This is a genomic window from Microbispora sp. H10885 (assembly GCF_014161415.1).
Classification (GTDB): Bacteria; Actinomycetota; Actinomycetes; order Streptosporangiales; family Streptosporangiaceae; genus Microbispora; species Microbispora triticiradicis.
Genome location: NZ_JABBWY010000007.1, coordinates 1 through 56,670 on the forward strand (window position 1 = coordinate 1; position 56,670 = coordinate 56,670).

Genomic DNA, 56,670 nt, shown 5'->3' on the forward strand with positions numbered 1-56,670 from the left:
GTGGGGAAACACCCGGTTACATTCCGAACCCGGAAGTTAAGCCTACCAGCGCCGATGGTACTGCACCGGGGACGGTGTGGGAGAGTAGGACGCCGCCGGACAATCTTTTTGAGGGGGGTCATCCCGTACGGGATGACCCCCCTTTTTTTTGTGCCCAAATACCGGCCGTCACGGTGTGTCCGGTGTGACCGCGGCCTTCAGCAGAGGTTCGACGCGGTAGGGGATCTGGGTCGACAGGGCGATCGTCGTGTCCGACCGCCGGACGGCCGGGGAGGCCAGGATCCGGGCGATGATCTCCTGTAGGTGCGGTGTGCTGTGGGCGACCACCCGGCACAGCAGATCGGCCTGCCCGCTCGTGCCGTACACCTCCAGGATCTCCGGGATCTCGGCCAGCGTGTGCACCGCCTCCGTCAGCCGGCCCTGCGCGATCTGCAGGGAGGCGAAGGCGAGGATGGGATAACCGATCTCCTCGGTCGCGATGGCGGGGCCGAAGTCCGTGATCACTCCACGCGCGGTCAGCTTCTCCACGCGTGCCTGCACGGTGCCCCGGGCCACCCCGAGAAGGCGCGCCAGTTCGGTGAGCCCGATACGGGGATGAGCCCGCATGGTGGTCAGCAGCCGGCTGTCGAGCGCGTCGAGCATGCGCCGAGGGTACGCCCGGAGTGGGCGATTCGACCAGTGTGGCGGCGCGGGAACGATCATTTTTGGGCGATTCGCCCACTACAACTGGTCACTCTTGCCACTGCAAGGGTGACTTGCTGTCATATAGAAGTATGTTCGAGGAAGCGCAGTATTTCGCTCCGGTGGCGACGAAGGATGACGGTTCCGTCGTCGTCGAGCTGGCCACCAGCCACCCGGGGTTCGCGGACCAGGTCTACCGGGAACGGCGCAACGCGATCGCGGCGCTGGCGCTCGGCCACACTCCCGGCGACCCGATTCCCGTCGCCGAGTACACCGACGAGGAGCACCACGTATGGGCGCTCGTCACCAAGGAACTGGCGGTCAAGCACCACAAGTACGCGGTGCGCGAGTTCCTCCGCGCGGCGGAGCGGCTCGGGCTGCCCGAGCACCGCATCCCGCAGCTTCAGGAGGTCAGCGACCTCCTGCATCCGCTCACCGGATTCCGCTACCTGCCCGCCGCCGGGCTGGTGCCGCTCCGTGAGTTCTACGGAGTGCTGGCCGACGGCCTGTTCCACTCCACGCAGTACATCCGGCACCACTCGGTGCCCTTCTACACGCCGGAACCGGACGTCATCCACGAGGTGATCGGCCACGGCAACACCCTCGCCTCGCCCCGGTTCGCGGAGCTGTACCGGGCCGCCGGGCGGGCGGCGCGGCGGATGGAGACCACCGAGGCGCTGGAGTTCGTCTCCAAGGTGTTCTGGTTCACGCTGGAGTTCGGCGTCATGCGGGAGGACGGCGAGCTCAGGGCGTACGGCGCGGGGCTGCTGAGCTCGTACGGCGAGATCGAGGAGTTCCGCGGGATGGACATCCGGCCGCTCGACCTCGCCGCGATGGGCACCACAAAGTACGACATCACCAAGTATCAGGAGGTGCTCTTCGAGGCGGCCTCGTTCGACCACCTCGAAGACACCGTCGGGGCGTTCTGGGACACCTGCGACGACGACGCCGTCACCCGCCTCCTGGCCGGGCACCGGCCGTAAGGGCTCGTCCCACGCTCAGGGCGCGCCGACGATCAGCAGGGCGTCGCCGACTCCCCGCTCCACGCCGTCGGACGGGTGGTTGACGACCTTCTTGCCGATGACCATGGCGCTCGACCCGCCGCCGTCCAGGTTGATCGCGTCGCGCGCCCCGAGCCAGCGCATGAGCTCGGCCGCCTCGAAGAACGACGCGCCGATCGTGCCGCCGGGATCGCGGCCGTCCACGACCGCGATGACGAGCTTGCCGTTGCGGGTCACGCCGGCGAGCGTCCGGGGGTGACGGCGCAGGATCATGTTGGTGTTGGCCATGCCGTCCCGGCCGGGGGTGATCGTCGTCCTGCCCCCGCGGACCAGGCCCACCGCGCCGCCGATGATGTTCGTCTCCGGCGTCAGCGGGACGGCCTTCTTCGTCCGCAGGTCGGTGACCCGGGTCGAGACCTTGATCGTCGTCTCCTCGGTCACGTGCTCCGACAGCCAGTCGGCGCCCGCTCCGACGCCGTGCAGGACCCGCATGCCACGGGTGACCTTGCCGCCGGCGTCGCGGATGGCCAGCACCTTGCCCGTCGCGTCGAGGACCGCTTCGATCCCGTCGTCCTTCGGGGTCTCCCGCCCGAGTTCCTCGGTGTAGAGGACGACCTCGTCCGGCTGCGGAACCCGGTTGAGGCCGGTCACCTGGACGGTCGCCCCGTCGGCCGCGCGGGCGACCACGGAGGAGGACAACTCGGTGACCCGGGCCGTACGGCCCTTCAGGACCAGGCCGACGCGGCCGGGGACCGCCTCGCTGAGCAGTTTGCCGCCCACGACCGAGATGCCGGTGGGGTCGCCCCGGAAGGCGGGGAGCGTGTGGATGTCGAAGAATCCGCCGTTCACCGCCGCCACAGCCTTGGCGGCAGTGGCCATCGCCGAGACCTTCTCCCGTTTCGCGACGCTCGTGCCCACCGAGGACCGGTAGGAGCCGCGGAAGGTGCGGGGATCGACCATGATGACCCGCACGCTCCAGGGGCCGGTCGTGACGAAGCCGTCGTCGCCCTGGAAGTCCACCTTCGTGTTCACGCCGGCGTCCTTGAGCTGCTTGACGACCTTGGCGGCCTCGGCCTTCTGGCTGAGCGGCCAGCCGCCGACGCGGACCATGTAGTAGTCGCCGGCGGGGAAGTCGGCCACCGCGGGCCGGGTGAACTTCACCACGGTGGGGGTGAAGCCGGCCGCCTGCACGGCCTCGGCCTGGGCCTGCGCGTTGGACTCGGACATGAAGTCCTTGCCCGCCACGACGACGCTGACCGTGTACCCGTCCTTCGTGCTGCCGTGCCGGAGCGTGAAGTAGCTGATGCCGGGCCCGAGGCTCTTCGCCGCCGACTTCGGTATCCCGGGCGCGCCGAGGGGGAAGCTCGTCGTCGGCAGACCGGCGACGGGTTCGGCGGCTGCCGGGGCCGGAGGGATGGTCGTCGTCAGGGCCAGTACTGCGGCCCCGGCGATCAGGCGGCGTCTCATGCGGTTTACTCCCCATTGGTGATCCTTACGGGACCATCGTGGCGAGGCTGACGCCCGATGTGGAGGCGAACGCGCCAAAGGGCATCAAATTGCGACGTGAAGCCGCCGGAACTCTCCGAAAGAATCGGGCTAAAGGAACATTAGGCCCGAAATGCCACGAAGGTGTCCGCCTGCGTCACGCGGGACCTCGGGAGGCGCGGGTGTCCATCTCCCGGGCCCGCTGGACGAACTCCTGCGCGGAGCGGGCCTCGATGTGGACGAGCAGCCCGTCGGGCCGCCGGAACATGCCCCAGTAGTGCGTGGTGGCCTGGCCCCACCAGATGGTCCAGCCGGGGAAACGCGCGGACAGGGCCCGTACCACCACGGCCGGGCTGATTCGGGGTTCGTTCATCGTGGGCACGCTTCGAGATAAGCACGATTCGCTGCGTGATCGCGAGTGCGCGAACAGTAGCGGATGCGAAGTCTTACACGCGGGACGACATACCTACGCTTCGGTTGTGGCATCTCCACGGGCAGTTGTCCACCGCGGGCCGGTGCGGCCGGATCGCGCTCAGCCGCCTTCGCGGCGGAAGGTCTCCAGGGCCAGCAGCGCGACGTGCAGCGACAGGCACGACTCGACGTCGTCGAGGTCGGTGTCGAGGACGCGCTCCAGCCGCCGCAGCCGGTCGTAGAAGGCGGGGCGGGACAGGTGGGCCCGCTGCGCGGCCACCGCCTTGTTGCGGCCCGAGTCGAGGTAGACGCGCAGGATCCTGGTCAGGTCGCCGTGCCGCTGCGCGTCGTGGGCGAGCAGGGCGCCGAGTTCGCGTTCGGCGAAGGTCTGGAGCCGCGCGTCGTCCCGCAGCAGGTGCAGCAGCCCGCGCAGCCGCAGATCGGGCAGGCGGTAGAACGGCCGCCCGTCGGGCTGGCGCACCGCGACCTCGGCGACCTGCTCGGCCTCCAGGAAGCTGCGCCGTACGTCCTTGATCGATTCCACGACGGAGCCGGCCGCGAGCACGAACGGGGTGACGAACCCGGCCCGCAGGCGCTCGGCCAGCGCGCCGAGCGCCGTCTCGGCGGCCGTACGGGGCGGCAGCGGCAGCAGCACCCCCACGCTGCTCTGGTCGAGCGCCCCCACCAGCGCGGGCAGCCTGGCCTCGCGGCAGGCGGCGGCGCCGGCCTCGGCCAGCTCGCCGAGCCTCGCCTGCTCACCCAGCGCGGTGCCGGCCGGGACCGTGCCGACAGGCACCGCGCTGACCGGGGCCGGGCCGGCCGGGGAGGCCAGGCGGATGACGGCGCTCACCAGCCGGCGGCCGGTGAGCGGGACGCCGACGGCGCGGGCCCGCGCGGCGGCCTCGTCGGGGTCGGCGTAGGCGTGGGTGAGGATGCCGGTGAGTATCGTGCCGTGCGCCTGCCGCTCCAGGGACTCCTGGTGCCGCTCCAGCAGGCGGCTGAGCGCGAGGGTGGTCGCGGCACGTTCGGCCAGCACGATGTCGCGGGGGCCGGGCGGGCCGTCGCACAGCAGGATGAGCCGTCCCCAGTCCTGGCCCCGGGCCCCGACCATCGTCACCAGCCATCCGGCGGCGGCGTCGTAGGCGGTCCGCTCGGACGGCATGACCGCGCGCGACCTGGCCTCCCAGTTGGCCAGCACGGTGCCTGTGTCGCCTCCGGCGGCGTCGCAGGCCAGCACCTGGTGGGCGAGGTTCTCCAGTAACGCCGGTCGGCCGGAGAACCGGACGACCTGGTTCAGCACCTTCCCCGGGGAGGCGCCCTCGACCGACAGCTCGGTGAAGACCTCGTGCAGCTGCTCCGAGGCCCGTAGCTCCTGGAGCTGGTCGTCGATGATCCGCGCGTGGACCGACTCGGTGATCTGTACGAAGGGCGTCTCGCGGGCCAGCGTGACGAGCGGCAGCCCGTGCTCCTCCGCGGCCCTGACCACCGCCCCCGGCAGTTCGCGGACGAACCGGCGGCCGAGTTCCACGATCAGGCCGGAGGCGCCCACCTCGGCCAGTTCGCCGACGTAGTCGGCCAGACTGCCGGGTTCTTCCGGCAGCGCCACCCCGGTCGTGAGGACGAGTTCGCCGCCGCGCAGCAGATGCGCGATGTCGTGGACCTCGCCGACGTGCACCCAGCGGACCCGGGTGTCGAGCCGGTCGCCACCCGCCACCACCCGGGGTTTGCCGCGCCGCACCGTGTCCAGGGCGAGCACGTCGGCGACCGTGGGGAGCATGGTCCGAGGCTACCTGATCATTATGTAAGGATGACCCGCCCGAACGTGACAGTATGCGGGCCCGGTGTCAGGAGCCGCCCGTCCTGTGCCTGTCCAGCCCGTCGAGCAGAGCGGTCAGCCCGAACTCGAAGGCGAGCCGGCGGGCGACGAGGGGGTCGTAGTCCATGTCGCTGTAGGCGTTGAAGCGCTCCCGCAGGTTGGGCCGGTCGGCCACGGCCTTCATCAGGACCGGCTCGACCGCGGCCTGCAGGTTCGCGACGCTCTGACCGGAGTTCTCCAGCGTGCCGAGGAAGGCGACCTCGGGAATCGTGGCGCCGAGCGTGTACGACACGACGGCCGTGCAGGCGTAGTCCACGTCGACGCCCTGGAAGCCCGCGCGGACGAACGCGCCCATCAGCCGGTCGGCGGCGGTGAGCGCGTTCGGCCCGAGCGCGGGGACCACCCCGATCAGGCCCGCGCTCCAGGGGTGGGCGAAGACCGCCCCCCGCATGCCGTACGCGAAGACTCTCGTGGTCTCCCGCCAGTCCGCGTCCTCCGGCAGCACCACGGCGGCGTAGACCTCGTCCATGACCAGCTCGATCAGTTCGTCCTTGGTCGCCACGTGCCAGTAGAGGCTGGTCGCCCCCGCGCCCAGGCGGGCCCCCAGTTTGCGCATGCTGAGCGCGTCGAGGCCCTCGGCGTCGAGCAGTTCCACGGCCGCGCGGACGATCTGGTCGCGGCTGAGGCCCTGCTCGCGCGTTCCCCTGCGCTCGCGGGTCCAGACGGAGGAGAACGGCTTCGGTGGCACGGCCCCACGATATTCTCTCGCACAGTGTTCGACACCGTCGTACAGTGTGCGAAATAACTCGCACACTGTACGAGGAGACATACATGTCCCATCCCCGCCGATGGTGGATCCTCGGGGTCCTGTGCCTGAGCCTGCTGACTCTGGTCGTGGACAACACCGTGCTCAACCTCGCGATCCCGTCGCTCATGCGCGATCTCGGCGCCTCCCCGCAGGACGTGCAGTGGATCATCGACGCGTACGTCCTGGTCTTCGCCGGGCTGCTGCTCACCGCGGGCAGCCTGTCCGACCGGTACGGCAGGCGGCGGATGCTCGTGATCGGCCTGGCGTTCTTCGGCGGAGCCTCGCTGGCCGCCACCCTGGCCACCGAGCCCTGGCAGCTCGTCGGGGCCCGCGCCCTCATGGGCGTCGGCGGCTCCTGCGTCATGCCGTCCACCCTGTCGATCCTGATCACCGTCTTCGACGAGAGCGAGCGGCGCAAGGCCATCGCGGTGTGGAGTTCGGTCGCCATGGTGGGCGTCGTCGCCGGTCCCACGCTCGGCGGGTTCCTGCTCCGGCACTACTACTGGGGATCGGTCTTCCTGCTCAACGTGCCGATCGCGATCCTGGCGATCGTCGCCGCCGTCACGCTCATGCCCGAGACGTACGGCGTCGCGCGGCGGGCGGACCCGCTCGGCGTGATCCTGTCCGTCGCGGGGATGGGCGGCCTGGTCTGGGCCGTCATCTCGGCGCCGGGAGGCCGACTCAACCCGGTGGTCGTCGTGGTCTCGGCGCTCGCCCTGGCGGCGTTCGTGCTGTGGGAGCGCCGCAACCCGCACCCGATGCTGCCGCTCGGCCTGTTCCGCGACCGCTCGTTCAGCGGCGCGTGCTTCTCCGTCGTGCTGCTGTCGTTCGGGGCGGGGGCGCTGATGCTGGCCCTCACGCAGTATCTGCAGTTCGTCCTCGGCTACGACCCGCTGACCGCCGGGTTCGCGCTGCTGCCGTACGTCGTGGCCGCGGCGCTCTTCAACGGCCTGGGCGCGGCGCTCGGCAAGAAGGTGAGCAACCGGACGCTGATCGTCGCGGGCCTTGTCGTGATGGCCGCCGGGTTCGCGCTGCTGTCCACGCTCACCGACGGGTACGGCACGATGATCGCCGGTCTGCTGGTCATGGGGGTCGGCGGAGGACTGGCCGGCCCGGCGGCGTACGCCACGCTGATGGGCGCGGTGCCCCCCGACCACGCCGGGGTGGGCTCGGCGCTCAACGACACGGTGCAGCAGGTCGGCATGGCGCTGAGTGTGGCGGTGCTCGGCAGCGTGCTCGCCGCGGCCTACACCTCGGCCATGCCGGCATCGGCTCCGGCGGCGGCGCGCGAGTCGATCGGCGCCGCGGTGACCCTGGGCGATCCGTCGGTGGCCGCCGCCGGACGTGCGGCGTTCGTGTCGGCGATGTCCGCGGGATCGTGGGTCGGGGCGGGCTGCTCGCTCGCGGCGGCCCTGGTCGCGCTGCTGGTCCTGCGCCGGAAGGCCACCGCTCCCGCCGTCGGCGTGGAATCGGCGACGGCAGGCACTGTGTAAGCGGATTTCGGATTGTCCCGACAGGCTGACGGGTGAGCCTCCGTCCGTCAGCCGGGATACTCAGTACATGTCGGATCTTCTCGCGCGCCATCGCGCGGTCATGCCCAGCTGGATGGCCCTCTACTACAACGAGCCCATCGAGATCGTCGGCGGCAAGGGGAACCGGGTCGTCGACGCGGACGGGAAGAGCTACCTCGACTTCTTCGCCGGGATCCTGACCAACATGATCGGGTACGACGTGCCCGAGGTGCGGGAGGCCGTCGAGCGTCAGCTCGCCACCGGCGTCGTCCACACCTCGACGCTGTACCTCCTCCGGACCCAGGTCGAGCTGGCCGAGAAGATCGCCCGCCTGTCGGGCATCCCGGACGCCAAGGTCTTCTTCACCAACTCCGGCACCGAGGCCAACGAGACGGCCCTGCTGCTGGCCACCTACGCCCGCGGCTCCGACCAGGTGCTCGCGATGCGGCAGAGCTACCACGGCCGGTCGTTCGGCGCGATCAGCGTCACCTCCAACCGCGCCTGGAAGAACAACTCGCTGTCGCCGCTCAACGTGCACTTCCTGCACGGCGCCGACCGCCACCTCACGCAGTTCCGCGGCATGTCGGACGCCGACTACATCGCCGCCTGCGTGGACGACCTGCGCCACGTGCTCGCCACCGCCGTCGCCGGGAACGTCGCCGCGCTGATCGCCGAGCCCGTCCAGGGCGTGGGCGGCTTCACCGCGGCCCCCGACGGGCTGTTCGCCGCGTACAAGGAGGTCCTCGACGAGGAGGGCATCCTGTTCGTCAGCGACGAGGTGCAGACCGGCTGGGGCCGTACGGGCTCGGCGTTCTTCGGCATCCAGAACCACGGCGTGACGCCGGACATGATGACCTTCGCCAAGGGGCTCGGCAACGGCTTCGCGGTCGGCGGCGTCGTCGCGCGCGGCGACCTCATGGACGGCCTGCCCGCCATCGGGGTGTCGACCTTCGGCGGCAACCCGATCTCGATGGCGGCGGCCAACGCGACGCTCGACTACGTGCTCGACCACGATCTGCAGGCCAACGCGGCGCGCACCGGCGACATCCTGATCTCCGGGCTGCGCGAGGCGGCCGGGCGGCTGGCCGTCGTGGGCGACATCCGGGGCCGCGGCCTGATGTTCGCCGTCGACCTGGTCGACCCCGCCACCGGAGCGCCGGCCCCCGCGCTGGCCGCCCGCTTCATGGAGGAGACCAAGAAGCTCGGCCTGCTCGCCGGCAAGGGCGGCCTGTACGGGAGCACGCTGCGCATGGCCCCGCCGCTCACCCTCACCGAGGACGAGGCCCGCGAGGGCCTGGGCATCCTCGTCACCGCTCTGGAGACCGTCGACGATGAAGCACGTTAACCACTGGATCGGGGGCGTCCTCACCGGCGAGGGCGCCCGTACGGCCCAGCTGTTCGACCCGGCGACGGGTGAGGTGAGCGGCCGGGTGTCGCTCGCCTCGGCCGAGGAGGTCGACGCGGCCGTGGACGCGGCCGCGCGGGCCTTCCCGGCCTGGCGGGACGCCTCGCTGGTCAAGCGCACGCAGGTGCTGTTCCGGTTCCGCGAGCTGATGGACGCGCACCGCGACGAACTGGCCACGCTGATCACCGCCGAGCACGGCAAGGTCCACTCCGACGCGCTGGGCGAGGTGGCCCGCGGCCTGGAGGTCGTGGAGTTCGCCTGCGGCATTCCCCACCTCCTCAAGGGCGGCTACTCGGAGAACGTCTCGACCCGCGTCGACTCCTACTCGATCCGCCAGCCGCTCGGGGTGGTCGCGGGCATCACTCCGTTCAACTTCCCCGCGATGGTGCCGATGTGGATGTTCCCGGTGGCCATCGCCTGCGGGAACACGTTCGTGCTCAAGCCCTCGGAGCGCGACCCCTCGGCGTCGCTGCTCATCGCCGACCTCTGGCGGCGGGCGGGGCTGCCGGACGGCGTGTTCAACGTCGTCCAGGGCGACAAGGTCGCGGTCGACCGGCTGCTGGAGCACCCGGCCGTACGGGCGGTGTCGTTCGTCGGCTCCACACCGATCGCCAGGTACGTGTACGAGACCGGGACGGCCCACGGCAAGCGGGTGCAGGCCCTCGGTGGCGCCAAGAACCACATGCTCGTGCTGCCCGACGCCGATCTCGACCTGGTCGCCGACTCGGCCGTCTCGGCGGGTTTCGGCTCGGCGGGGGAGCGGTGCATGGCGATCTCCGTGGTGCTCGCCGTCGACCCGGTCGGCGACGCCCTGGTAGAGAAGATCGTGTCGCGGGTGCGTGACCTGACCGTCGGCCCGGGCACCGACCCCGAGTCGCAGATGGGCCCGCTGGTCACCGCGGCGCACCGCGACAAGGTGGAGTCGTACCTCGACCTCGGCGTCGAGGAGGGGGCCAAGCTCGTGGTCGACGGCCGGGAGACCCCGGTGCGCGGGGACCGGGGGAACGGCTTCTGGCTTGGTCCCACCGTGCTCGACCACGTGCCGCCGAACTCCCGCGTGCACCGCGAGGAGATCTTCGGTCCGGTGCTGTCGATCGTGCGGGTCCGCTCGTACGAGGAGGGCCTGGAGCTGATCAACACCGGCGAGTACGGCAACGGCACGGCCATCTTCACCAACGACGGCGGCGCGGCCCGGCGCTTTCAGAACGAGGTGGAGGTCGGCATGGTCGGCATCAACGTGCCGATCCCGGTGCCGATGGCGTTCTACAGCTTCGGCGGCTGGAAGGCCTCGCTGTTCGGCGACACGCACGTGCACGGCACCGAGGGGGTCCACTTCTACACCCGAGGCAAGGTCGTCACCTCCCGGTGGCTCGACCCCTCCCACGGCGGGGTGAACCTCGGATTCCCCACCAACGCCTGAGATCCGCACGGTAGCGGCCACGCGGGGTGAGCGGGCCGTCCCGGGGGGCCGGGCCAGTAGGCTCGGGACGTCCGTCTCTTCCCTGGGGGTCGTGCGTGCGCCGTACACACGTGGCCGTGGCGGTGGTGTCCGCCGGGCTGCTCACCGCCTGCGGCAGCCGTTCCGCGCCGGGGACGGAGACGGTCACGCCGGGGGCCTCCGCGGCGGCCGCGTCGGCGACGGCCTCCAGCGGCCCCGGCACGTCCGCACCGGCCGCCACGCCCACGCCCACACCCGCGGCCTCGCTCGGGCCGGGCGAGGGAACGGTCAGCGTGGTCGCGCTCGACGGGTACGCCGAGTGGGGCGGCGTCGATCCCAAGGTGAAGTGGATCGGCACGTTCGAGAAGGAGACGGGCTGCAAGGTCAGCCTCCGGATCTACGACCCCCGCCAGGAGGAGAAGCCGGGCGACTTCGCGCCGGCGTCCTTCGACGTGGTCTCCGCGACGCCGGAGGTGGGCGGCAGGCTGATGGCGGAGGGTAAGGCCGCCCCGCTCAACACCGCCCTGCTCGCGGGCTACGACAAGATCCCCAAGCGGCTGCGCACGCTGCCGTCGGTGACCCGTGGCGAGCAGGTGTACGGCGTGCCGTACGTCTGGGCGACCAACGAGGTCCTCTACGACTCCGGCAAGGTCCGCTCGGCCGGACCGGAGTCGTTGTTCGAGGACAAGGGGCCGGTGATGTTCCGCGACCGCCCGCTGTCGCTGGCGGACGCCGCGCTGGTGCTCAAGGAGCGCGGCGCCGACATCGAGGACCCGTTCGACCTCACCGACGAGCAGCTCGACGCCGCCGCCGAGCTGTTCCGCTCGGGCGACGAGGGCGGCCGTCTCTTCTGGCGCGACCCCATCGAGGTCGTCCAGGCCTTCGCGACCGGGTCCGTACGGCTCGCGCAGGCCACGCCGTACCACGCGGACGTGCTCAGTCACGGGCGCAAGCCCGTCAAGGTGGCGGGGGACCGGCCGGTGACCGGCTGGGCCGACGCCTGGATGCTGTCGGCGGACGCCCCCCACCCGTCGTGCGCGTACAAGTGGCTCGACTTCACCGCCTCGGCCGACGTGCAGCGGAAGGTGTCGGCCTGGATGGGCCTCGCCCCGGCCAATCCCGAGGCGTGCACCGGCGCGGCCCGCCGGATCTGCGCCGACTACGAGGCCGGAGAGCCCAGGGCGTTCAAGGACGTCTACTTCGCCGTGCGCCCGGAGGCGTACGACAAGTGGGTGGAGCGCTGGTCACGCATCGCGCCGTGACCCCTCGCGTACGCGGAGGGCTTTGAGGCCCCGATTTTGTCGGTGGCGGCGGAAAGAATCGGCGTGTGGATGTCGGGGGCGCGAGCTCCGCTCCGGCTCCTCAGTGAGTGCCGCCCATGGCGGTCCCACCGAGACGAAGAAGGACACGACGATGACGCTCGCATATGCTCCCTCTCTCACCGGCGAGATCGTGCTGCCCGGTGACGACGCGTACGAGACCCTCCGCCGGACCTCCGGCGGCACCGGCAGCCCCGCGTACATCGTGCGCTGCCGCGACGCGGAGGAGGTCGCGCAGGCCGTGCGGTTCGCGACGGAGGAGGGCCTGACGCTGTCGGTGCGCAGCGGCGGGCACCACGGCGCGGGGTTCGGCACCAACGACGGCGGGCTGGTCATCGACCTTGGGCTCATCGACGGTGTCGAGGTGTTCGGCGGCCTGGACGACATCGTGCGGATCGGCGCCGGTGCGCGCTGGGGCGAGGTGGCCCGCGCGCTCGCGCCGTACGGCCTGGCCGTCTCCTCGGGAGACACCGCGGCGGTGGGGGTCGGCGGGCTGATGCTCGGCGGCGGCATCGGCTGGATGGTGCGCAAGCACGGCCTGGCCCTGGACCATCTCGTCGCCGCGGAAGTGGTGACCGCCGACGGCCGGATCGTCCGGGCGAGCGCGACGGAGCACCCCGACCTGTTCTGGGCGATCCGCGGCGGCGGCGGCAACTTCGGCGTGGTGACCACGTTCGAGGTCGCCGCCACGCGGGAGCGGGAGGTGACCTTCGCCCGGATCGTCTATCCGGCGAGCCAGGCGGCCCGGGTGCTCAAGGGCTGGCGCGACGTCATGCGGTCGGCGGGCGACGAGCTCACGTCCACCGCGCACCTGTCTCCCGCGTCCGGCGACGACGCCCCGCCCACGGTCGTGATCACCGCCTGCCAGGCCGGCGGCGACCACGACGCCGTGGAGCCTCTCACCAGGCTCGGCGACGCCCTCAGCGTGGACGTCGCGGTTCAGCCGTACGCGGACCTGCTGGTGGAGACCCCGCCGGGGCCGCGACCGGCCTGGCACGCGCGGTTGCGCAACCGGTTCGCCCGGTCCTGCACCGACGAGCTGATCGACACGCTCGTGTCGCACGTGGGCGGCATCCCGATGACGGTGGTGGAGTTGCGGGCCCTCGGCGGGGCGATGGGCCGCGTGCCGGCGGGGGCCACCGCCTTCGCCCACCGGGACGCCGAGGTCCTGCTGACCACGGTCGTGCTGGGCGGCCAGGCGGAGCACGCGCCGGTCCGGGAGAACCTCGAAGCCCTGTGGCGCGGGCTGGCTCCCCACACCGGCGGGGCGTACGGCAACTTCCTGAGCGAGCCGTCGAAGGACGACGTGGCCGCCGTCTACCCGGCCCGCACCCGCGAGCGGCTCGCGGCCGTCAAGCGCCTCTACGACCCCGCGAACCTGTTCGACCAGAACATCAACGTCGGTCCGGAAGGGAGCCGCTGACCCGCGCGATGGTCAGGACATGGCCGCCCGGGAGCGGCGGGGCAGCGGCACCTTGCCCTCGGGCGCGGGCAGCAGGGCCTCGGCGCAGTCGTCGCAGGCGTGTACGGGGGCGTTGTCGGGCAGCATCCCGACCTTGACCCGGGGGCGGGGCCACTTCTTGTGGCAGACGACACAGGCGTCGCCGTCGCGCTGCGTGGTGGTCAGACCGGCAGGGTCGAACGTCAGCATGAGCCGCTCGGCGCCGTTCGGGTTCCAGCTCATCAAAGTCCCCCCTCGATCGCCTATCGGAACCGTTATAACGCGGTTACCCTTCGTGATCGGCGCGAGTCGGGCCAAGTGATGGTTAAATCCCGGCATAACGCAAGCCGTACGACAACAAAAGGGACACCCTGGAGGATAACGGGTGCCCCTTTTGATCCGTTTGAAACGGCTAGTCGATGTTGAGCGCCTTCTCCAGGATGGAGAGGCCCTCCTCCAGCAGGTGGTCGGGGATGACCAGCGGCGGCAGGAAACGCAGCACGTTGCCGTAGGTCCCTGCGGTGAGCGCGAGAAGTCCCTGCTCGTGACACTTGCGCGCGATCTCGCCGGCCGGGTAGGGCTCCTTGGTCCCGGGGACCACGAGTTCGATCGCGATCATCGCGCCGCGCCCGCGCACGTCGCCGATGACGGGGTTGCGCTCCTGCATGGCCCGGAGACGGGGAAGCATGACCTCGCCGATGTGCCGGGCCCGCTCGACGAGCTTCTCCTCCTCGATGGTCTCCAGCACGCCCAGGGCCGCCTCACAGGCGAGGGGGTTGCCGCCGTACGTGCCGCCGAGCCCGCCGGTGTGGACGTGGTCGAGCAGGTCGGCCCTGCCGGTCACGGCCGCCAGCGGGAGGCCGCCGGCGATGCCCTTGGCGGTGCAGATGATGTCCGGGACGATGCCCTCGTCCTCGCAGGCGAACAGGTGGCCGGTCCGGGCGAAGCCCGTCTGGACCTCGTCGGCGATGAAGACGATGCCGTTGGCCCGGCAGTACTCCACGATCTTCGGCAGGAACCCGCGGGCCGGCTCGATGAACCCGCCCTCGCCCGCGATCGGCTCGATGAGCACCGCCGCGACGTTCTCCGCGCCGACCTGCTTGTTGATCATGTCGATCGCCTGCGCCGCGGCCTCCTCGGCGCAGTTCTCCGGCCCGGTGGGCCAGCGGAACGGGTAGGCGAGCGGCACCCGGTACACCTCAGGCGCGAACGGGCCGAATCCGTGCTTGTACGGCATGCTCTTGGCCGTCAGCGACATCGTGAGCAGCGTGCGGCCGTGGTAGCCGTGGTCGAACACGACGACCGCCTGCCTGCCGGTGGCGTGCCGGGCGACCTTGACCGCGTTCTCGACGGCCTCCGCGCCGCTGTTCACCAGGAACGTGCGCTTGTCGTGGTCACCGGGGGTCAGGTCGTTGAGCTTCTCGCAGACCGCCACGTACGACTCGTACGGCGCGACCATGAAGCAGGTGTGGGTGAAGTCGGCGACCTGCTTCCGCACCCGCTCGACCACGCGCGGCGCGGCGTTGCCGACGTTGGTCACGGCGATGCCCGAGCCGAAGTCGATCAGGGAGTTGCCGTCCGCGTCGACGATCACACCGCCGCCCGCGTGGGTCACGAAGACGGGCAGGGTGGTGCCGATGCCCGGAGGCACGGCCGACTGCTTGCGTGCGAACAGTTCGCGGGACCGCGGGCCGGGGATCTCGGTGACGAGGCGGCGCTCCTGGGGGAGCTGCGGGCCGCCGTGCGTGGTCGCAGTGCTCATATCCGAGACGCTACGGCTACCGCCACCACCCGCCGATATGCCGCTATGTCAGAATGTAGGCGCGCTTTTAGCCGGTGCGCACAAGCCGCCGGGGGAGAGGGGGCCGTGGCACCCACACTGCGCCGGGTCACGGCGATAGTACCGCTCCACCTGGAGGTTCTCGCCGGGAGGAACGGGCTCGACCGTCCCGTGCGATGGGTCGCCGTGAGCGAACTGGAGGACCCCACCCCGTTCCTCGAAGGCGGGGAACTCGTGCTCACCACCGGCATGCGCCTGTCCGGCGCCGACGCGGGCCCGTACGTCTCCCGGCTCGTGGCCCGGGGCGTCACGGGGCTGGGGTTCGGCGTGGGGCTGAGCCACGACGTCGTCCCGCCGGGGTTCGTCGAGGCGGCCGAGGCGGCCGGGCTGCCGCTGGTCGAGGTGCCGAGGGACACCCCCTTCATCGCGATCGGCAAGGCCGTCAGCGACCTGCTGGCGGGGGAGCAGTACGAGGAGATCAGCCGCGCCTTCGCCGCGCAGGGCCGGCTGACCCGGGCCGCCCTGCGGCGCCGGGGACCAGTGGCGGTGGTGGACCGGCTGGCCAGGGAGATTGGCGGCTGGGCGCTGCTGCTCGACCCCTCCGGCGCGGTACGGCACGCCGCCGACGCGACCGGCCGCGCAGGACCTGGCGGACAGGGACCCGGCGGACAGGGACCGGGTGGCCGGGGGCCCGGTGGACACGGACCGGGTCAGGACGGCCCGGTGGAGGACTGGGCGCGGGAGACGGCCCGGTCACTGGAGCCCGAGATCGCCCGGCTGCGGAGCGCGCCGTCCCCGGCGAGCCTCGCGCTGGCCACCCCGGACGAGCACGTCGTCGTCCAGCCGCTGGGCCGCCGGGGATTCTTCGCGGTGGGCTCCCCGCGGCCGTTCTCGCCCATCGCGCACACGGTCGTCAACGCGGCCGGGTCCCTGCTGACGCTCGCCCTGGAACAGGGCAGGGAGCAGCGGGCCGCCGCGGCGCAGGTGCGCGCCGCGGTGCTGCGGCTGCTGCTGGCCGGTGAGACCGGCGCCGCGGCGCGGACGCTGGCGGCCCTGGGCATGCGGCTGCCCGCCGAGCCGGTCACGGTCCTGGTCTGCCAGACCTCGGACCCGGACGCGCTGACCGAGGCGCTGAGCGGCGCGGCGCCCGCCTGTTTCACCGCTCCCTGGGAGGGCCTGCTCGTCGTCCCGGCTCCGGACGCGTACGCGGAGGAGGTCATCGCGCTGGCCGCACGCTACGGCCGGGTCGGCGCCGGCGCGCCCGGCGTGGACCTGTCGTCCGGACAAGGCGTGCGGATCGGCCCGGGCGGCGCGGAGGCGGAGGCCGTGGGCGGCGCCGCACCCGCGGCAGGAGGCGGGCCCCGGCTGGATCTCGCCGTCGGGCTGGACCAGGCCCGCCGGGCGCTCGCCTCGGCCTCGCCGGTGGCACGGTTCACCGAACTCGCCGGTCAGGGGCTGCTGTCGCTGCTGGATCCGGACGCCGCGGCGTCGTTCGCCGCCGCGATCCTCGCGCCGCTGCGCGAGTACGGCTCCCGCGCCGACCTCGTCGAGTCGCTGCGTGCCTATCTGGCGAGCAACGGGCACTGGGACGCCGCCGCGCAGCGTCTCGGCGTGCACCGGCACACGCTGCGATACCGCATGAAGCGGGTGAGCGAGTTGCTCGGGCGCGACCTCGACGACCCCGCCGTGCGCGCCGAACTCTGGATCGCGCTCAGCCTGTGACGGCGCGTGTCCGACCGTGGCGGGTCAGGCCTGGGGGCGGGCGATGAACGCGCGGATGGCCGCGGTCGTCACGATCTCGTAGGTCTTGCCGTCCGGCAGGTGCCCGGCACGTTCCAGACTGAGCGCGCCCTGCGCCGCGGCCCACAGCGTGTCGGCGACCTTCCGGGGCTGGGTCGGCACGAGGCGGCCGGCGGAGATGCAGTCGGCGATCACCCGGTCGACGATGTTGAGCGCGGCCCTCGCCAGGGTGCGGGCGCGCTCGCTCGGCACGAACCCGGGGATGGCCCGCTCGAACATCAGGCTGTAGTAGCCGGGTTCGGACAGCGCGGCCTCGCGGTAGGCGGGACCCAGCAGGCTGAGGTGCTCCATCGGGTCGGCGCGGTGCGGCACGGCCTCCAGCCTGCGGCGGAACCGTTCGAAGCCCTCCAGGTAGAGCGCCTCGGCCAGGCCTTCCTTGCTGCCGAACATCGTGTAGATCAGCTGGGTGGAGCAGCCGGCCTCGGACGCGATCCTGCGTACGGTGAGGCTCTCCGGGCCCGCGGAGGCGAGCAGGTCGTTGGCGACATCGAGAAGGCGGGTGCGCAACTCGTCGTAATTGCTCCGATGGCCGCGTGCGTAGGCACCCTGAAGACCGAGCGGCGCCGGCGTACCCATCAGCGACGAGCCCTTCTGATTGTGGGGGTCCCGCGACAGACCCGGAAGATGACTTAACCATGCCGCTCGGCTTTCAAACCGCCGAGAAACAGAAAACATCATGAAATCGCCGCGCATCTGTGACATCCCGCCGGGGTTGTCCACGATGGCGCGCCGGAGGACGGCGATTGGCCTGTCCGGAGTAGAGCCGGGTCCCGTCAGCGGTCATAGCGTGAAGACATGGACGTGAGCCGCACTTCCGATCCCCGCCCCTTCTGGCTCGCCGGTCGTCCCGCCACGGGAGACGCCGAGCAGACCGTGACCAACCCGCACGACGGAAGGGTCGTTGGCGTCCATTCGGTCCCGACGCCCGACCAGGTCGAGCAGGCCGTCGCCGCCGCGCACGCGGTGCGCGGACAGGCCGCCGCGCTGCCCATCCACGTACGCGCCGAGGCGCTGGCCCACGTGGCCCGGCGGTTGAGCGAGCGCGCCGAGGAGATCGCCCAGCTGATCAGCGCCGAGAACGGCAAGCCGATCTTCTGGGCCCGGGGCGAGGTCGGCCGGGCCGTCTCCACCTTCCGCTTCGGCGCCGAGGAGGCCCGCCGGTTCAGCGGCGACGTGCAGCGGCTCGACACCGAGCCCGCGGCGCAGGGACGGCTCGCCTACGTCTCCCGGGTGCCGTACGGACCGGTGCTGGCGATCACGCCCTTCAACTTCCCGCTCAACCTGGTGGCGCACAAGGTCGCCCCGGCCATCGCCGTGGGCGCGCCGATCGTGGTCAAGCCCGCCCCCGCGACCCCGCTGTCGGCGCTCGTGCTCGGTGAGATCCTCGCCGAGACCGACCTGCCGGAGGGCGTGTTCTCCGTGCTGCCGGTGCCCAACGACCGGGCCGCCTCGCTGGTGGAGGACCCCCGCCTGCCGGTCGTCTCCTTCACCGGCTCGGGGCCGGTCGGCTACTCCATCCTGGACAGCGTGCCGCGCAAGCACGTCACGCTCGAACTCGGCGGCAACGCCGCCGCGGTCGTGCTCGCCGACGCCGACCTCGACTGGGCGGCGAGCCGGGTGGCGCTGTTCTCCAACTACCAGGCGGGCCAGAGCTGCATCGCGGTGCAGCGCGTGATCGTGGAGGACTCGGTCGCCGACGCCTTCACCGAGAAGCTGGTCGGCGCCGTCGGCGGCCTCGTGACCGGCGACCCGGCCGACGAGAAGACCCAGGTCGGTCCCCTCGTCAGCGAGGACGCCGCGATCCGCGTCGAGAAGTGGGTCGACGAGGCCGTGGCGGCCGGGGCACGCCTGCTGGCGGGCGGCACCCGCGACGGCGCGACCATCGCCCCCACCGTGCTGGCCGACGTCCCCGCCGGCGCGAAGGTCACCTGCGAGGAGGTCTTCGGGCCCGTCATGACCGTGCAGCGGGTGGCCTCCGTCGACGAGGCGTTCGCCCTGGTGAACGACTCCCGGTACGGCCTGCAGGCGGGGGTCTTCACCCGCAGCCTCGACGTCGCCTTCCGGGCCAACCGGGAGCTCGAGGTCGGCGGCGTCGTCATCGGCGACGTGCCGTCGTACCGGGCCGACCAGATGCCGTACGGCGGGGTGAAGGAGTCGGGCGTGGGCCGCGAGGGGCTGCGCTCGGCCATGGAGGACCTCACCTACGAGAAGGTTATGGTGCTCACCGGTCTCACCCTGTAGAACCACGCGTCCGAGGGGCCCGGGGGGACCACCGTCCCCCCGGGCCCCTCGTCGTGGGAGACCCGGCGGCCTCAGAGAAGACTCAGCGCCTTGGCGAGGCCGGGGTCACGGCCCTTGGCCAGGTCGAGGGCCGTCATGGGGGCGTAGTGGTCGACGGGGACACCGACGGTGTCGATGATCTCCCGGGCCGGCCCGAGGTGCCGGACCTTGGGCAGCAGCAGCACACTGCCGTCGTCGAGCAGGTACGGCTCGGACGGGCCGGAGACGACCCCCGCGGTGCGGGTTCCGACGAGGGTGCCCAGGCCGTTGTCCTTCACGGCCCCGCTGAAGTCCTCGCAGGCCGAGGCGCACGCGCGGTCGGTGAGCACGACCAGGCGCAGCCCGAGCAGCGGGACGGAGTCGTCGGTGCGGTTGGCCGTGCAGTCACCCTTCAGCGGGCAGAAGTAGCTGGTCACCCTGCCGTGGGCGAACGCGCCGAGCAGCCGCGTCACCTCGCGCGGCGACCCGCCGCCGTTGCCGCGGAGGTCGAGGACCGCCCCCTTCGGCGTGTTCTTCAACGCGGCGACGACCTGGTCGGCCGCGCCCTGGAAGAACCCGGGCACCTTGACGTAGGTGACGCCGCCGGGGAGCGTCTTCGAGGTCACCGCCCGCTTCTGCTCCTCGACGGGACCCTCCGTGAGCTTCACGGTCCGGACGCGTCCCGTCGTGGGCCGCTTCAGCGTGAGGCGCACGGTGCTGGAGGCGAACGTGTCGACGAGGCTCTGGTTCACCCTGTCCCCGATGAACGCCGGTATGCCGTCGACCTTCTCGATGATGTCGCCGGGCCGGATGCCGGCCCTCTCCGCCGGGCTGCCGGGCAGGACGCGGGTGATGAACAGCGGCGGCCGGGCGGCCGGGTCCAGCCGCCCGCCCTGCGCGGCCGACAGGCCGGCGATGCCGGTCCCCACCGGTCCGTCCTCCGACGGGGGAGTGATCCTCTCCACCCGGGCGTGGTTGTCGTGCAGTCCGGCGACCATGCCGGTGATCGCGGCCGGCAGGGCTCGGGTGTCCCCGGTGCCGAGCACCTCCGCGACGGCGGCCCAGTCGGCGTCGCGGTCCCCGGTCAGGGCGGGCAGGCGGAGGCCCGGCGCGTCCGCCCCCCGCCGGACCAGGTCCTGGGTGTACGCGGCGAGGGCGTCCCGCAGCAGGATCTTCGAGTCCAGCACGGGCCCGCTGTAGTAGTTGTCCAGCACGCACTCGTACGCCTGCCGGAGCGTGTTCACCGTCGTCGGCGACGAGGACGCGGGCGGGGGTCCGGACGGAGTGGCGCAGCGTCCGCCGTCGGCGGCGGTCGCGGGGGACGACCCCGGGGCCAGGGCACAGGCCGTCAGCAGGACGGCGGAGCAGAACGTTCTGATCATGCCGTCAGCGTGGCCGGGAGTGGGTTTCAGGACCGTGAACGAGATCGTTAACGCCGCTGTTACCCCTCCTGCGGTACGAAGACCCCATGCGGGTTCTGGTGGCGGAGGACGAACGCGATCTCGCCGATCTCGTGGCGACGGGGCTGCGCCGCCACGCCATGGCGGTCGACGTGGTCTACGACGGGGCGGGCGCGGCCGAGCGGCTGGCGGTGAGCGACTACGACGTCCTCGTGCTGGACCGCGACCTGCCCGAACTGCACGGCGACCTCGTGTGCCGGGAACTGGTGGCACGTGGGAGCCGCACCCGGATCCTCATGATGACGGCGGCGGCGTCGGTGCCGGACCGGGTCGCGGGCCTCGGCATGGGCGCCGACGACTACCTGCCCAAGCCGTTCGACTTCGCCGAGCTGGTCGCGCGGGTGCGGGCGCTGGGGCGGCGCAGCAGGTCGCAGGTGCCGCCGGTGCTGACGCGGCACGGGATCACGCTCGACACGCACCGCATCCAGGCGTCCCGGGACGGGCGGCACCTGCATCTGTCGCTCAAGGAGTTCGCCGTCCTGGAGACCCTGCTGCGGGCGGAGGGCGCGGTGGTGAGCGCCGAACGGCTGCTGGAGGAGGCGTGGGACGAGAACGTCGATCCGTTCACGACCGTGGTCAGGGTCGTGGTCAGCCGTCTGCGGGCGAAGCTGGGCGACCCGCCCTGCATCCAGACCATCCCCGGCGCCGGCTACGTCTTGTGACGACGGTCCGGGTACGGCTCACGCTGGTCTACTCCGGGCTGTTCCTGTTCACCTCCGTCGTGCTGCTGATCATCGTCAACACGCTGATGCGGCAGGCGCTGGACACGCGGATCGCGCGGTTCCCGCTGCCGCCCGAGCGGCCGCGTCCGGCTCCGGCCCCGCGCCTGGGCGAGCCGGAACCGCCGCCGCCGCTGTCCGAGCTGGTGCGGGACGTCATCCACTACCAGTGGGACGTGAGCGCGCTGACGATCGGGGTCCTGACCCTGGTGTCCGTGGTGGTGGGATGGGTGGTCGCGGGGCGCGTCCTGCGGCCGCTCCACCGGATCACCGCCACCGCGCAGCGGCTGTCGCTGTCCACCCTCCACGAGCGGATCGCCCTCACCGGGCCGAAGGACGAGCTGAAGGAACTGGCCGACACGTTCGACGCCATGCTCGACCGGCTGGAGCGCTCCGTCGAGGGGCAGCGCCGGTTCATCGCGAACGCGTCCCACGAACTGCGCACTCCGCTGGCCGTGCAGCGGACGGCGATCGAGGTCGGCCTGCCCGAGGACGTCGGGGAGATCCGCGCCAAGCTGCTGCTCCACAACCGTCGCATGGAGCACCTCATCGACGCCCTCCTCGCCCTCGCGCAGGCCGGGCACGGCCTGCGCGAGCGGAGCCCGGTGGCGCTCGGCGAGATCGTACGGTTCGCCCTGGCCGACGCGGGCGAGAACGGGCGGGGGCCGGCGGGCGTGACGGTGACCTCGCGGATCGCCCCCTTCGTCCTGCGGGGGGATCCGGTCCTGCTGAACCGGCTGGTGACCAACCTCGTCGACAACGCGCTGCGCTACAACCATTCCGGCGGGGCCGTGGACGTGACCCTCGCCGACGGCGTGCTGACGGTCCGCAACACGGGCCCGGAGGTGCCGAAGGAGCGGTTCCACGATCTCTTCGAGCCGTTCCGCCGGCTGCACACCACCCGGGAGCAGGGCGCGGGGCTGGGGCTGTCGATCGTCGCGTCCATCGCCCGCGCGCACGGAGCCGCCGTACGGGCGCGACCGGGCCCCGCAGGCGGCCTGGAGGTCTCGGTGGCGTTCGCGCGGGACCCCCGCGCAGGGACCTAGCCGCGGGGACCTAGCCGCGGGGGCGCAGGCCGTCGAAGAGGAGGGCGAGCGCCCGGCCGAGCAGGTCGTCGCTCCACTGGTCGCGCTCGGCCGCCAGGCACGCCGCGGACAGCAGGGCCAGGAGCTCGGGCATGCGGAGGTCGGACCGCACCGCGCCCGACTCCTGCGCGGCCAGCAGCAGCCGCTCGATCACGTTCCGCATGCCGCGGGCGGCCTCCGCCGTCCCCGCCTTGGGATCGGCCCCGGCAGCGGTCAGCAGGTCGGCCGGGGTCCTCCTCCGCCGCGCGCCGGCGACGACGCGCCTGAGGAACCCGAAGAACGCCTCGCCCGCGTCGGCCGGCAGCGTCTCCGCCTCCGCCAGGAGCCGCAGCACGCCCTCGACGATCACCGCGTGGTAGAGGGCCTCCTGGTCGGGGAAGTGCCGGTAGATCGTCCCGAGCCCCACCCGCGCCTCATGGGCGACCGCGCGCATGGACGCGGACGTCCCGTCGCGGGCCAGGACGGTCTCGGCCGCCTCCAGGATCCGGGCCCGGTTGCGCCGCGCGTCGGCGCGCAGCGGTCTGGCGTCGCCGGTCATCGTCCTCCTCGCCTGTGCGGCCCGATGCCGCGTTGACAACCGGAACATTAGTTCCGTATGTTGCCGCGACATAATCGGAACGCCGGTTCCGGTTCTCGGGAACAAGGGGAGCGCAGTGCGGCACACACAACTCGGTCGTTCGGGGCTCAAGGTCTCCACGGCGTGCCTCGGCACGATGAACTTCAGCACGCAACCCGGCTCGTCCGGCGGCTGCGATGAGACGGAGGCCGCCCGGATCGTCGACGCCTTCCTGGAGGCGGGCGGGAACGTCATCGACACCGCCGACGCCTACAACGGCGGCGAGTCCGAGCGCGTCGTCGGACGGGCCGTCCGGGGCAGGCGCGAGTCCGTCGTGCTGGCCACCAAGGCGTTCCTGCCGCAGGGGCCCGGGCCCAACGACCGCGGGCTGTCCCGGGCCCACCTGACCCGGGCGCTGGAGGGCAGCCTGCGCCGCCTCGGCACCGACCACGTGGACCTCTACCAGTGCCACCAGTGGGACGACTCCACTCCGATCGAGGAGACCATGGCGACCCTGGACGGGTTCGTGCGTTCGGGCAAGGTGCGTTACATCGGCTGCTCCAACTTCACGGCGGCGCAGATCGTGGAGTCGCAGTGGGCGGCGGAGCGGGCGGGCGGCACGCCGTTCGTGTCCCTCCAGCCGCAGTACTCCCTGCTGGCCCGGAGCATCGAGTCGGAGATCCTGCCCGTCTGCCGGCGGCACGGCCTCGGCACGCTGGTCTGGTCGCCTCTCGGCGGCGGCGTGCTGGCGGGCCGCTACCGGCGGGGCGAGGCCCCCGGACCCGGCACCCGGATGGCCCGGCTCAGGGCGTCGCCGATGCCCATGGCCCGCGCCTGGGCGGACGGCCTGCTCAACGAGCCCAACCTCGTGGTCGCCGAGCACGTCGCCGAGGCGGCCGCCGGACTGGGCGCCACACCGGCGGCGGTGGCGCTGGCCTGGGTGCGCCGGCGGCCGGGGGTCACCTCGGTCGTCGTCGGGCCCCGCACCCTGGACCAGCTGCGCGACAACCTCGCCGGGCTCGACCTCGACCTGCCGCCGGAGGTCGCCGCCCGCCTCGACGAAGCCTCCCGGCCCGCCCGCACCGCACCCGTCGACGGGACGCGGGCCGGGGAGTGAACGTCGCGAAAACATCGGCGGCGAAGGGATTGGCGCGGCTCCACGGGTGCAGTAGAGGGCCATGGACGCCAACACAGCGCTTCTCGCCGTCGTCGTCGTCACGGCGCTCGCGTTCGACTTCACGAACGGCTTCCACGACACCGCCAACGCGATGGCGACGTCCATCGCCACCGGTGCGCTGCCGCCGCGCGCGGCCGTCGCACTGTCCGCCGTGCTCAACTTCGCCGGCGCGTTCCTGTCGCTCAAGGTGGCCGCCACGATCGCGACCGGCATCGTCGACAGCGGCGCGATCACGCTGACCGTCGTCTTCGCCGGTCTCGTGGGCGGCCTGGCCTGGAACCTCGTGACCTGGTACTTCGGCATCCCCTCCAGTTCGTCGCACGCGCTGATCGGCGGCGTGGCGGGGGCGACGCTCATCGCGGTGGGCGCCTCCGCCGTCAAGGGCGCCGCGATCGTGTCGAAGGTGCTGATCCCCGCCGTCCTCGCACCGGTCTTCGCGGCCCTCGTGGCGACGGCCGGCGCCTTCCTCGTCCATCGGATCACCCGGGGGACGCCCGGGGGCGTCCGGGAGCGTGGCTTCCGCGTCGGCCAGCTCTGCTCGGCGTCCCTGGTGTCGCTCGCCCACGGCACCAACGACGCCCAGAAGACGATGGGAGTCATCACGCTGGCCCTCGTCGCCGACCACGCGATCGCGCCGGACGCGGGCACGCCGTTCTGGGTCATCCTCGCGTGCGCGGTGACGATCGCCCTGGGCACCTACACCGGCGGCTGGAGAGTGATCCGTACGCTGGGCAAGGGCCTCACCGAGATCGGGCCGCCGCAGGGATTCGCGGCGGAGGGCTCCTCGGCGGCGATCATCTTCGCCGCGACCCACTTCGGGCTTCCGCTCTCGACGACCCACGTGACCGGCGGCTCGGTGGTCGGCGCGGGGCTCGGCAGGCGGCTCGCCGGGGAGCGCGGCGAGGTGCGGTGGGGCCTCGCCGGCCGCATGGTCGTGGCCTGGCTGGTCACGCTCCCGGCCGCCGCGCTCGTGGGCGCGGCGGCGTGGCTGGGCGCCGACGCCATCGGCGGAACCGGCGGCGCGGCCGTCGTGTTCGCCGTGATGCTGCTGCTGGCCGGCGGTCTCTACCTCGCCGCCCGGCGCGAGCCGGTGACCCACGCCAACGTCAACGCCGAGTGGACCGGGCGTCTCGTCCCCGTGAAGGAGCCGGTCGGATGAGCCAGTACATCGACTTCGCCGTGCTGTGGAAGGTGCTGCTCGCCGGGCTGCTGGGCGGCGCCGGGCTGGTCGCCGTCTACGCCCTCGGTCTCGCGGCTCTCGCCGCCGGTCGGGTGTACGACGCCCCTGATCGGGGCAGCGGGACGTCCGCGGCGCGGGCGGCCGGAACGGTCGTCGCCGTCGCCTGCTTCGGCCTCGTCCTGGCCGGGGCGTTGCTCGGCCTATACGTAATGCTGACCAAGTGAGCGGGGTCGGAGATGCCGGAAGCGTCGCAGGTCGCGAAGGATCACCCGGACGGCGTCGAGTTGCTGCGGCGCACGCCGGGACTGAAGGTGCTGGACGACGATGACGACGATCCCGTCCTCGTCCGCGCCGACGGCGGGCCGGTGGACACCTGGCGCGAGCACTACCCGTACGACCACCGCATCTCCCGGCAGGACTACGACCGGCAGAAGCGGCTGCTGCAGATCGAGCTGCTGAAGCTGCAGTACTGGCTGAAGGACACCGGCGGGCGCCTGGTCATCCTCTTCGAGGGACGGGACGCCGCCGGCAAGGGCGGCACGATCAAGCGGTTCATGGAGCACCTCAACCCCAGGGGCGCGACCGTGGTGGCGCTGGAGAAGCCCAGCGAGCGCGAGCGCGGCCAGTGGTACTTCCAGCGGTACGTCTCCCACCTCCCGGCCGCGGGGGAGATGGTGCTGTTCGACCGGTCCTGGTACAACCGGGCCGGGGTCGAGCGGGTCATGGGCTTCTGCTCCCCCGAGGAGTACATGGAGTTCATGTACCAGACGCCGCTGTTCGAGCGGATGCTCGTGCGCGACGGAATCCGCCTGGTCAAGCTGTGGTTCTCCGTCTCCAGGGCCGAGCAGCGCACCCGGTTCATCATCCGCCAGGTCGACCCCGTACGGCAGTGGAAGCTGTCGCCGATGGACATTGCCTCGCTGGACCTGTGGGACGAGTACACCCGGGCCAAGGAGGACATGTTCCTCAACACCGACACCGAGGACGCTCCCTGGACGATCATCAAGAGCAACGACAAGAAGCGCGGGCGCCTGGAGGCGATGCGCTACGTCCTGTCCCTCTACGACTACGACGACAAGGACGTCTCGGTGGTGGGCGAGCCCGACCCCCTGATCGTCCGGTCCGCCGCCGACATCGTGGACGAGGACAACGCCGAGCCCCTGTCGCCCTTCTGACCGGTCCTCACGCGTCCCGCACGGTCAGGCCCGTTCGGCGCCGCGGAACAGGTCGCGTACGGCCGAGCCGAAGTAGGGGCCGTACATCGTGCGCTGGTCGTTGCTGTACTTGAAGCTGCTCACCGACGTCAGCGTGCCGCGGCCGGAACCGGGGTCGAAGCCGCTCAGCCAGGGCCCGCCGCTGGCCCCCGCAGTGAGGTCGCACCGCAGGCCCTGGTCGCGGGTCTGCCCCTGCGGGTCGCCGTGCGGCACCCCGGCGCAGTAGAGCAGGCGCTCCCCGTCGTACGGGGGGTCGGCGGGAAAACCGAATCCGTAGGTCCGCCGGCCCTGCGGCGCGTCGAAGCCCAGGGGCTGGCCGCCCACCACGTCGGTGAGGTGCCGGCCGTCCTGGTCGTCCACGGCGACCATCCCCACGTCGTAGTCGTCGTTTCCCGCGCGTGACCAGGGCCCCGCGACGAACATGCGCCGGGCCGGGAACGCGCCGTACGGCTGACGTCCCTGGTCGTATCCGGGGACGAAGGTCCAGTTCTCGGCCCAGGCTCCGGCGCCGTCCTTGACGCAGTGCCCGGCGGTGACGACCACGTCCCTGTTCGCGCTGCGCACGGCACTGGCCGAGCAGACGAAGTCCACGCCGTTCATGGTCAGGAAGACCCTTCCGGTGGTCCTCGTCACCGAACCGCCCGCCGCCCAGTGCGTGCCGCTCGTGGTCACGGGGGGCATCGCCGCCGCCTGCCGCGTCCTGGTCGTCCCGCCCGTCCCGCCGGTCGCCGGCACGCCGGTCCGCGGCGCCGGCCCGGGCGCGAGGACCGGCCCGGCCGGCGGCAGGGCGGTGATCTTCTGCAGGCCCGCCAGCAGTCCGATCGGGGCCGCCCGCGCCATCCGCTGCGGCGTCCAGTACGGCTCGGCGGCGTGGTCCGCCACGTGTTCCACGACGTCCGTCACGGGGTCCGTCACGGGGTCCGGCACGGGGTGGTTCACGGGGCGGCTCACTGGGTCGTCCGCGGGCGAGACCGCCGGTCCGGGGCCGTGGACGAGTCCTGCGGCGAGGAGGGTGACGGCAAGCAAGGGGAGGCTCGGAGTCATGGCTCCAGAGTGTGGACCACCATCGGTGCCCGCGTGGCTACTTTCCGTGAATCAGGACAGCCCCGTGTTCTGGGCGGTGTTGTAGACCGCCTCGGCCTCGGCGCCGAAGTACGGCCCGAACATCCAGGAGGGCGCGAAGTTGTACTTGAAGCTGTTCACCGAGTTGACCATGCCGCCGCCGGTGCTCTGGTTGAAGTTGACCAGCCACGGGCCGCCGCTGGAGCCTCCGGTCATGCCGCAGCCCAGCCCCTGGTCCTCCGAGGACAGGTAGTCGTCGAACGTGCGCCCGCTGCAGTAGACCAGCCTCGACCCGTCGTACGGCGCGCCGGCCGGGTACCCGAAGGCGTACGTCTGGCGTCCGCGCGGCTGGTTGAACGCCACGCCCTGGCCGCCGACGACCTCGGTGAGGCTCCTGCCGCCCTGGGGCGCCACGACGGCGGCGGCGATGTCGAAGTTCATGTTCTCGCCGGAGTTCCACTGGGAGGTGGTGAGCAGGGTGGTCGCGGGCCAGGTGCCGTCGGGCCGGTCGCCCTGGTCGTAGCCCGGCACGAACACCCAGTTGGCGTGGAACGCGCCGTTCAGCTTCACGCAGTGCCCCGCCGTGATCACGACGCTCTTGTTGGCGCTGGTGACGGCGGTGCCGGTGCAGGAGGCGTTCCGGCCGGCGTCCGATCCGGTCGTCACCGTGAAGAACACCCGGCCCGTGGTCCTCGCGATCGTCCCGCCCGCCGTCCAGGACGACCCGGAGGTCCGGGACGAGACGTACGCCGAGGACCCCGCCGCGGCGGCTCCCGAGGCGGCGGCCTGCGTGGACGCGCTCGCGGCGGCGCTCGCGGCGGTGCTCGTGGGGGCGCTCGTGGGGGCGACGGCGGCGGGGCTCGCCCCGGACGCGTCGAGAAGGGCGGAGGCCGCGGCGGCGAAGTGCCGCGAGCCCGTGCCGGGTGCCTCCAGTGGCTCGGCGGCCTCCATCCGGGCGGTGGTCCAGAACTTCCGGACCGTCCGCTGCTCCGCCGCCGTGTCGGCCGCGTCGTGCACGGCGGGCCGCGGACCGGCGGCCGCCGTGGCGGTCCGCGCGGCCGTCGCCGCGGCGCCGGGCACGGCGGGTAAGGCGGCGAGGACCATGGCCCCCGCGATGGCCCCCGCGGCCGTGACAGTGGGGGCCGAGAGACGTCGTGCCGAGGGGTGCATGCCTACCTCCGTGTCGGGATGTCCTGACGCGGGAAGGTAGCGACGCCTCCGGCTGGATTTCTCACGATCCGCCTATACGGTTATGGGCAGATTCCGGCATAGATGTACTGGTTTCTCCGCCGCATCGGCTGTTCCGTACGGCGGAACGGAAGGGCGACGCGGATGCCGTCGCGGTTGTCGTCTCGGCGACAATGAGGGGATGAGCTCCCAATCCTCGCCGCAGCCCCGGTCAGTCGTCGTGCTGGGCTCTACCGGCTCCATCGGCACCCAGGCCCTCGACGTCGTCGCCCACGCGTCCGGACGGTTCCGGGTGACCGCGCTCGCGGCGGGCGGCGGGCGGGCCGACCTGCTCGCGCGGCAGGCGGCCGAGACGGGGGCGGAGACGGTGGCCGTCGCCGACCCGGCGGCCGTGCCCGCGCTGCGGGAGGCGCTCGCCGCCGCCGGGGCGCGGCCCCGCGTGCTGGCGGGCCCCGAGGGGGTCGCGGAGGTCGCCGCGTCGCCCTGCGACGTCGTGCTGAACGGCATCACCGGGGCGCTGGGGCTCACCTCCACCCTCGCGGCGCTGGAGGCGGGCCGGGTGCTCGCGCTGGCCAACAAGGAGTCGCTGATCGTGGGCGGCCCGCTGGTCAAGCGGCTGGCCGGGCCGGGGCGGCTCATCCCGGTCGACTCCGAGCACTCCGCGCTCGCCCAGTGCCTGTGGGCGGCCGGTCCCGGCGGAGCCGCTCCGGCGGCCGTACGGAGGCTGGTCGTGACGGCGAGCGGCGGCCCGTTCCGGGGCAGGAAGCGGGCCGAACTGACGGACGTGACGCCCGAGATGGCGCTCAACCACCCGACGTGGTCCATGGGCCCGGTCATCACCGTGAACTCGGCGACCCTGGTCAACAAGGGCCTGGAGGTGATCGAGGCCCACCTGCTGTTCGACATCGGGTTCGACCGGATCGAGGTGGTGGTCCACCCGCAGTCGATCATCCACTCGATGGTGGAGTTCGTGGACGGCTCGACGGTCGCGCAGGCGAGCCCGCCCGACATGCGGCTGCCGATCTCGCTCGCGCTGGCCTATCCCGAGCGGGTGCCCGGAGCGGCCCGGCCGGTCGACTGGTCCACCGCCTCCACCTGGACCTTCGAGCCGCTCGACGACGAGGCGTTCCCCGCCGTCGCGCTGGCCCGGCACGTCGGCACCCTGGGCGGCACGGCCCCGGCGGTCTACAACGCCGCGAACGAGGTGTGCGTGGAGGCGTTCCTGAAGGGCGCCCTGCCGTTCCCCGGCATCGTGGACACCGTGGAACGCGTGGTGGCCGCCCACGACCCCGGCCCCGCGTCGTCCGTCGAGGAGGTTCTCGACGCCGACGCCTGGGCCAGGGCGCGGGCGGCCGAGCTCACGCGCTGAGACCGTCCCTGGGACCGTCCCTGGGACCGTGGCGCGACCCGGGTCAGGCGGGCCGCGCCGCGGTCGGGCGGGTCAGGCCGCCGAGCAGGTCAGCGACGGGGTGCCGCTGCTCGTACCGTTGGCCAGGAAGCCGAAGGTGGTCGAGGCGCCGGCGCCGAGGCTGCCGTTGTAGTTCACGTTCTGCACGCTGACGTTGCCGCCGGACTGGCTCAGCGTGCCGTTCCAGACCTGGGTGATCGTGCCACCGCTCGGCTGGGTCCATCTGACGGTCCAGCCGCCGATGGAGGAGGAGCCGGCCTTCACCGTCACCTCACCCTGGAAGCCGCCGCCCCACGAGCTGACGACCTTGTACGTCGCCGAGCAGCCACCGGGGCCGCCGCTCGACGGGGACGTGGACGGGGACGCGGACGGGCTCACCGGCGGGGTCGGCGAGTTCTTGGGCGTGATGCTGGGCGAGGCCGACGGGGAGACGGGCGGGGTGGGGGTGCTGGTGCCGGTCTGGCCGACGCCCGTCACCTCGCCGTTGCCGCCGTCGAAGACGACGTCGGAGCAGCTGTAGAACGTCTCGTTGCTGTCCGAGCGCTGCCACACGGTGTAGATGATGTGGCGGCCGCTCTTACCCGAGGGCAGGCGGGCGTCCCAGTAGTAGTGGCCGTCCTCGGTGCCCACAGAGCCGACGCTCGGCGGGTTGGTGACGCTGTCGAAGGGCGTCGACTCGAGGTCGCTCCACGCCAGCGCGCGGGTCGGGCTCCAGGAGTCCTTGGTGATGTACGACCGGAACGTGCCGGGGTGCGCCGCCCACTTGTTGTACTTGAACTGGATGGTCGCACCGGACGTCAGGTGGGTGACCGGCCAGTCGTTGCGGGCGAGGTCGAAACCGCTGAAGTCGTAGACGATCGCGCCGCCGCTGCACAGCTGCCCGTCCGGGATGAAGCCGGACATCCGGCCCGCGCCGTCCGAGCGGAGCACGGCGAACCAGTTGTACAGCGCGTTGGTCCCGCCCTTGGCGACCGCGGCCGCGCAGGCCGGGTTCTTCGGCTGGATGGCACCGCTCGAGGTGGTGCCGTCCTTCCAGCACAGGTAGGTGCGGCTGCCGGGGGTCATCGGGGCGCCGTGCGCGTTCGCGGGCGAGCTGAGGACGACGGCGGAGACGAGGGCGGACAGCGCGGCGACGATCACGCCGATCGTCACCTTCGATGGTGTTCTTCGTGGTCTTCCCACGGGCTACCCTTTCGCGTGGTCATGGCTGCCGCACTCGTGGTGCAGCACGGCACCGCCGACGGCGCGAGCACGTCGGCCCCGGGGGACAGCCTCTGACTAACCGACCTGATTGGTGGTGGTGCGAGAGCACTCGCGCTGTTCGGACTGTAGGTCGGCCTTGTGTCACCGCCCACCCCGGTCGCCGCGGCGTCGATCGTCCGTGCAGGTGGGACCGTTTTCATCAGCCGCCGGTCATGAAACCTTCATTCGTCGTGAAAAGGTTTCGGGCCACCCGCCCTCGCGGCACTCCTTAGACTGGGAGGGCCCCCCATCGGGCATCGCCTATCAAACAAGGTGCAGAAATGTCTGTTGATCTCGGGATTCCCGCCGTACGGACCCGGCCGATCGCGAAGCGGCGGGTGTCGCGTCAGATCATGGTCGGGTCGGTCCCCGTCGGCGGGGACGCGCCGGTCTCGGTGCAGTCCATGACCACCACGCTGACCGCCGACGTCAACGCCACACTCCAGCAGATCGCCGAGCTCACCGCGGCCGGCTGCCAGATCGTCCGCGTCGCGGTGCCGTCCCAGGACGACGCCGACGCGCTGCCGGCGATCGCCAGGAAGTCGCAGATCCCGGTCATCGCCGACATCCACTTCCAGCCGAAGTACGTCTTCGCCGCCATCGAGGCCGGCTGCGCGGCGGTGCGGGTCAACCCGGGCAACATCAAGAAGTTCGACGACAAGGTCGGCGAGATCGCCCGCGCCGCCTCCGACGCCGGCGTGCCGATCAGGATCGGCGTCAACGCCGGGTCCCTCGACCCGCGCCTGCTGGCGAAGTACGGCAAGGCCACCCCCGAGGCGCTGGTGGAGTCGGCGCTGTGGGAGTGCTCGCTGTTCGAGGAGCACGGCTTCCGCGACATCAAGATCTCCGTCAAGCACAACGACCCCGTCGTGATGATCCAGGCCTACCGGCTGCTGGCCGAGCAGTGCGACTACCCGCTGCACCTGGGCGTGACCGAGGCGGGGCCGGCCTTCCAGGGCACGATCAAGTCGGCGGTGGCCTTCGGCGCGCTGCTGGCCGAGGGCATCGGCGACACCATCCGGGTGTCGCTGTCGGCGCCCCCGGTGGAGGAGGTCAAGGTCGGCGCCCAGATACTGGAGTCGCTGGGCCTGCGCGAGCGCGGCCTGGAGATCGTCTCCTGTCCGTCCTGCGGACGCGCCCAGGTCGACGTCTACACCCTCGCCGAACAGGTCCAGGCCGGGCTGACCGGGCTCAAAGTGCCGCTGCGCGTGGCCGTGATGGGCTGCGTGGTCAACGGACCCGGCGAGGCCCGCGAGGCCGACCTCGGCGTCGCCTCGGGCAACGGCAAGGGCCAGATCTTCGTCAGGGGCGAGGTCATCAAGACCGTGCCCGAGTCGCAGATCGTCGAGACCCTGATCGAGGAGGCCCTGCGCCTGGCCGAGGAGATGGGCATCGACGTGGACCTCGACGACGACGAGGCCGGTGGCCCCGAGGTCGTCGTCCGCTGACCAAGAGGCCAGTCGTTACAACAAGCAATACTCTGACTACACAATGGCAATGACCGGGTAGTACCGGGCGTAGCGCCGCGATCACACCGCGAGGCTTGCCTCTGCCGTACAGGAGCAGAGGAGCGTTGCCGGTGAAGCGGGTCGTTGGTGTGGTCGCGGGAGTGGCGGCTCTGGTCGCCGGGCTCGCCGTACCGGGAGGGGCGGCGGCCCAGGGCGCGACGCCGCGGGAGCGGCCGTGGGGCGAGCAGGGGGGCGAGCACCGAGCCGGGCACGGAGCCGAGCACCGGCCCGACCACAGAGCCGACCACAGAGCCGACCACTGGGCCGGCCGCTGGGGGCCGCCGCAGCGGCCCCTGGAGTGGCGGCCCTGCCCCTCCCAGGACGCCCTCGGCGAGACGTCCTCCGGCGGCCTGCTGGACTCCGCCGCCTCCCGGACGTCGCGCGACGCGTCACGAGGGGGCGCGCGGCGGGAGCCCGTGCAGGAGTGCGCCACGCTCGACGTCCCGCTCGACTACTCCGAGCCGTACGGCCAGCGGATCTCGCTGGCGCTCAACCGCATCCGGGGCACGGTCTCCCGCGACGGCAACCACCTCGGCGTGCTGCTGGTCAACCCGGGCGGGCCGGGCGGCGAAGGCCTGAGCCTGGCCGGGTACGTGGCGGCCCGGCTGCCCGCGGACGTCGCCGCGCGGTTCGACGTCGTCGGCTTCGCCCCGCGCGGGGTGGCCCCCAGCAGGCCCGCGCTGTCGTGCGTCGACCCGGCGCGCTTCTTCGCCGCGCCCCGCCCCGACAACGTGCCGCGCGACGACGCCGACGAGCAGGTGCTGGCGGGCCGGGCCCGGCAGTACGCCGAGGGCTGCGGCAACCGCTGGGCCTGGTTCCTGCCCTACCTGACCACCGAGAACAACGCGCGGGACATGGACGCGATCCGGGCGGCCCTCGGCGAGGACAGGATCAGTTACCTGGGCTACTCGTACGGCACCTATCTGGGCGCCGTCTACGCCACCCTGTTCCCCCGGCGGGTGCGACGGCTCGTGCTGGACAGCGTCGTCGACCCCGATGTCGACTGGTACGACGCCAACATCGCCCAGGACCGCAGCTTCGACCGGCGCCACCGCGACTTCCTCGCCTGGCTGGCCGGGCACGACGACGTCTACCGGCTGGGCGCGAGCCAGGCCGCGGTCTCCTACGCCTGGTACGCCCTGCGCGCCCGCCTGCGGGACCGCCCTGCGGGCGGCGTCGTCGGCCCGAGCGAGCTCGACGACGTGTTCTCCAACGGCGCCTACACCGACCGGCTCTGGCCGTACCTCGCCGCCGCCTTCTCGGCCTACGTCCACCGGGGCGACCCCTCGATCCTGGTGCGGCTCTTCCACAGCGAGGCCGAGATCGACGCGGAGAAGGAGAACGCCTACGCCGTCTACCTCGGGGTGGAGTGCCGCGACACGCCCTGGCCGCGGTCCTGGGCCCGCTGGCACGACGACACGCGGCGGCTGCACGCGGAGGCGCCGTTCATGGCCTGGCCCAACGCCGTCTACAACGCGCCGTGCGCCTTCTGGCCGGAGAAGGGCGGCACGCCGGTCAAGGTGGGCACCGCGCAGCTGCCACCGATCCTGCTGATCCAGGCCCAGCGGGACGCCGCCACGCCGTACGAAGGGGCGCTGCGGATGCGCCGCCGGTTCCCGACCGCGCGGCTGGTCACCTCGGGCGGCGGCAACCACGGCGTGTCCCTCGCCGGGAACGCCTGTGTCGATCGGTACCTCGCCGCCTACCTGCGGGACGCGACGGCGCCGCCGCAGCGCAGAGGCGCGCGGGGAACCGGCGCGAGCTGCCCGGCCGACCCCTCGCCGAGGGCGGCGCCCGTGGACATGGCGACGGCGCCCGGCGCGGCCGCTCACGAATCCGCCGTACGGCGGTGAGGCCCGGGCGGGCCGATACATCCCAAACGTGAACCCTTCGCGTAGGCTGGGCCCGTGATGCTGCGCACATCGGCGTCGCGCGTGCTCGACGACGGTGATCGGGACGAGGTGCTGACGCTCCTCGACACCGATCCGGTCGCCAACGTGTTCGTAGCGGCCAGGGTCAGGGCCGTCGGCCTCAGCCCCTCGCGGCTGGGCGGCCAGATGTGGGGATACGGTCCGCGCGGCGGGCTGGTCTCCCTGTGTTACGCGGGGGCCAACCTGGTGCCCGTCAACGCCACCCGTGAGGCCGTGCACGCCTTCGCCGAACGGGCGCGCAGGCAGGGCCGCCGCTGCTCGTCCATCGTCGGCCCGGCCGCCGCCGTCGGGCAACTCTGGGAGCGGCTCGAACCCCACTGGGGCGTCGCCCGCGCGATCCGGTCGGCCCAGCCGGTCATGGCCACGGGTTCCGCGCCCGCCGTCGAGCCGGACCCGCTCGTACGGCGGGTCCGCCCCGAGGAGTTCGGCATCCTGCTGCCCGCGTGCGTCGCGATGTTCACCGAGGAGGTGGGCGTCTCGCCGGACAACGGCGACGGCGGCGCGCTCTACCGGTCGAGGGTCGCCGAACTGATCCGCATCGGGCGTTCGTACGCCCGGATCGACGACGGCCAGGTGGTCTTCAAGGCGGAGATCGGCGCGGTCACGCCGCACGCCTGTCAGATCCAGGGCGTGTGGGTCCACCCGGACCTGCGCGGCCGGGGCCACGCCGTGGCGGGCATGGCCGCGGTGGTGGAGCAGGCGCTGAAGTACTTCGCCCCGGTCGTCACCCTCTACGTGAACGACTTCAACCTCCCGGCCAGGGCCGTCTACCGCAAGGTGGGCTTCCAGGAGGTCGACTCGTTCATGTCCGTGCTGTTCTGATCGCGGCCGGCGGCCTGACCAGCCGGGTCAGCAGGTGCTCCAGTTCGGCGGCCGGGTCGCCGGTCAGCCCGGCGTGCACCGGCCCGGTCTGCACGACCGTGCTGCGCGGCGCGGTGAGCCAGCGGAACCGGGCGCCGAGCGGCTCCCCGCACAACGGCCCCGCCTCCTCGCCGCAGGCCCGCTCGTACGCCGCCAGGGCCAGCCGCACGCCGGGGAGGTCCACCGGGGCGCCCAGCGCGAGCAGCCGGGACTCGTCCAGCTCGGCCCGCGCGCACAGATAGCCGCGTGGCTGGCAGTAGAGGATGACGCCGGCGTTGACCAGTTCGCCCCGTTCGACGCTCGGCACCACGCGGATCACCGCGTACTCGTAGACGTCCCGCCCGCTCATCGTCCGGCCTCCCGCGCGGCCCGCCAGAAGCCGCCGATCGTCGCGCCCCGCTCGCCGCGCGGGGCGGGGGCTTCGCCCGGGTCCGGCAGCCAGTCACGCGGCCCGGCGACCCGGGCGAGCAGGTGCTCGGTGTAGGCCCGCCGTACGGCCTCCGCGTCCGCGAAGCCCGGCTCGTCCTCCAGCCACTCGTCCGGCACCAGCGCGGTCACCTCGTCGAGCAGCTCTCGGGTGACGCGCCCGGCGAGGTCGGCGTCGGCCTCGCCGAGCCGGGTCGCGAACGGCGCGAGCACGTGGTCGCGGCCGTCGAACCGGCGGCGGGGGTCGGCCGTCGGCCAGTTGTGGTGGAACCACAGGGCCGCGCCGTGGTCGATCAGCCACACCCCGCCGTGCCACACCAGCAGGTTGGGGTTGCGCCAGCTCCGGTCCACGTTGTGCACGAACGCGTCGAACCACAGCACCCGGGAGGCGAACCCGGCGTCGGGCTGCCAGGCGAGCGGGTCGAAGCCCAGCGCGCCGGGCAGGAAGTCGATCGCGAGGTTGTGCCCGGCGCTCGCGGTGAGCAGGTCCTGGATCTCCTCGTCGGGCTCACGGGCGCCGAGCTGGGGATCGACGTCGACGACCTTCAGCTCCGGCGTGGCGAAGCCCAGCCGCCGGGCGAGCTCGGCGCAGACGATCTCGGCGACGAGCACCCGCCTGCCCTGGCCCGCGCCGCGGAACTTCACGACGTAGGTGCCGAGGTCGTCGGCCTCGACGACGCCGGGCAGCGAGCCGCCCTCGCGCAGCGGCGCGACGTACCGCGTCGCCGTGATCTGTTCGAGCACGACAGGAAGATTACCGGCAGGGCCGGCGGGCGCTCCCCTCCAGGCGCCCGCCGGCCGTCGTGACGGACGACGTCGTCGGTGCCGGCCTCAGTTGGCGACCGGCAGCCACCACACCCGGCCCTCGGTGACGTCGTGGTAGACGTCGAGGAGGTCCAGGCCGGTGATCTTGCTGCGTGACTCGGCGGCGGCCCAGGCGTAGACGCCGCGGGCGATGGTTCCGGGCTCCTGCTGCACTCGGAGCGCGTACACGAGGGCCCTGATCTCGTGGACCTGGTGGTCGTCGGGCTCGGCCTGCGCGGCGAGCTCGGCGAGCTGGCAGGCGAGGCGCAGGTCGCCGTCGGCCGCAGCGGAGACGGCACGCCCCGCGACCGACGCCGCGCCCGCGGACAGTTCGGCGACCGCGCGGGCGAACACCGCGTCCGGCGCGGGCTTGAGGTTGGCCGGGTTGCCGTCGTGCCAGCCGCCGTGCAGCCGCCAGATGTTGCGCACGATGAACTCGGGCTCGTCGTGGTGCTCCTGCAGGTAGACGCGGGCGGCGAGCGCGGGCGGCGGCTTGACCTCGTGCAGGATCTCGTCCAGCCGGGCGCCGGAGTTCATCAGGTCGAGCGTCTGCTCCACCAGGCTGTCGAGGTAGTCGGCGGTGTCGGCGAGCGCCCGGCGCACCCGGGCGGCGCCGCAGATCGGCAGGCCCCGGCCGGGGAGGAGCAGGTCCGCGTCGAGCGCGGCCATGGCGCGGAGGGCCACGGCCCACTCGTCGGGGTAGCCCTGGACCCGCTGCGGGTCGCCCGCGCCCGGCACCGTCCAGCCGAACAGGTCCCCGGTCAGCAGCACCCCGCGCTCCGGCAGGAACGCCCAGGTGGCGTCGTCCGTGGCGCCGTGGGCGTGGGTGAGCATGAACGTGACGTCGCCCAGCGACAGCGACAGCCGGTCGCGGTAGGTCAGGTCGGGCAGCCGGTGCGGCAGCGGCCAGACCACCCGCGGGAACCCCTGCTCGCGCAGGTCGACGGTGGCGTTGTAGCCGGCCGTCCTGCCCTGCTGGGTGAGCCGGCGCACCAGTCCCTCCTGCGCCACCACCAGCGGCCGCGGGCCGGGTTCCGCGTCGAACTCCTCCAGGCCCGCCAGCCGGTCGGCCCTGCCCCGCGAGAAGATCGCGTACTTGAGCGGCTCGGCCGACCACTTCCTGATCGCTCGGTAGGACGGCGACGCCTCGTGGGCGTCGCCCGTGTCGAAGAGAGCCAGCCCGTCCTCGCCCCGGACCACGTAGACGTTCCCGCACGCGGGCCACATCGCGACGCCGTAGGCGATCTCCTGCACCCCGTCCCGGCGCAGATCGGAGACGGGCACGTCCTCGGGACGCACCGAACCACGCCAGACCGCGTCGGCGAACCGAAGGATCGGTGACTCCATGCTCCCGAGCCTGGCCCTCCGCGCGCGCGACGCCCAGTAGGGAGATCCCTAATGTCCGCGGCGAACCGCCAGGGTCTCGGCGGTCCAGCTCGCGAGAAGGTCCAGGGCGCGTTTCGAGGACGAGCCGGGTTCGGCAGTGTAGACGAAGAGCGTCGTCTCCGGGTCTCCGGGCAGGGAGAGGGTCTCGTACTCGACCGTCAGCTCGCCGACGAGAGGGTGCCGCAGGCGTTTGGAGCCGTGGGTGCGCTGGTGGACGCGGTGCTGCTCCCACCAGTGGGCGAACTCACGGCTGTGCTCGCGCAGGTCGGCGATGAGCGCGACGGTGGCCTGGTCGTCCGGGTCGCGGCCCGCGTCGAGCCGCAGGCTCTCGACCACGGCGCGTGCCTGGACCTCCCAGTCCACGAACAGCGATCGGGCGTCGTCGAGGAACATCCATCGCGCGTAGTTGCGCCGCCTCGGCGGCATCCGGTCGAAGTCCGTGAACAGCGCTTTCCCCATCGCGTTGGCGGCGAGCACGTCGGTGCGGCGGCCGAGGACGAGGGCGGGCTCGCCGTCGAGGGCGTCGAGGAGCTGGTAGAGCCCGGGGCGCACGCGCTGGACGCCGCGAGTTCGGCGCCGGACGGGGGCCGCGGTCATCCCCATGAGGTCGTGCAGATGCGCGCGTCCGGCGTCGTCGAGCCCTAGAGCACGGCCGATGGCCTCGACGACGGTCGTCGAGGGGACGATGCGCCGGCCCTGTTCGAGGCGTGCGTAGTAGTCGGTCGAGACTCCGGCCAGGAGAGCGACTTCCTCGCGGCGCAGGCCCGGGACGCGTCGCACGCGGCCGTCGGGGGGCAGGCCCGCCCGCGAGGGGTCGACCTGGCCACGGGCGCGTCTGAGGAAGTCGGCGAGCTCACGGTTGGTTCCGGCCACGGATCCAGTGTCCACGCTGCCGCGCGTTCCTGGGTGGTCCGGTGCGTCCTAGGTTGCCCGGTGCGCGGTTGCGCAGGGCGCGATATGGACGTCCACGGCGGGTCGCGGCGAAGGAAGCTGGTGCTGTGCCGGTCCTGGGGGCCTCCCGGCCGGCGCCACTCGCGACATTCGAGAGGATCACCATGAGCTTCCCAGCAGACCGGCCTGCCACGTGGTTCGTGACCGGCACCTCCCGCGGCCTCGGCCTCGAACTGGTCAGGCAGATACTGGAGCGCGGAGACCAGGTCGCCGCGACGACGCGGTCGCCGGAGCGGCTGCTCGCCGCACTCGGCGGCGGGATCGAGATGTCGCGCCTTCTCCCGCTCACCGTCGACCTGCGTGACGAGGAGGCGGTCAGCCGGGCGGTCCGGGAGACCACCGGACGCTTCGGCGGCCTGGACGTCGTCGTCAACAACGCGGGCTACGGATTCCTGGCCGCGGTGGAGGAGACCGGGGACCGCGAGGTCCGCGACATGCTCGACGTCCAGGTCGTGGGCGTGTGGAACGTGCTGCGTGCCGCCCTGCCGATCCTCCGCGGGCAACGAGGTGGCCATATCGTCAACGTGTCCTCGATCCTGGGCCTGACCGCCGTCCCGGGCTGGGCCCTCTACTGCGCCGGGAAGTTCGCGCTGGAGGGGTTGAGTGAGGCGCTCGCCGCCGAGGTGGCGGAGTTCGGCGTCGAGGTCACCATCGTCGAGCCCGGCTACTTCCGCACCGATTTCCTCACCGCGGACAGCCTCGTCCTGCCCGCGGAGACGACCGCGCACTACCCGGCCATCCGCGAGATGATCCTCGATCACCTGAAGCTCCAGGGCAGCCAGCTCGGCGACCCGGTCATGGGCGCCCGCGCGATCATCGGGCGGGTCCTGGCCGGGGAAGGCCCGCTGCGGCAGTTGCTCGGTTCGGACGCCCACTCCTACGCCGTGGCCAAGGTCGAGGCCCTGCGGGCGAACGTCGAGGCCACCGCTCTCAGCGCGCCCGCCACCGACTTCCCCGCCGCCTGATCACGGCCGGGTGTGCGGCATCTCGCCGGCGTCGTCCAGCCGCCGGGGACACGCCCGTGGTCGAAGGACGGTCACAGCTCGCCGCGCGCGACGGCCAGGGCGAGCTCCACGCGGGACCGCAGCCCGGTCTTGGCGTAGACCCGGGTGAGGTACACCTCCACCGTCTTGCGGCTGTAGTGCAGCTCCTCGGCGATCTCGGGGTTGCTCAGGCCGCCCGCGACCAGTTCGATGACGCGGCGCTCGCCCGGGGTGAGGCGGCCCTCGGGTTCGGGGACCATCCCGGCCTCCCGCAGGCGGCGCCCGGACATCTCCGCCCAGGGAGCCGCGCCGAGCCGGGTGAAGATGGTGTGGGCGCGGGGGAGCTGCGCCGGGTCGCCCAGCGCGCCGAGGATCAGCCGGGCGCGGGCCTCCTCGAACGGCAGGCCGTCGGCCCGGGCCCGCTCCAGCGCCGCGCCGGCCCGGGCGGGCTTGCGGAAAGCCCAGCCCACCGCAAGGTCGGCGGCCAGCAGGGTCCGGGGGCTGCCGTTCGCCGACCGCTCGTCCAGCCGGGCGGCCGCCGCCCGGCAGGCCGCGTCGTCACCCGCCGATCCCGTGATGAACACCTGTACGGCGAGGGCCCGGTGCACCACGTCCGGCACGTCGCAGGCGAGCGCCCGGCCGAGCTCGCGCCGCGCCGCGGCGAGGTCGCCCCGGGCGTGCGCGAGGCGCGCGCGGAACGTGCAGCGCAGGCCGTCCTGCATGGCGCAGCCGGGCGGCGGCTCGGCGAGGACCCGCTCGGCCTCCTCCAGCCTGCCCTGGTCGAGCAGGATGTCGATCTCCATGTTGCGCAGCAGGGCGAGGTTCTCCAGCAGGCCCGCCTCGGCCAGCCCCCGGGCCGCGACCGCGATCTCCTGGAGCGCGCGGTCCCAGTCGCCGCCGAGCCGCCGGATGACCGCGACGGTCCGCACGTGCTGCCCGGCGATGTCGTGCCAGCCGAGCCCGCGGTGGATCTGCTCGGCCTGCTCCAGCACCTCGGCGGCGCGGGCACGCTGCCCGGCCGCCGCCAGCACGTGCGCCGCCGACTCCAGGGACGCGAGGCGGGCGCCGGGCGGCAGCGCGGCGGCGAAGGCGAGCAGCTCGTCGACCGCCCGCCGGGTCTCGGCCCAGTCGCCCCGCACCAGCGCGTGGATCGCCAGGCAGCCCACCGCGATCGCCCGGTCCTGCGGAGGGCAGTCGGCGACGCTCTCCCAGGCGCGGCGGGCGATGTCGCGGCTGGGGCGGCCCAGTTCCGCGCTGACCAGCGCCTGCTGGGCGAGCAGCGCCGAGGCGTCGTCGGCCTTCGGGATCTGGCGGCGGGCCACGTCGAGCGCCACCTCGTACCACCCCATGGCGTGCGCCGCGCCGACGGCGGTGTACGCGGCCTGGGTGCGGCGCCGCCCGGCGGGCAGCACGGCGAGGGCACGCTGGGCCGAGTTGAGCGCCAGCGCGGGCCGCGAGCCCTTCCAGTAGGCCAGGGCCTGCCTGGCCAGCAGCTCGCCCGGCTCGGGGGACAGCTCGGCGGCCTTGCCGTACCAGTGCGCGGCCGACAGCGGCGCGGTCCAGCGGGTCAGGTCGGCCGCCCGCAGCACCGCCGGCAGGGCCCGCGCGGGCGGGCCGGCCTCGGCCATGTGCGTGGCCCACTCCAGCACGCGCCGGGTGCCGGTCAGCCCGTCGCCTTCGAGCATGTCGGCGATGCGGCGGTGCACGTCCCGCCGCCCCGCGGGGCCGAGGTCGTCGTACAGCGCCTCGGCGACCAGCGGGTGGGCCAGGGCGTAGCCGTCGCCGCTCCGGGCGACCACGCCGTCCCGCACCAGGGCCTCGAAGGCGCGTTCGGCCTGCTCCGGGCGCAGCCCGGCCAGCTCGGCGAGCGCCGCCAGGTCGGCGGCCTCCCTGGTCCGCGACAGCGCGGCCAGCACGCGGGCGAGGTCGCGGCCGCCCCGGTCGCGCTGGAACAGCCGGCTGAGGATCGCGCCGCGCCGGGCCCCCGGGTCCGCCGAGCGCACCGCGCCGCCCTGCACCAGCGTCAGCACCGCCTCCTGCGCGAACCACGGGTTGCCCCGGCTCACCGCGTGGATCCGCCGCAGGACGGCGTCGCTCGGCGTACGGCCGAGCAGCGTGGTGACCAGTTCCGCCACCTCGGGCATGGTCAGCGGCTGGAGCCGTACGGACAGGTCCACGTCGAGAGCGGGCGGATGCCGCGCGGCGCCGAGGATGGCGACGGAGTCGTGCCGGTGCGGCAGCGCCCGCAGCACGCTCAGCGTGTCGGCGTCGGCGAGGTGGATGTCGTCGATGGCGAGGAGAGTGGGGCCGGGCAGCGACTCCAGGAGCCGGGCGGCCATCGCGCCGGGCGCGGCGGCGGGCTCCCCGAGCGCCGCCTCGTCGATCGCCTCCAGCAGGTCGGACAGGACACCGGCCACCTCGCCGCGCAGCGAGCCCAGGGCGTCGACCAGGGGAGCGTAGGCCCGTCCGCCGTCCAGTTCCCGCGCCCGGCCGCGCAGCACGCGGAAGCCCTCCAGCCGCGCCGCCGCCTCGCCGAGCAGGCGGGTCTTCCCGATTCCGGGCTCGCCGACGATGAGGACGGTCCGGGGGGTGCTCGACAGGGCCGAGACCACCTGGCCGAGCGCGCCCGCGCGGCCCTCCCCGACGGCCGGTACGTCCACGGCTGGCCGTCACCCCCTTCACATCGGGTCCGCTGGTGTTCCTAGGACGCGGCATAAAGGTTGAACGTTCACACGAAATGTGACGCGCCCCGGCGGTGATCGCAAGGGGATATGGATATCAGAATTCGAACGCCGCGACGGCGGCGGCGGAGTCTGCCCGATCACCTGCGGGGGTGCGTTCGTGGGCCGGACCGCCCCTGACCGCGCCACACCCTGGGCGGCCCGGCGCGCACGCGGGTCACGGGGGAGGGATCGGCCCGGCGAGCCGCATGAAAAGTTCTTTTCCGAAACTCCGTGACCGCCTTGCCGGGAGACCCGGGCGGGGGTCGCCGGCCCCGCCGATGTCGCCGGCGGGTAACCGGACCACCACGGGCGCGTAGGGCGAAGGTGGCGTCCGCCCCCCGATCTCCTGCCTCTACCCTCGTACTGTACGGCCGTAGGGTACGGCCGTCGTGACGTGCTACCCGGGGACGGACGGTCGACGATGAGCGGGCTTCTTGGGCGGCTCGGCGAATGGTGCGCTCGGCACGGCCTGCTCGTGCTCGCGCTGTGGGTCCTCGCGGCGGGGCTGCTGACCGCGGGCACGGTGGTGTGGGGCCGGCCGGTCAACAACAACGTGGCGATCCCCGGCACCGACGCGCAGCGGGCGTACGAGCTCATGCGCGAGGGCTTCGGCCCCGGGTTCGACCCGGGCGGGACCGTGCAGCTCGTCCTGTACACCCCGAAGGGCACGCTGAACGAGAAGGCCCGCAAGAAGGCCGTCGAGCGGTCGATGGACGCCCTGCGGCGGACCCCGCACGTCGCCCAGGTGGAGACGCCGTACCGGGTGGGCGGCATGTCGCCGAGCCTGCGCATCGGCGTCATCACCGTGCGGCTGAGGGGACAGGACACCACGAAGATCGCGCAGACCTCCGAACAGCTCGCCGCGGCCGCCGCTCCGGCGGCCCGCGCGGGCATCGAGGTCGTCCCCTCCGACAGCTCCACTCCCGCCGACAAGCAGATCAAGACCGGCGTCAGCGAGGTCATCGGAGTCGTCTTCGCGCTGCTGGTGCTGCTGTTCGCCTTCGGCACGCTGGTCGCCGCGATCGTGCCGATCTTCACCGCGATCGTCAGCATCGGCGTCGGGCTCGGCCTCATCGGGCTGCTCGGTCACATCGTGGACGTGCCCTCGACGGCGTCCATCCTGGCCACGATGATCGGCCTCGGCGTCGGCATCGACTACGCCCTGTTCCTGCTGTCCCGGCACCGGGCGCTGCTGGCCCGGGGGGTCGCGGTGCACGAGGCGGTCCGGCGCACGGCCGCCTCGTCCGGCGGCGCCGTGCTGTTCGCCGGCGGCACGGTCGTGATCGCCCTGAGCGCGCTGATGCTCGCCGGGTTCCCGCTGCTGGCCACGCTCGGCTGGATCACCGGCGTCTCGGTCGTGTGCGCCGTGCTCACGTCGATCACGCTGGTCCCGGCGCTGCTCGGCATCCTCGGCCAGCGGATCAACGCGCTGCGGCTGCCGTTCTTCGGGCGCGCCGCCCGCCGGGACGGCCCGGCGACGGGCTGGACGAGGCTCGGCCTGTGGGTGGCGCGCCGCCCCTGGCGGGTGCTCGCCGTCACCGTCGTCGTGCTCGTGGCGCTCGCCGCCCCGGCCGTCACGATGAAGCTGGGCCCCCTCGACGACGGGTACGGCGACAAGGGCACGTCGGCCCGGCGGGCGTACGAGCTGATCGAGGCCGGTTTCGGCCCGGGGGCCAACGCCGGGCTCATCGCGGTCGCCGAGACGGACGAGAGGATCGCCGACTCCACGCCGCCCGACCCGCTCGTCCAGGTGCTGCGACAGCGGATCGAGCACATCGAGGGCGTCGCGTTCGTCGCCGCGCCGATGGTCAACGACGACGGTCGCTCGGTGCTGTTCCAGGTCGTCCCCGACTACGCGCCGAGCGACCCGCGGGCCCTCGACGTGGTGAAGCGGGTGCGGGCCGTCCAGGTGCCGGGGGCGCGCCTGCACGTCGGCGGCGAGGTGGCCGGCATGGCCGACGCGGGCGACCGCATGATGAGCAGGACCCCACTGGTCGTCGGCGTCGTCGTCCTGCTCAGCGCCCTGCTCCTGCTGCTGGCCTTCCGCGCGCCCCTGGTCGCGGTCAAGGCCGCGGTGATGAACCTCGTCTCCCTCGGAGCCGCCTTCGGCGCGCTGGCCGTGGTGTTCTCCCAGGGCCTGGGCAGCCGCGTGGTCGGCATGGACCCGCCGGTCTCGGCCGACGGGTCCTACCTCGCGACGCTTTTCTTCTCCGTGCCCATCGACACGTACGTGCCGCTCATGCTGTTCGCCGTGCTGTTCGGGCTGTCGATGGACTACGAGGTCTTCCTGCTGACCTCCGTACGGCAGGCCTACACGCGCAGCGGGGACAACCGCTCCGCCGTGGCCGAGGGGCTCGGGTCGACCGGCCGCGTCATCACCTCCGCGGCGCTGATCATGGTGGCGGTGTTCACCGCGTTCATCGCCTACCCCGATCCTCTCGTCAAGGTGTTCGGGGTCGGGCTCGCGGTGGCCATCGCGGTCGACGCCACCCTGATCCGGGGCTTTCTCGTGCCCGCCACGATGGTGCTGCTCGGTCGGCTCAACTGGTGGATTCCGCGCTGGCTCGACCGCCTGCTGCCGAACCTGTCGGTCGAGGGCCACGAGGAGGACGCTCCGCCCGCCGGGCCGGCGGAGCCCCTGCTCGTGGACGCCGGCCGGCACGCCCGGCGCCCCTGACCCCCTCGCCAGACCCGGCGAGGGGGCGGGGCGGGGACGCCGCCGTCAGAAGTTCTTGCTGCGCACCGTCCACTGCGCCTTGGCCGCCAGGCCCGAGGAGCCGAGGATGTACGAGCGCGCCGTGGCGTTGCCGTTGAGGGTCATGTCCAGGAACTGGACCACGGCGGTCATGCCGTCGGTCATCTGCGAGCCGGTGATGAACCCGGTGTGCCCGGCCTGCGACTGCTCGGCCAGCACGGCCGGCACCCTGACCAGGTCGTAGTTGGCCCGGGTGTTGTCGTAGGCGATGTCGGAGGGCCCGCCGTCCAGGAACATCACCGGCGTGTGCAGCTTGGACAGCTCCGAGCGCGAGTAGCCGAACGAGCCGTCGGCGAACAACCCGCTGTCGAGGGAGACCACGCCGTCGACCCGCTGGTCCTGCCCGGCGATCAGCGCCTCAAGCCCGCCGCAGGAGTGCCCGGCGGTGGCCACCCGCGACAGGTCGAGACGCTGGTAGAGCGGCGAGCCGCTCCGGGCGTTCTCCCGCTCGGCCCAGCCGATCGCGTCGGTCAGCAGCGACGGGATCGGTGACCCGCTGTTCACCCCGTTCGGCGAGCCGTCGACCGACGCCGTGTCCACCACGACGAACCCGCGGGCCGCGATGAACGTCAGCGCCTGGACGACCTCGCTCCCGTTCGTGTGCGCGCAGGCCCCGTTGCCGAAGACCAGCACGGGCATCGCGCGCCCGACGGAGGAGGGGTTCGACGGGCGGAACACGGTGTAGCGGTTGGTGCCGTACGCCCCCTCACGCGTGACCGGGAAGTTGTTGTTGATCATCGGGCGGTCCGGCGGCGTGGCACTCGGCGTCGGGCTCGGGCTCGGGCTGGGACTCGGGCTGGGACTCGGGCTCGGGCTCTGCGAAGGGCTCTGCGAGGGGGTCTGGCTGGGAGTCTGACTGGGCGTGACGGTGGGGGAGGCGGTGGGGGAGGCGACGCCGCCGGTGCAGGTCACGCCGTTGAGGGCGAAGCTCGCCGGCTTCGGGTTCGAACCGGTGAAGCTTCCGTTGAACCCGAAGGCGACGCTGCCGCCGGTGGGGATGGCGCCGTTGTAGGAGGCGTTGGTGACCGTCACCTGGGAGCCCGACTGGGTGTGGGTGCCGTTCCACAGCTGGGTGATGGTCTGCCCGGCGGGGAACGACCAGGTCAGCCGCCAGCCGTTGACGGGGTCGCCCAGGTTCTGGATGCCGACGCTCGCGCCGAAGCCGCCCGGCCATTCGCTGGTCACCGTGTAGGTGACCTGGCATCCGGCCGTCGCCGCCGACGCGACGTGGACGCCGGCCACCCCGGCGCCGGCCGTCAGCAGCGCGGCGACGGCGGCGGCCGTCAGGCTCGACCGCCGGCGAAAAGAGCTGTCATGTCGCACAGGCTTTTCCCATTCTCCGAGTGGTACGTTTCTCCGCTGCTACGCGTACGCGCTGGTGGGGACCGCCGACGGCGGCACGAATGCCTCATGTGAGCGTTAACAATTCGGACCGCCGATGCCCCCGGAAGGTGGTCTGGTGCGCTGAGCGCGAGCCAACCCGGGCAGACCCGGACGCGTCAACGAGGCGGAGTGCCCGCCGTGCTCACACCGTGCTCAGGCCGCGCCTGTGAAGGGCTACTGACCTGGCGCTTCGCGAGCGCGGGCGGCGGGAGTCACCGGAACGGCGAGGGGCGGCCGGTGAATATTTCACCGGTCCCGGCGAAAGTCAGTCAGCCGTCCGGGGTTCTCCGGCCTCCGCCTTCACGGGCGATTCGGGACTCCGCGACACCCCCTGCTGTACCCCCTGTCGCGCCGTCGGCGGCGCGATCTCCGGGGCCTGTGCCGCGGTCTGTGTTGCGCTCTGCGGCGTGTCCTGTGGCGTGTCCTGCGGCCCGTTCTGCGGCACGCCGGGAGTGCGCGGCCTGTCGGGGCTCTGCGGCGCTTCGGGAGTCCGCGGCGCTTCGGGAGTCTTCGGTGGATCGGGAGTCTTCGGCGCGTCGGGTGTTCTGGGCACACCGGGAGTTCCGGCCGGCACGGGGCTCTCGCGCGGACCGGGGCTGTTGCCCGGGACCGCCGGAGACACGTCCGGCTTGGGGCACCGGGGACCGGCGACGGTCCTGGTCGCCACGCTCGTACCGGCGCCTCCTCGCGCGGCCGGGACCGTGGACACCTCGACCCTGCGGTGCACGGTCGTCCCGCACGCGGGGGAGGGGAAGGGCTGCTGGAAACCCATCCGGTAGGAGGTGGCGCCCCGCAGCGCGATCGTCTGCGGCGGAGCGGCGACGAGCGCGGCGGGCGACGGCCCGGAGGCGAACCGCGCGGTGAGCAGCACCCGTCCCGTCGTGCTCGCCCGCACGTCGACCAGCACCGCCTGGCCGTCGAACGAGGTGATGCCGAGCCCGGTCACCCGCGGCGGGGCGGGGCTGGGAGACGGCGCGCGGCTCGGGGACGGCGCCTGGCTCGGAGATCTCGTCGCGCCCATGTAAGAGGGGACCGGCCCCGCCGTCCCGGGCGCCGCCGAGGACCCGCCGCCGCCGGTGCCCGCGCCGGTGTCGCCGTCCGTGTCGCCGTCCGTGCCGCCTCCGGCCGCGCCGCCGACGTCCTCGGGAGTGGAGTCCGCGGGGCCGGGGCCGTACGACTCCGTGGCCCCGGGCGGAACCGGACCGGCCGTGTCCGGAGGCGGCGCGGCGGGAAGGCTGTGCGGCGGGGGCGGCGTGAGCAGGGTGCCCTGGGCGACCGGCATCTGACGGTTGGCGGCGACCACAGCCGCGGTCACCACGGCCGCCAGCACGACCGCGCCGAGGGCGAAGCGCGGGGCGAAGCGGGTCAGCCGCTCGGCGAGCACGGTCCGGGCGAGCGACGTGGACACCTCGACCGGCACCGCCGGAGTGGCCAGGGGGAACGTCAGCGCGAGCAGGGTGGCCAGTTCCGCCAGGTGACGGCGGCCGCGCTGCTCCCAGTCGGGGCCGTAGGCCGAGGTCGCCGCCGTCTCCAGGTCGGCGACGAAGGCCCGGGCGGTCGGCGGCCGGTCGGCCGGGTTCTTGGCCATGCCCCGCACGACCAGGGCCCGCACCGGGGCCGGCACGTCCCCGGCCGGGACCGGCGCGCTGCGGTGCAGCATGCGCAGCACCGCCATGTCCTGCGCGCGGTACGGCCTACGCCCGGTCAGGCATTCGTAGAACACACAGGTGGCGGCGTAGACGTCGGTGGCCGGACCGGCGGGCCCGCCGTACCACTGCTCGGGCGCCATGTACGGCGGGGTGCCGGCGGGGGCCTCCGGCGTCCCGCTCGGTGTGGCGATGCCGAAGTCCGACAGCTTGCTCGCGCCGTCGGCCTGGACCAGCACGTTCTCCGGCTTGTAGTCCCGGTGGACGATGCCCGCGGCGTGCGCGGCCGACAGGCCCGCCAGCGAGCCCTTCAGCACGACCAGCGCGGCCTCGGGACTGGTCGAGCCGTGCTCGGCGAGGATCCTGCGCAGGGAGACGCCGTCGACGAGCTCCATGACGATCGCCGCGCCGTCGCGCGCCTCGACGTACTCGTACAGGCGCACGACGTTGGGGTCGTTCAGTTCCACCATGACCCGGGCCTCGTGCCGGAACCCGGCCAGGAAGTGCGGATCCCGGCGCAGTTCCTCGCGCAGATACTTGATCGCGACGTAGGCGCCGGTGGTCGTGTAGGTCGCCAGCACGACCCGCCCGGCGCCGCCCGCGCCGAGTTCCCGTACCTCCCGGTAGCCCGGTACCGACCAGGCCCTCATGACGCCCCCTTGAATCCGCCCTGACTCAAGGTCTCACCCGAAAGGGCGGTTGTCACCGGAGCAAAAACGTCACCTCCCGGATGTAATCCGGGGGACCGGGCGTGCCGTCGTCCGTACGGGGCGCACTGAGGCCCCGGGCACCCGGGGCCTCAGGCGCCGGGGAGGTTCCGCAGCGCCTCGCGGCGGCTCAGCCCGCTGAGGCCACGGTGCTTCACGTAGCGGAGCACCTCCTGCGGGTTGGTCCTCGCGTACTCGCGCAGCGCCCAGCCGATGGCCTTGCGGGCGAAGAAGTCGGTGTCCGACAGGCTCGGCTCGATGCAGGCGTAGAGCAGGTGGACGTCGGTGCCGTCCTTGAAGGAGTTCTGGCACAGGATGGCGGCGCGCCGTTTCCACAGGTCGGCGTCGTGCGCCCACTCCAGCACCAGGCGGCGCATGCTCTCCGGGTACAACCGCAGCAGCGTGCCGATCCGGTGGATGGCGATGTCGTCGACGAAGTCCCACCAGGCCCCGGTGACGATCATCTCCTCGTACATCGGGATCGTGTACAGCGTCTGCCAGGACCGGTAGAACCGGTGCGCGGACAGTTCGATCGCGGCGTAGCGCTCCTCGCGGTACTCGGCGTCGCGCCACAGCGCCAGCACCGCCCTGCGCCACTCGGGCGCGCTGTCGAGCCGGTGCTCGGTGAAGAGCCGGCGCAGCAGGGCCCGCCGCGGCACGGCCGTGACCCCGAGGAACGGCATCTCCGACTTCATGTACGCCCGCATGGACAGGGCGCGCGCGGGGTCGGCGGCCTCCGTCAGCGCGAGGCGTACCGCCTTGTGCAGTGTCATGACGGCCGGCTCGCCCGCTCTCCGGTCGCGAGACCGTCGAACAGGAGCTTGACGAAGTGGTCGGCGAGGTGGTCGGTGTCGAGCCTGCCGCCGGGGCGGAACCAGCGCACGGTCACCCAGATGGTGTCGCGGATCATCCGGTAGGTCAGCTTGGGGTCGACGTCGTCGCGGAACTGGCCGGCGGCCTGACCGGCCCTGATCTGCTCCACCCACATGCGCTCCACCTCGTCCTCGGCGCGCAGCAGGTAGTCGAACCGGTCGCCGGGCAGCGAGCGCAGGTAGTTCCAGTCGTTCTGCATGACGGTGATGGCCGCCCGGTGCGGCTCCAGGGTGCCGAAGCCGATGCGGACCATCTCCGCCAGGACCGAGTGGGGATCGCCGCGGCGTTCCAGCACGGCCCGGTAACGGGTGATCAGATCGTCCAGGAAGGTGCGCAGCACCTCGTCGACGATCGTCTCCTTGGAGTCGAAGTGGTGGTAGAGGCTGCCGGAGAGGATGCCCGCCTCCAGCGCGATCTCCCGTACCGTGGTGGCCTGGAAGCCCTTGCGCGCGAACAACTCGGCGGCGAGTCTCACGAGGTGCTCGCGTCGTTCCGACGCCGGCCCGGCCCCGCCGCGCCTCGCCCTGACCGGCACGGCCGTGCCGCCGGAGTCCTTACGCTGGTTCACGGCTCCCATTATGGCCGTCGAGCAAGGGCTTGTTCGCAACTCTCGCCGCACGTGACCTCCCGGCATGACCGCCGCTGGTACGGCAGGATCGGGCACATGGCGAAATTGCAGTATCCGTTCACCTTGGGGGTGGCGTCGGGCGAGCCCTTATCCGACGGACTGATCCTCTGGACCCGGCTGGCTCCCGAGCCGCTGCATCCGACGCGGCCCGGCGGCATGCCGGACAAGTCGGTGACCGTGCGGTGGGAGATCGCCGAGGACGAGGCGTTCCGGAAGATCGTGCAGTCCGGCACCACGCCCGCGCAGCCCGACTGGGCGCACAGCGTGCACGTGCGGGTGGCCGGGCTGCGGCCCGGGGCCGACTACTTCTACCGGTTCTCCGCCGAGGGCCACGTGAGCCGCGTGGGCCGCACCAGGACCGCTCCCGCCGCGGGTTCGACCGGCCCCGTCCGCTTCTGCTTCGTCTCCTGCCAGCGTTACGAGCACGGTCACTTCACCGCGCTGGGCCATCTCGCCGCCGAACGGCCCGACCTGGTCCTCCACCTCGGCGACTACATCTACGAGTACGGCAAGCCGAAGAACCCCGGGCCCGGCCGCTGGGTGCGCCCGCTGGAGTCGGCGGCCGAGTGCACCACGCTCGCCGGGTACCGCAACCGCTACGCCCGCTACAAGCTGGACCCCGACCTGCAGGCCGCGCACGCCGCCGCGCCGTGGCTCGCGATCCCCGACGACCACGAGGTCCGGGACAACTGGGCGGGCGCGCTGCCGGGCGACGGAAGCGCCTCCGCCGCCTTCCTCAAGCGCCGGGCCGCCGCGTTCAAGGCGTACTACGAGCACCAGCCGCTGCGGGTGCGCCCGTCCGGCGCGAGCCTGCAGAACCACCGCTGGCGGCCGTACGGGCGGGTCGCCGACTTCCTGCTCGCCGACACCCGGCAGTACCGCCAGGGACGCGACATGCTCGGCCCCGAGCAGGAGAAGTGGCTGCTGGAACGGCTGCGCGGCTCGACGGCCCGCTGGAAGGTGCTGGCGCAGGCGGTGTTCTTCTCCCAGCGCAGGTTCCCGCTCGAACCCGTCAGCGCCGACGCGTGGGACGGCTACCCCGACTCCCGCGCCCGCGTGCTGGCCGCCGCCCCGGACGGGCTGGTCGTGCTGAGCGGCGACGTGCACAGCGCGTACGCCTGCGACGTGCGCGCGGACTGGGCGGACCCGGCCTCCCGCGCGCTCGGCGCCGAGTTCGTCGGCCCCTCGGTGACGAGCATGCCGGGCATCACGGACGCGAGCAAGATCCTCGACATCAACCCCCACATCGCCTTCTTCGACAGCCGGCACGGGTACGTGTCCTGCACGGCGGACATGACCGGTTTCCGGGCCGACTACCGCGCGGTCGCCTTCGTGGACCGGCCCGGCGCCCCGCTGACCACTATCGCGGGCTTCGAGGTGAGGGAGAACCGGCTGCACCGCACCGATCTCTGAGCCGCCGGGCACGTCCCGGGGCTGGCAAATAGGAAAGTTTCCTATTAGATTGCGGGGCATGCCTGAGCGATGCCCTGTGGACGCAGCATGAAGCGAAGCCCTGACCTGCTCCGTCTGGCCGACACGGTCCTCCTGCCCGGCTTCGCCGGGACCACCGCCCCCGACTGGGTGCGGCGGCGGCTCGCGGGCGGCCTCGCCGGCGTCGTGCTGTTCTCGCGGAACGTGGACACCCCGGCCCAGCTCGCCGCCCTGACCTCGTCGCTGCGCGCGGAGAACCCCGACGTCGTGATCGGCATCGACGAGGAGGCGGGCGAGGTGACGCGGCTGGAGGCCCGCACGGGCAGCTCACGGCCCGGCAACTACGCACTCGGCGTCGTGGACGACGTGGAGCTGACCGAGCAGGTGGCCCGGGACATCGGGCACGACCTGCGGCAGGCCGGGATCACCATTGACTTCGCCCCGGCCGCCGACGTCAACTCCAACCCGGACAACCCGGTCATCGGCCTGCGCGCGTTCGGCGCCGCCCCGGGGCTCGTCGCGCGGCACACGGCCGCCTGGATCCGCGGGCTGCAGTCCACCGGCGTCGCCGCCTGCGCCAAGCACTTCCCCGGGCACGGCGACACGTCCGTGGACTCCCACCACGGGATCCCGCGGGTGACCGCCTCACGTGAGGAGCTGGCCGAGGTCGAGCTGTTGCCGTTCCGGGTGGCGATCCGGGAGGGGGTGCGCTCCATCATGACCGGTCACCTGCTCGTGACGGCGTACGACGAGGAGCGGCCGGCCACCCTGAGCCCCCGCGTCCTCACCGGCCTGCTCAGGCGGGAGCTGGGCTTCGAGGGCCTGATCGTCACCGACGGCATCGAGATGGCCGCGGTCTCCGGCCGGTACGGCCTGGGCGGCGCGAGCGCGATGGCCGTGGCGGCGGGGGCCGACGCGGTCTGCGTGGGCGGCGAGAACGCCGACGAGGCGACCCACGCGCGCATCCGCGACGCGATCGCCGACGCCGTGACGGAGGGATCGCTGACGGAGGAGCGGCTCGCCGACGCGGCGGCCCGGGTGCGCGCCCTGGCCGCCTGGCGGGCCGGGACGGAGCCGGGGGACGCCGTGCCCGGCGAGATCGGGCTGGCCGCCGCCCGCCGGGCGCTGCGGGTCACCCTGCGCGGACCGGCCGGGACGCTGCCGCTGGCCGCGGCGCCCCACGTGGTGGAGCTCGCGCCGGAGACCAACCTCGCGATCGACAAGGGCATGCCGTGGGGCGCGGGGGAGCCGCTGGGCAAGCTGCTGCCGGGCACCACGGTCACCCGCCTGCGCGCGGAGGACGTGCGCGCGCAGGACGGGCACGCGCAGGACGGGCACGCGGAGGACGGGCGGGGCGCGCGCGAGCCGGGCGACGGCGTCGCCGCCGCGATCCTGCGCCAGGCGGCCGAGCGGCCTCTCGTCGTCGTGGTCCGGGACGCCCACCGGCATCCCTGGCAGACGGACCTGCTGGAGCGCCTGCTGGCCGCCCGGCCCGACGGCGTCGTGGTCGAGATGGGGCTGCCGGGCCGTACGGACCTGGGGGCGGTCCACATCGCCACGCACGGCGCCGCCAGGGTCTGCGGCCAGGCGGCGGCCGAGGTCCTCGCCGGCCTCGGCTGAGGGCACCCGAGCGGGCGGCGGGGGAGGGCGGGCGGCGGCCCGGCGGTGTGACACGCGCCGTAGCATGGGCGCCGACGCATCGCGGATGGGAGCTTCATGAAGGTCGCCTACGTCACCGCCGACGATACGGTGAGCCGCCACGACGACGAGCGGGAGACCGCCCTCGCCGCCTGGCTCGGGGTCGGCATCGAGGGGGCGCCGGTGAACTGGCGCGACCCCCGGGCCGACTGGTCGGAGTTCGACGCGGTGGTCGTCCGCTCCGCCTGGGACTACATCGAGCGGCGTGACGAGTTCGTCGCCTGGGCCCATCGGGTGGAGCGGGTCACGCGGCTGTTCAACCCGGCGGCGGTGCTCGGATGGAACACCGACAAGACCTACCTGCGCACGCTCGGCGTGCCGACCGTGCCCACCTTCTGGCCCGAGCCGGGCGCCGGGCTGCCCGAGTGGGACGAGTACGTCGTCAAGCCGGCCGTCTCGGCGGGGGCCCGCGACACGACCCGCACGGCCGATCGGGACGCCGCCGCAGCGCACGTGGCCCGGCTGCTCGACGAGGGCCGCACGGTCATGGTCCAGCCGTACCTCCCGTCCGTGGAACTGGAGGGGGAGCTGTCGCTGCTGTACTTCGGCGGCCGGTTCAGCCACGCCGTACGGCGGCATCCCATGCTCAGCGGCGTCGAGGCCACGGCGGAGAACCGCGCCACCCTGCGCGACCCCGACGACGACCAGTTCGCGCTGGCCGAGCGGGTGCTGGCCGCCGTCCCGCCGGATCTGCTGTACGCCCGGGTGGACCTGGTCAGGATGCCGGACGGCGAGCCGGTGCTGATGGAGGTCGAGCTCACCGAGCCGTACCTGTTCCTGCGGGACGAGCTGGCCGCGCCGGACCTGTTCGCCGAGGCCCTCGCCGAGGCGCTCAAGGCGGGCTGACCCCGCGCCCACCAGGGCGGGCCAGTGTTCAGCCGTGCGTCGATATGCCGCCGTCCACCGGGATGACGGCCCCGGTGAGGTACGAGCCGGCCCGTGAGGCGAGGAAGACGGCCGCGCCCGCCATGTCGTCGGGCCGGCCGATCCGCCCCAGCGGCACGCCGCTCTCGATCGCGCCGCGCATCTCGGGGTCGTCGAGCGCGAAGGCCATCATCTTCGACTCGAACGGCCCGGGGGCGATCGCGTTGACGGTGATCGACTCCTTGGCCAGCCGATGCGCCAGGTGCCGGGTCAGCATGTGGACGCCCGCCTTCGCGGCCGAGTAGGCGTAGTTCTCCATGAACGGCACCCGCAGCCCGTCGACCGACCCGATGTTGATCACGCGGGCGGGGTCGTCGGGCGAGGCGGCGGCGCGCAGCAGCGGCAGGAACCGGCGGGTGAGGAAGAAGACGCCCTTGACGTTGATGTCCCAGAGCTTGTCGAAGGCGTGCTCGGGATACTCCTCCAGGGGCGCGCCCCAGCTCGCCCCGGCGTTGTTGACGAGCACGTCGAGCCGGCTCTCCCGCTCCTCCACCGCCCGCGCCAGCGTCTCGACGCCCTCGGGGGTCGACAGGTCGGCCCGGACCGCCGGGCAGCCCAGCTCCGCGGCCGTGGCCTCCAGCTCGTCCCGCTTGCGGGAGGAGATGTAGACGGTGGCGCCCGCGTCGAGGAACCCGCGCGCGATCATCTTGCCGATTCCCCGGGAGCCGCCCGTCACGACGACCGTCTTGCCTTCCACCGAGAACATAGTCATGAGGGAAGCGTACCGACCGGTCGGTTCCCGGCTGGTCCCGCGTGGCGGCGGAGTCGAGTCCGGCGGCGCGGGTCAACGGCGCGGGTTAACGGTGGCGCGTCCTGGCGGGCGTGGGGGACCCGCCAGGACGCGCTCCGCCCCGGCGCGAGGCCTCGACCCCGGCGAGGGTTGGGGTCGAGACCTCGTTCATTCGCACGGAGTCTCTGGGGAGAGGCCGTCGTCGTCCGGCCGCTCCGGCGTGCGGTGGTGCCGCATGATCAGGCGTGTCGCGCCGTCGGGGTCGTCGGAGGGATGCGTGATGAGGAAGTCATCCTCATGCCACACAAACGACCCGTTCCTGCACCAGACCGTCAGGTCGGTGGATACCGACAGCACGGACATGCCGTTCCCGTTGCTCTGGTAGGTGTGGGTGAACCCCTGCCGATGCAAGGCGTAGCGCAGCATCCGCGTCGCCTCGCAGGGGTCCCGCCAGGGCAAGTACGGCGTGCCCGCACGGACCGCTAGCACTTGCCCCACCTCCATTGGATGGATTTGTACCAACGTTTGGATAATGCGCGGCCCGGAGGGCTCCGGTCAAGGGGTTGTTTCCCGCTAGACCGAGATCCTCTAGATTTGTTGGAACAAAAGGGTGGATTGAGGAAAGATGGCACGATCGTCGCTCTATCAGCAGGTGGCCGCCGAGGTGCGCAGGGCCATCTACGCGGGCGAACTCGCGCCGGGGGACCAGATCCCGACCGAGACCGACCTCATGGAGTCGCACGGGGTCAGCCGCAACACCGTACGGCTGGCGCTGGGTGAGCTGGAGAACGAGGGTCTCATCCTGCGGATGCGCCGGCGTGGAACGTTCGTACGCGAGCGCCGTCCCCTCCTCATGCGGCCCCAGGACGAGTTCCT

Annotated in this window: 48 protein-coding genes and 1 rRNA gene (1 of these 49 only partly in view); 25 read left to right on the forward strand and 24 right to left on the reverse strand. The window is 72.7% G+C overall.

The features are described from left to right. Positions 1 to 101, forward strand: a 5S ribosomal RNA gene (gene rrf / locus HHX37_RS19070); the annotation flags it as partial. Between the two features lie 67 nt (positions 102 to 168). Here the strand turns inward: rrf and HHX37_RS19075 are convergent. Next, the gene (locus HHX37_RS19075; RefSeq protein WP_182886278.1) at positions 169 to 642 is read right to left on the reverse strand and encodes an Lrp/AsnC family transcriptional regulator; all 474 of its coding nucleotides are present in this window, start codon (positions 640 to 642) and stop codon (positions 169 to 171) included. Positions 643 to 803: 161 nt separating this feature from the next. On the opposite strand from HHX37_RS19075, the gene HHX37_RS19080 reads away from it, so the two are divergent. After that, positions 804 to 1,664, forward strand: a complete 861-nt coding sequence (locus HHX37_RS19080; protein ID WP_310740443.1) for a phenylalanine 4-monooxygenase — start codon at positions 804 to 806, stop codon at positions 1,662 to 1,664. Between the two features lie 15 nt (positions 1,665 to 1,679). Here HHX37_RS19080 and HHX37_RS19085 read toward each other — a convergent pair whose 3' ends face one another. The 4 genes from HHX37_RS19085 to HHX37_RS19100 form a co-directional block, all read right to left on the reverse strand. Continuing rightward, on the reverse strand, positions 1,680 to 3,149 hold the full coding sequence (locus HHX37_RS19085) for a phosphodiester glycosidase family protein (RefSeq protein ID WP_182879446.1): 1,470 nt from the start codon (positions 3,147 to 3,149) through the stop codon (positions 1,680 to 1,682). 175 nt (positions 3,150 to 3,324) lie between these two features. After that, positions 3,325 to 3,540 (reverse strand): hypothetical protein, encoded by a 216-nt coding sequence (locus HHX37_RS19090; RefSeq protein WP_182874894.1) that lies wholly within the window; start codon positions 3,538 to 3,540, stop codon positions 3,325 to 3,327. 159 nt (positions 3,541 to 3,699) lie between these two features. Then, complete coding sequence (locus tag HHX37_RS19095; protein ID WP_182879445.1) at positions 3,700 to 5,355, reverse strand: PucR family transcriptional regulator; 1,656 nt, start codon at positions 5,353 to 5,355, stop codon at positions 3,700 to 3,702. A gap of 67 nt (positions 5,356 to 5,422) precedes the next feature. Beyond that, positions 5,423 to 6,142 carry a TetR/AcrR family transcriptional regulator C-terminal domain-containing protein gene (locus HHX37_RS19100; protein ID WP_310740444.1) on the reverse strand — a complete coding sequence of 240 codons (720 nt, stop codon included), beginning with the start codon at positions 6,140 to 6,142 and terminating at the stop codon, positions 5,423 to 5,425. An 83-nt stretch (positions 6,143 to 6,225) separates the two neighbouring features. Between HHX37_RS19100 and HHX37_RS19105 the strand changes: the two genes are divergently transcribed. The 5 genes from HHX37_RS19105 (at position 6,226) to HHX37_RS19125 (ending at position 13,298) form a co-directional block, all read left to right on the forward strand. Then, positions 6,226 to 7,695, forward strand: coding sequence for an MFS transporter (locus HHX37_RS19105; RefSeq protein ID WP_182886281.1), 1,470 nt, complete (start codon positions 6,226 to 6,228; stop codon positions 7,693 to 7,695). A gap of 67 nt (positions 7,696 to 7,762) precedes the next feature. After that, positions 7,763 to 9,058 (forward strand): aspartate aminotransferase family protein, encoded by a 1,296-nt coding sequence (locus HHX37_RS19110; RefSeq protein ID WP_182886282.1) that lies wholly within the window; start codon positions 7,763 to 7,765, stop codon positions 9,056 to 9,058. Further along, entirely contained in the window at positions 9,045 to 10,538 is a 1,494-nt protein-coding gene (locus HHX37_RS19115; RefSeq protein WP_182886283.1) for a CoA-acylating methylmalonate-semialdehyde dehydrogenase, read from the forward strand. Before HHX37_RS19110 ends, HHX37_RS19115 begins: the two co-directional genes overlap by 14 nt. A gap of 95 nt (positions 10,539 to 10,633) precedes the next feature. Then, on the forward strand, positions 10,634 to 11,818 hold the full coding sequence (locus tag HHX37_RS19120) for an extracellular solute-binding protein (protein ID WP_182886284.1): 1,185 nt from the start codon (positions 10,634 to 10,636) through the stop codon (positions 11,816 to 11,818). Between the two features lie 151 nt (positions 11,819 to 11,969). Beyond that, on the forward strand, positions 11,970 to 13,298 hold the full coding sequence (locus HHX37_RS19125; protein WP_182886285.1) for an FAD-binding oxidoreductase: 1,329 nt from the start codon (positions 11,970 to 11,972) through the stop codon (positions 13,296 to 13,298). Between the two features lie 12 nt (positions 13,299 to 13,310). Here the strand turns inward: HHX37_RS19125 and HHX37_RS19130 are convergent, their stop codons facing one another. Then, positions 13,311 to 13,559 (reverse strand): hypothetical protein, encoded by a 249-nt coding sequence (locus HHX37_RS19130; RefSeq protein ID WP_111699306.1) that lies wholly within the window; start codon positions 13,557 to 13,559, stop codon positions 13,311 to 13,313. A 169-nt stretch (positions 13,560 to 13,728) separates the two neighbouring features. Continuing rightward, a complete protein-coding gene (gene gabT / locus HHX37_RS19135) occupies positions 13,729 to 15,078 on the reverse strand; it encodes a 4-aminobutyrate--2-oxoglutarate transaminase (protein ID WP_182886286.1) in 1,350 nt (449 codons plus the stop codon). Positions 15,079 to 15,183: 105 nt separating this feature from the next. Between gabT and HHX37_RS19140 the strand changes: the two genes are divergently transcribed. Then, on the forward strand, positions 15,184 to 16,818 hold the full coding sequence (locus HHX37_RS19140) for a PucR family transcriptional regulator (protein ID WP_310740445.1): 1,635 nt from the start codon (positions 15,184 to 15,186) through the stop codon (positions 16,816 to 16,818). Between the two features lie 24 nt (positions 16,819 to 16,842). Here the strand turns inward: HHX37_RS19140 and HHX37_RS19145 are convergent, their stop codons facing one another. After that, positions 16,843 to 17,403, reverse strand: a complete 561-nt coding sequence (locus tag HHX37_RS19145) for a TetR/AcrR family transcriptional regulator (protein ID WP_259402408.1) — start codon at positions 17,401 to 17,403, stop codon at positions 16,843 to 16,845. A 288-nt stretch (positions 17,404 to 17,691) separates the two neighbouring features. Between HHX37_RS19145 and HHX37_RS19150 the strand changes: the two genes are divergently transcribed. After that, the gene (locus HHX37_RS19150; RefSeq protein WP_182886288.1) at positions 17,692 to 19,137 is read left to right on the forward strand and encodes an aldehyde dehydrogenase family protein; all 1,446 of its coding nucleotides are present in this window, start codon (positions 17,692 to 17,694) and stop codon (positions 19,135 to 19,137) included. A 71-nt stretch (positions 19,138 to 19,208) separates the two neighbouring features. Here HHX37_RS19150 and HHX37_RS19155 read toward each other — a convergent pair whose 3' ends face one another. Next, positions 19,209 to 20,537, reverse strand: a complete 1,329-nt coding sequence (locus tag HHX37_RS19155) for a S41 family peptidase (protein ID WP_182886289.1) — start codon at positions 20,535 to 20,537, stop codon at positions 19,209 to 19,211. Positions 20,538 to 20,623: 86 nt separating this feature from the next. Between HHX37_RS19155 and HHX37_RS19160 the strand changes: the two genes are divergently transcribed. Beyond that, positions 20,624 to 21,277 (forward strand): response regulator transcription factor, encoded by a 654-nt coding sequence (locus HHX37_RS19160; protein WP_182886290.1) that lies wholly within the window; start codon positions 20,624 to 20,626, stop codon positions 21,275 to 21,277. Then, on the forward strand, positions 21,274 to 22,380 hold the full coding sequence (locus HHX37_RS19165; protein WP_182886291.1) for a sensor histidine kinase: 1,107 nt from the start codon (positions 21,274 to 21,276) through the stop codon (positions 22,378 to 22,380). Before HHX37_RS19160 ends, HHX37_RS19165 begins: the two co-directional genes overlap by 4 nt. A gap of 10 nt (positions 22,381 to 22,390) precedes the next feature. Here the strand turns inward: HHX37_RS19165 and HHX37_RS19170 are convergent, their stop codons facing one another. After that, positions 22,391 to 22,957, reverse strand: coding sequence for a TetR/AcrR family transcriptional regulator (locus tag HHX37_RS19170; protein ID WP_182886292.1), 567 nt, complete (start codon positions 22,955 to 22,957; stop codon positions 22,391 to 22,393). A gap of 115 nt (positions 22,958 to 23,072) precedes the next feature. Here HHX37_RS19170 and HHX37_RS19175 point away from each other — a divergent pair, with 115 nt between their 5' ends. From HHX37_RS19175 to ppk2, 4 genes are all read left to right on the forward strand, one after another. Next, entirely contained in the window at positions 23,073 to 24,092 is a 1,020-nt protein-coding gene (locus tag HHX37_RS19175; RefSeq protein ID WP_182886293.1) for an aldo/keto reductase, read from the forward strand. Between the two features lie 61 nt (positions 24,093 to 24,153). Next, on the forward strand, positions 24,154 to 25,311 hold the full coding sequence (locus HHX37_RS19180; protein WP_182879432.1) for an inorganic phosphate transporter: 1,158 nt from the start codon (positions 24,154 to 24,156) through the stop codon (positions 25,309 to 25,311). After that, the gene (locus HHX37_RS19185) at positions 25,308 to 25,556 is read left to right on the forward strand and encodes a hypothetical protein (protein WP_182874878.1); all 249 of its coding nucleotides are present in this window, start codon (positions 25,308 to 25,310) and stop codon (positions 25,554 to 25,556) included. The genes HHX37_RS19180 and HHX37_RS19185 overlap by 4 nt, the downstream gene beginning before the upstream one ends. A 12-nt stretch (positions 25,557 to 25,568) precedes the next feature. Then, positions 25,569 to 26,507 (forward strand): polyphosphate kinase 2, encoded by a 939-nt coding sequence (gene ppk2 / locus HHX37_RS19190; RefSeq protein WP_111701458.1) that lies wholly within the window; start codon positions 25,569 to 25,571, stop codon positions 26,505 to 26,507. 24 nt (positions 26,508 to 26,531) lie between these two features. Here the strand turns inward: ppk2 and HHX37_RS19195 are convergent, their stop codons facing one another. Together HHX37_RS19195 and HHX37_RS19200 are read right to left on the reverse strand one after the other, a co-directional pair. Then, the gene (locus tag HHX37_RS19195) at positions 26,532 to 27,485 is read right to left on the reverse strand and encodes a hypothetical protein (RefSeq protein WP_310740446.1); all 954 of its coding nucleotides are present in this window, start codon (positions 27,483 to 27,485) and stop codon (positions 26,532 to 26,534) included. Between the two features lie 156 nt (positions 27,486 to 27,641). Continuing rightward, entirely contained in the window at positions 27,642 to 28,778 is a 1,137-nt protein-coding gene (locus tag HHX37_RS19200) for a trypsin-like serine peptidase (RefSeq protein WP_259406596.1), read from the reverse strand. A gap of 199 nt (positions 28,779 to 28,977) precedes the next feature. Here HHX37_RS19200 and dxr point away from each other — a divergent pair, with 199 nt between their 5' ends. Beyond that, on the forward strand, positions 28,978 to 30,165 hold the full coding sequence (gene dxr / locus HHX37_RS19205; protein WP_182879429.1) for a 1-deoxy-D-xylulose-5-phosphate reductoisomerase: 1,188 nt from the start codon (positions 28,978 to 28,980) through the stop codon (positions 30,163 to 30,165). Between the two features lie 72 nt (positions 30,166 to 30,237). Here dxr and HHX37_RS19210 read toward each other — a convergent pair whose 3' ends face one another. Then, positions 30,238 to 31,356 (reverse strand): lytic polysaccharide monooxygenase auxiliary activity family 9 protein, encoded by a 1,119-nt coding sequence (locus tag HHX37_RS19210; protein ID WP_310737936.1) that lies wholly within the window; start codon positions 31,354 to 31,356, stop codon positions 30,238 to 30,240. 371 nt (positions 31,357 to 31,727) lie between these two features. On the opposite strand from HHX37_RS19210, the gene ispG reads away from it, so the two are divergent. The 3 genes from ispG to HHX37_RS19225 all read left to right on the forward strand — a co-directional run bounded on the left by ispG (position 31,728) and on the right by HHX37_RS19225 (position 35,707). Beyond that, positions 31,728 to 32,894, forward strand: a complete 1,167-nt coding sequence (gene ispG / locus HHX37_RS19215) for a flavodoxin-dependent (E)-4-hydroxy-3-methylbut-2-enyl-diphosphate synthase (RefSeq protein WP_182879428.1) — start codon at positions 31,728 to 31,730, stop codon at positions 32,892 to 32,894. A 131-nt stretch (positions 32,895 to 33,025) separates the two neighbouring features. Next, positions 33,026 to 34,807, forward strand: coding sequence for an alpha/beta hydrolase (locus tag HHX37_RS19220; protein ID WP_310740447.1), 1,782 nt, complete (start codon positions 33,026 to 33,028; stop codon positions 34,805 to 34,807). 57 nt (positions 34,808 to 34,864) lie between these two features. After that, positions 34,865 to 35,707 carry a GNAT family N-acetyltransferase gene (locus HHX37_RS19225; RefSeq protein ID WP_117409836.1) on the forward strand — a complete coding sequence of 281 codons (843 nt, stop codon included), beginning with the start codon at positions 34,865 to 34,867 and terminating at the stop codon, positions 35,705 to 35,707. On the opposite strand, the gene HHX37_RS19230 is transcribed toward HHX37_RS19225, so the two are convergent. From HHX37_RS19230 to HHX37_RS19245, 4 genes are all read right to left on the reverse strand, one after another. Further along, the gene (locus tag HHX37_RS19230; protein WP_117409831.1) at positions 35,688 to 36,095 is read right to left on the reverse strand and encodes a DUF3037 domain-containing protein; all 408 of its coding nucleotides are present in this window, start codon (positions 36,093 to 36,095) and stop codon (positions 35,688 to 35,690) included. The genes HHX37_RS19225 and HHX37_RS19230 overlap by 20 nt on opposite strands. Beyond that, on the reverse strand, positions 36,092 to 36,916 hold the full coding sequence (locus HHX37_RS19235) for a HipA family kinase (RefSeq protein ID WP_182874876.1): 825 nt from the start codon (positions 36,914 to 36,916) through the stop codon (positions 36,092 to 36,094). The genes HHX37_RS19230 and HHX37_RS19235 overlap by 4 nt, the downstream gene beginning before the upstream one ends. A gap of 87 nt (positions 36,917 to 37,003) precedes the next feature. After that, positions 37,004 to 38,323, reverse strand: coding sequence for an alkyl sulfatase dimerization domain-containing protein (locus HHX37_RS19240; RefSeq protein ID WP_182879427.1), 1,320 nt, complete (start codon positions 38,321 to 38,323; stop codon positions 37,004 to 37,006). Positions 38,324 to 38,371: 48 nt separating this feature from the next. Beyond that, positions 38,372 to 39,235, reverse strand: coding sequence for a helix-turn-helix transcriptional regulator (locus tag HHX37_RS19245; RefSeq protein WP_117409828.1), 864 nt, complete (start codon positions 39,233 to 39,235; stop codon positions 38,372 to 38,374). Positions 39,236 to 39,417: 182 nt separating this feature from the next. Between HHX37_RS19245 and HHX37_RS19250 the strand changes: the two genes are divergently transcribed. Beyond that, positions 39,418 to 40,278: an SDR family NAD(P)-dependent oxidoreductase gene (locus tag HHX37_RS19250; RefSeq protein WP_182886294.1), complete on the forward strand. Its 861-nt coding sequence runs from the start codon at positions 39,418 to 39,420 to the stop codon at positions 40,276 to 40,278. Between the two features lie 71 nt (positions 40,279 to 40,349). Here the strand turns inward: HHX37_RS19250 and HHX37_RS19255 are convergent, their stop codons facing one another. Then, positions 40,350 to 42,956 carry a helix-turn-helix transcriptional regulator gene (locus tag HHX37_RS19255; protein ID WP_182886295.1) on the reverse strand — a complete coding sequence of 869 codons (2,607 nt, stop codon included), beginning with the start codon at positions 42,954 to 42,956 and terminating at the stop codon, positions 40,350 to 40,352. A gap of 484 nt (positions 42,957 to 43,440) precedes the next feature. Between HHX37_RS19255 and HHX37_RS19260 the strand changes: the two genes are divergently transcribed. Beyond that, entirely contained in the window at positions 43,441 to 45,696 is a 2,256-nt protein-coding gene (locus tag HHX37_RS19260; protein ID WP_182886296.1) for an MMPL family transporter, read from the forward strand. 45 nt (positions 45,697 to 45,741) lie between these two features. Here the strand turns inward: HHX37_RS19260 and HHX37_RS19265 are convergent, their stop codons facing one another. The 4 genes from HHX37_RS19265 to HHX37_RS19280 form a co-directional block, all read right to left on the reverse strand. Then, positions 45,742 to 47,097 carry a cellulose binding domain-containing protein gene (locus HHX37_RS19265; protein WP_182886297.1) on the reverse strand — a complete coding sequence of 452 codons (1,356 nt, stop codon included), beginning with the start codon at positions 47,095 to 47,097 and terminating at the stop codon, positions 45,742 to 45,744. Between the two features lie 325 nt (positions 47,098 to 47,422). Continuing rightward, positions 47,423 to 49,453, reverse strand: a complete 2,031-nt coding sequence (locus HHX37_RS19270) for a serine/threonine-protein kinase (RefSeq protein ID WP_182886298.1) — start codon at positions 49,451 to 49,453, stop codon at positions 47,423 to 47,425. A gap of 149 nt (positions 49,454 to 49,602) precedes the next feature. Then, positions 49,603 to 50,283: a DNA alkylation repair protein gene (locus tag HHX37_RS19275; protein WP_117409812.1), complete on the reverse strand. Its 681-nt coding sequence runs from the start codon at positions 50,281 to 50,283 to the stop codon at positions 49,603 to 49,605. Further along, a complete protein-coding gene (locus HHX37_RS19280) occupies positions 50,280 to 50,960 on the reverse strand; it encodes a TetR/AcrR family transcriptional regulator (protein WP_182874869.1) in 681 nt (226 codons plus the stop codon). Before HHX37_RS19280 ends, HHX37_RS19275 begins: the two co-directional genes overlap by 4 nt. Positions 50,961 to 51,047: 87 nt before the next feature. Between HHX37_RS19280 and HHX37_RS19285 the strand changes: the two genes are divergently transcribed. From HHX37_RS19285 to HHX37_RS19295, 3 genes are all read left to right on the forward strand, one after another. After that, positions 51,048 to 52,424 carry an alkaline phosphatase D family protein gene (locus HHX37_RS19285; protein WP_182879422.1) on the forward strand — a complete coding sequence of 459 codons (1,377 nt, stop codon included), beginning with the start codon at positions 51,048 to 51,050 and terminating at the stop codon, positions 52,422 to 52,424. Between the two features lie 87 nt (positions 52,425 to 52,511). Next, positions 52,512 to 54,062, forward strand: a complete 1,551-nt coding sequence (locus tag HHX37_RS19290; RefSeq protein ID WP_182886299.1) for a glycoside hydrolase family 3 protein — start codon at positions 52,512 to 52,514, stop codon at positions 54,060 to 54,062. Positions 54,063 to 54,158: 96 nt separating this feature from the next. Beyond that, positions 54,159 to 54,986, forward strand: coding sequence for an ATP-grasp domain-containing protein (locus HHX37_RS19295; RefSeq protein ID WP_182886300.1), 828 nt, complete (start codon positions 54,159 to 54,161; stop codon positions 54,984 to 54,986). Positions 54,987 to 55,014: 28 nt separating this feature from the next. Here HHX37_RS19295 and HHX37_RS19300 read toward each other — a convergent pair whose 3' ends face one another. Beyond that, complete coding sequence (locus tag HHX37_RS19300) at positions 55,015 to 55,776, reverse strand: SDR family oxidoreductase (protein ID WP_182886301.1); 762 nt, start codon at positions 55,774 to 55,776, stop codon at positions 55,015 to 55,017. Positions 55,777 to 55,962: 186 nt separating this feature from the next. After that, positions 55,963 to 56,220 carry a hypothetical protein gene (locus tag HHX37_RS19305; RefSeq protein ID WP_133306211.1) on the reverse strand — a complete coding sequence of 86 codons (258 nt, stop codon included), beginning with the start codon at positions 56,218 to 56,220 and terminating at the stop codon, positions 55,963 to 55,965. Between the two features lie 199 nt (positions 56,221 to 56,419). Here HHX37_RS19305 and HHX37_RS19310 point away from each other — a divergent pair, with 199 nt between their 5' ends. Continuing rightward, on the forward strand, positions 56,420 to 56,670 hold the beginning of the coding sequence (locus HHX37_RS19310) for a GntR family transcriptional regulator (protein ID WP_182886302.1). It continues 502 nt past the right edge of the window; 251 of the gene's 753 nt are visible here — the first part of the coding sequence; it begins with the start codon at positions 56,420 to 56,422; its stop codon lies beyond the right edge, outside the window.

Bases quoted from the DNA above. Each gene is read 5' to 3' on its own strand.
- HHX37_RS19075 (WP_182886278.1), bottom strand. From the start codon at position 642: ATGCTCGACGCGCTCGACAGCCGGCTGCTGACCACCATGCGGGCTCAT.
- HHX37_RS19085 (WP_182879446.1), bottom strand. From the start codon at position 3,149: ATGAGACGCCGCCTGATCGCCGGGGCCGCAGTACTGGCCCTGACGACG.
- HHX37_RS19090 (WP_182874894.1), bottom strand. From the start codon at position 3,540: ATGAACGAACCCCGAATCAGCCCGGCCGTGGTGGTACGGGCCCTGTCC.
- HHX37_RS19095 (WP_182879445.1), bottom strand. From the start codon at position 5,355: ATGCTCCCCACGGTCGCCGACGTGCTCGCCCTGGACACGGTGCGGCGC.
- HHX37_RS19105 (WP_182886281.1), top strand. From the start codon at position 6,226: ATGTCCCATCCCCGCCGATGGTGGATCCTCGGGGTCCTGTGCCTGAGC.
- HHX37_RS19110 (WP_182886282.1), top strand. From the start codon at position 7,763: ATGTCGGATCTTCTCGCGCGCCATCGCGCGGTCATGCCCAGCTGGATG.
- HHX37_RS19115 (WP_182886283.1), top strand. From the start codon at position 9,045: ATGAAGCACGTTAACCACTGGATCGGGGGCGTCCTCACCGGCGAGGGC.
- HHX37_RS19125 (WP_182886285.1), top strand. From the start codon at position 11,970: ATGACGCTCGCATATGCTCCCTCTCTCACCGGCGAGATCGTGCTGCCC.
- HHX37_RS19130 (WP_111699306.1), bottom strand. From the start codon at position 13,559: ATGAGCTGGAACCCGAACGGCGCCGAGCGGCTCATGCTGACGTTCGAC.
- gabT (WP_182886286.1), bottom strand. From the start codon at position 15,078: ATGAGCACTGCGACCACGCACGGCGGCCCGCAGCTCCCCCAGGAGCGC.
- HHX37_RS19150 (WP_182886288.1), top strand. From the start codon at position 17,692: ATGGACGTGAGCCGCACTTCCGATCCCCGCCCCTTCTGGCTCGCCGGT.
- HHX37_RS19155 (WP_182886289.1), bottom strand. From the start codon at position 20,537: ATGATCAGAACGTTCTGCTCCGCCGTCCTGCTGACGGCCTGTGCCCTG.
- HHX37_RS19160 (WP_182886290.1), top strand. From the start codon at position 20,624: ATGCGGGTTCTGGTGGCGGAGGACGAACGCGATCTCGCCGATCTCGTG.
- HHX37_RS19170 (WP_182886292.1), bottom strand. From the start codon at position 22,957: ATGACCGGCGACGCCAGACCGCTGCGCGCCGACGCGCGGCGCAACCGG.
- HHX37_RS19180 (WP_182879432.1), top strand. From the start codon at position 24,154: ATGGACGCCAACACAGCGCTTCTCGCCGTCGTCGTCGTCACGGCGCTC.
- HHX37_RS19185 (WP_182874878.1), top strand. From the start codon at position 25,308: ATGAGCCAGTACATCGACTTCGCCGTGCTGTGGAAGGTGCTGCTCGCC.
- ppk2 (WP_111701458.1), top strand. From the start codon at position 25,569: ATGCCGGAAGCGTCGCAGGTCGCGAAGGATCACCCGGACGGCGTCGAG.
- HHX37_RS19200 (WP_259406596.1), bottom strand. From the start codon at position 28,778: ATGCACCCCTCGGCACGACGTCTCTCGGCCCCCACTGTCACGGCCGCG.
- dxr (WP_182879429.1), top strand. From the start codon at position 28,978: ATGAGCTCCCAATCCTCGCCGCAGCCCCGGTCAGTCGTCGTGCTGGGC.
- ispG (WP_182879428.1), top strand. From the start codon at position 31,728: ATGTCTGTTGATCTCGGGATTCCCGCCGTACGGACCCGGCCGATCGCG.
- HHX37_RS19225 (WP_117409836.1), top strand. From the start codon at position 34,865: ATGCTGCGCACATCGGCGTCGCGCGTGCTCGACGACGGTGATCGGGAC.
- HHX37_RS19230 (WP_117409831.1), bottom strand. From the start codon at position 36,095: ATGAGCGGGCGGGACGTCTACGAGTACGCGGTGATCCGCGTGGTGCCG.
- HHX37_RS19240 (WP_182879427.1), bottom strand. From the start codon at position 38,323: ATGGAGTCACCGATCCTTCGGTTCGCCGACGCGGTCTGGCGTGGTTCG.
- HHX37_RS19250 (WP_182886294.1), top strand. From the start codon at position 39,418: ATGAGCTTCCCAGCAGACCGGCCTGCCACGTGGTTCGTGACCGGCACC.
- HHX37_RS19260 (WP_182886296.1), top strand. From the start codon at position 43,441: ATGAGCGGGCTTCTTGGGCGGCTCGGCGAATGGTGCGCTCGGCACGGC.
- HHX37_RS19270 (WP_182886298.1), bottom strand. From the start codon at position 49,453: ATGAGGGCCTGGTCGGTACCGGGCTACCGGGAGGTACGGGAACTCGGC.
- HHX37_RS19275 (WP_117409812.1), bottom strand. From the start codon at position 50,283: ATGACACTGCACAAGGCGGTACGCCTCGCGCTGACGGAGGCCGCCGAC.
- HHX37_RS19280 (WP_182874869.1), bottom strand. From the start codon at position 50,960: ATGGGAGCCGTGAACCAGCGTAAGGACTCCGGCGGCACGGCCGTGCCG.
- HHX37_RS19285 (WP_182879422.1), top strand. From the start codon at position 51,048: ATGGCGAAATTGCAGTATCCGTTCACCTTGGGGGTGGCGTCGGGCGAG.
- HHX37_RS19290 (WP_182886299.1), top strand. From the start codon at position 52,512: ATGAAGCGAAGCCCTGACCTGCTCCGTCTGGCCGACACGGTCCTCCTG.
- HHX37_RS19295 (WP_182886300.1), top strand. From the start codon at position 54,159: ATGAAGGTCGCCTACGTCACCGCCGACGATACGGTGAGCCGCCACGAC.
- HHX37_RS19300 (WP_182886301.1), bottom strand. From the start codon at position 55,776: ATGACTATGTTCTCGGTGGAAGGCAAGACGGTCGTCGTGACGGGCGGC.
- HHX37_RS19305 (WP_133306211.1), bottom strand. From the start codon at position 56,220: ATGCTGCGCTACGCCTTGCATCGGCAGGGGTTCACCCACACCTACCAG.